Genomic DNA, 55,301 nt, shown 5'->3' on the forward strand with positions numbered 1-55,301 from the left:
GAGAGGATGATGGAGAAACCCGGGATAAGCAGAGGGAACGCTTGCTAAATTCCCAGCGCAGCCTCGATCTTCGGCGTTGCCTCGCGCCAATTCTCGACAACCGTCACGCCCTCGGGCGGGGGCGGAAGCAGGTCGCGCAGCGTGTTGTCGGCCATCAGGTGGAAGAGATGCGAATCGGGAACCGATTCCTGCGCCGAGACGAGGTTGCGCGGCAGGTCGTCGACGAAGGCGACCGGCCGGTCGATTTCGCCGCGCAGACGCTTGATCGCCGGTCCCTTGGCCATCTCCGTGGTCAGCAGCGGATAGGTGAGGCCGAGGCTCTCGAGATGCGCGCGGCGTGTGTCGCGATGGCGGTGGGGCATCGCCGTCAGCATGACGATCTCGGCCCGCCTGGCGATCCCGGCCATGGCCTCCGCGGCGCCCTCGGTGAGCGTCTGCCATTCGCTCTGGCCGAGGAAGAAGGCGTCGATGAGCGCGGAAACCTGCTCCCGCTCGACGGCCTTGCCGGTCGCCACGTCGAAGACGCTGCCGTGGATGCGGAAGGTTTCGAGCCGCAGCTCGAAGCCCTGCGATTGGAGGAAGCGCGGGAAAGGACCGATGAATTCCAGCACCACGTCGTCGACATCGAGCACGAGGAGCGGCCTGTCGTCGTGCGACAGTTCCTCGATCTGGCGCAGCGTTTCGGGATCGTCGCTCATGTCGACCTTTCATAGTCATCGTTGCCGTGGGGCAGGGCGCGCAGGGCCTTGCCGACGAGCGCCGGCTCGATGCCCGCCGCCTCGGCGAAGCTCATCAGCGTCGGCTCGTGCGCGAGGATGAACTGCAGGACGCCGGCCAGGAAGCCGGGCTCGCGCGCGGCGTTGCGGATATCGGCCGCCTCGATGCCGGAAATGGCGAGGAAGCGCGGGAGAAGCTGGGGATCGGAGGCGACGAAGGCCAGCGCCTGGATTGCGAGCCCTTCCGCCGTCTCCCTGTTCATTCCGCCCTGCATGTTCATTCGTCTTTCGTCTTTCGACGCGGGTCGCCGACGTATCGGCCGACGCCGGCAGGGGATGGACTAGCCGTCCCGGCGCCTTTCGGCAAGGCGTGAAGTAGAATTGAAGGGTGGGCGATTTGTGTTTCGTCAATCATATTGGGTTACGGTGGAGAAAAGGATTCGCGGCTGGTTCGCCAAGGCTTCGGCGGGCGAGGTCGCGGACCGTGCTTGGAAAGACAGGATGGCGATGCCCAAGAAGGTGATGATCGTCGAGGACAACGAGCTCAACATGAAGCTCTTTCGCGACCTCATCGAGGCCAGCGGCTACGAGACCGTTCGCACGCGCAATGGCCTGGAGGCGCTGGATCTGGCCCGCGCGCACAAGCCGGACCTCATCCTGATGGACATACAGTTGCCGGAGGTTTCGGGCCTGGAAGTGACGAAATGGCTGAAGGAGGATGACGAGCTTCATCCCATTCCCGTCATCGCCGTCACAGCCTTCGCCATGAAGGGGGACGAGGAGCGCATTCGCCAGGGCGGCTGCGAGGCCTATATCTCCAAGCCGATCTCGGTGTCGAAGTTCATCGAAACCATCAAATCCTATCTGGGTGACGCATGACGACGCCATGTCGCCCGTTGCGGGGCCGAACGACGCCATGACCGCCCGCATCCTCGTCGTCGACGACATTCCGGCGAATGTGAAGCTCCTCGAGGTCCGGCTGCTCGCCGAATATTTCGAGGTCGTCACGGCGACGAGCGGCGAGGATGCGCTGGAAGCCTGCGAGAACGGCAAGATCGACGTGGTCCTGCTCGACGTGATGATGCCGGGCATGGACGGGTTCGAGGTCTGCCGGCGCCTGAAGGCCGACCCGGCCACGTCGCATATTCCCGTGGTGATGGTGACGGCGCTCGACCAGGGCGCCGACCGCGTGCGCGGGCTGGAGGCCGGCGCCGACGATTTTCTGACCAAACCGGTCAACGACCTGCAGCTCATGACGCGGGTGAGGAGCCTGGTGCGCCTGAAGTCGCTCACCGACGAATTGCGGCTGCGCGCCTCCACCACGCGCAATATCGGCCTCGAGGAGCTTCTCAGCCGGCGCAACGCGGCCGACGATCAGCCGGCGAAGGTTTTGCTCGTCGACGAGCGGAAAAGTTCGGCCGAACGCATCGCGCGCCTGCTGCGCGGCGTTTGCGCGCTCGATGTCGCGGAGGACGCGAATGCCGCCTTTTTCCAGGCGGTCGAGGGCGGCTATGAGTGCGTCCTCATCTCGACCGGCTTCGCCGACTACGATCCGCTGCGCCTCTGCTCGCAGTTGCGTACCTTCGACCGCACCCGTTTCATTCCCATCGTGCTGCTCGCCGGCGAGGGAGAGGAGGGGCGGCTGGTGCGCGGGCTGGAGCTCGGCGTCAACGATTATCTGACGCGCCCGATCGACCGGCAGGAGCTGATCGCCCGATTGCGCACCCAGGTGCGGCGCAAGCGCTACAACGACCATCTGCGCGCGAGTGTCGCGCAGACGATAGAGATGGCGGTGACGGACGGGCTGACCGGGCTGCACAACCGGCGCTATCTCGACAGCCATCTGGCGACCTTGTTCGAGCGCGCCTCCAGCCGTCGACGCCCGCTTTCGCTGATGATCACCGACATCGACCGCTTCAAGTCGGTCAACGACACGTGGGGCCACGACGCCGGCGACGACGTGCTGCGCGAATTCGCCTCGCGGCTCAGGAAGAACGTGCGCGGCATCGATCTCGCCTGCCGCCTGGGCGGGGAGGAGTTCGTCGTCGTTATGCCGGAAACCGAGGCTTCGGTGGCGGAAAAGGTTGCCGAGCGCATACGCGCCCAGATCGCCGCGACGCCGTTTCCGATCGGCAAGGACGGCGAGGCGATAGAGGTGACGATCAGCGTCGGCGTGGCCGGGCTGAAGCTGGCCGGCGACACCGTGGCGGATTTGATGAAGCGGGCCGACGTCGCGCTCTACGAGGCGAAGAACGGCGGCCGCAACAGGGTCGTGGCCAACGCCGCCTGAACGGGCATGAGGCGCTCGTCATGGCCAACGAAAGGCCCGCCAGCATCCCGCCGCGGCCAAAATTTACCCTATTGCCAGCGATTCGGTTCGATGGTTAAGAAATAGTTGATTTTCGATCGCCGCCGGGTAATGTCCACAGCGGCGATAGGTCGATGACGAGGGTAATCCGGTTCGACCTGTCCAATCGACACCCCATGATGCTCAGGTCCGCCGCATCTCCTGGGTCCGTGGGGTCGGTCGGCCGGCCCTGGCGCATAGTGGCCTCCTCGTACCGCTGCCAGAAAGCCGGCCGACCCCCTTATCTCCCAAAATCCCGCCATAGTCCGTGGAAACGAAAAACGCCGCCCGAAGGCGGCGTTCTGAACGTCTCGGAACCAGATCCTACTTGATCTTGGTTTCCTTGAACTCGACGTGCTTCTTCGCAATCGGGTCATATTTGCGCTTCGTCATCTTCTCGGTCATCGTGCGGCTGTTTTTGCTCGTGACGTAGAAGAAACCGGTGTCGGCAGTCGACAGAAGCTTGATCTTGATGGTCGTAGCCTTGGCCATTTGTTTCGTCCGCTATTTGAAAAACCGGTTGCCGCAGGAGAACGGGAACCAGGCCCGAATGCGGAAAACTTGGCGCGACACATAAAGAACATGCGCCGAAAGTCAAGCCCGTCCCGAACTCGATAGCCGAAAGACCGCCAGAACGAGATAGGAGCCGAAGAACAGGCAGATCGACCAGGCGAACCCGTCCGGACCGAAGAGGTCCATGCCAATGCCGATGAACTGCGGACCGAGCAGCATGCCGACGCCGTAGCAGAAGACGAAGGCGGCATTGGCGGAGGCGAGGTCGCGGCCGGAAAGGCGGGAGCCGAGATGCGCGAGCCCGATCGTGTAGAGCCCGGCCACGACGCCGCCCCAGGCGAAGAGTATGGCCGCGCTCAACGGCCAGTGGCCGGCGGTGAAGGGGAGGGCGATCATGCCGGCGAGACCCACCGCGGCGCACACCGCCAGCAGATAGCGGCGGTCGGGCATCCTGTCGCTGAGAAGACCAAGCGGTATTTGCAGGAGCACGTTGCCGAGCCCGACCGCGGTCAGGAGCAGCGCGGCGTCGGCCTCGCTGTAGCCGATGCGCGCCCCGTAGACGGGGAAGAGGGCGAAGCCGCCCGTCTCCACCGCGCCGAAGACCAGCACCGCCGCCGTCGCCATCGGCACCAGGAAGATATAGCGGGCGAGGCCGGTATTGCTTTCTCCCTTGCTCCGAATGCTCGGGCTTTCCCTGTAGGCTGCCAGGACAGGCACCGCGGCCAGCATCACGAGCGCAAAGGCAATGCCGAAGGGCAGGAAGCCGCTGCTGCCCACCTGCGCGAAGAGCCAAGGCCCGAAGGCGAAGCCGAGCGACAGCACGGTTGCATAGAGGCCGAGCACGAGGCCGCGGCGATGCGGCGGGGCGGAGCTCGAAATCCAGAACTCGGACAGGATGAACAGCACCGTGAGCGCGAAATGCAGGATCGCGCGCAACGGAAACCACATCCAGAAGGCGGGTGCGGCGTAGAAGCCGACGAAGGCGATGCCGCCGGCGACGATCATTGCCAGCATGGTCCAGACCACGCCGAAACGCGCGGCGAGCGGAATCGCGAAGGGCGCCGCCACGATCGAGGCGATGCCGGCGACCGCCGTGTTGGCGCCGATCGTCGTGGCGGAATAGCCGCGCGTTTCGAGAATCACGCTCAAGAGCGGCACCCCGAGCCCGATCGCGATGCCGACGACGCTTATCGATGCGATTGCCGCCGCGATCGACAGCCAGCGCATTTCCGCGCAGGCGCGCTCTTCGTCGGACACAATGCTTTCCATGCTTGGGGAAGTCCTAGAGGATATCGCGCCGAAAGCGGTTGTGGCGGAGGCGATAGAAGGGAACGGGACCGCCCGGCCGCAGGCTGGGATCGTCTTTCAGACGAGCCTCGATGTCGCCCAGGACGGTCCGCGTGATGGATGGGATGTCGGCGAGTTTCGCCTCGTCGATCGGCAGCCAGACGAGTTCCTCCAACTCGTTGGTGGGCCCGCCCTCGGCGAGCGCAACCGCCACGTCCTCCCTCCAGGCGGCGAGAAAGCGCGTGTCGAAGCGGCGCACGCGTCCAGGCGGCGTGATCGCGCGCGCAACGAAGCGCAGCGCCTCCAGCGACGGCTGGACGCCGTGGTCGGAAAAGCCCTGCCAGTCCGCTTTCGTCGTCTGGAACTCCCCCTTCCTGCCGATGAGCAGGCCGGCTTCCTCATAGGTTTCGCGGACGGCGGAAAGCGCGATCGCGCGGGCGCGTGTCGTGCTCGCGCGCGAGCCGGTGCCGGCCAGCTTGCGCTCCTCTTCCGGATGCAGGCCCGAGACCACCTGGATGCGGCTGTCGGCGGGGTCGGTGCGTCCGCCCGGAAAGACGAACTTGCCCGGCATGAAGGCGTGCCTCATGTGGCGGCGGCCCATCAGCACCTTGAAACGCCCGCCGGCGCGGTCCAGCAGGATCAGGGTCGCGGCATCGCGTGGCCGCTTCGGCCCGCTCCCGATGGCGAAATCCTTGCTTTCCGCCTGGTCGATTTCAGCGCGTGTCATGCCTTCCATGCCGTGTCCTCCTTGCACGCCGAAATTGCTTGGCTGGCTCCGAACATGCTGGATCAAACCTCGGGATGGGTTTCCAGCGCGTCCTCTTCGCCGCTGAAGCCATGCATTCTAAGAGCCCATTGCAGGCCGACGACCGCGCCCTTCACGGGCTGCAGCAGCGCGAGCGTGCCGACCAGCGTCAGCGGTACCCAGATCGCCAGATGCTGCCATGTCGACAGCGACACCATCGTCTCGACGCCCATGAAGGCGCCCACGACGATGTGGCCGACTATGAAGATGACGAGATAGGCCGGCAGGTCGTCGGCGCGGTGGTGATGATATTCCTCGCCGCAGCTGTCGCAGGCATTGCTCACCTTGAGAAAGGAGGAGAAAAGCCTGCCTTCGCCGCAATGCGGGCAGCGGCCGAGAAAACCCCGCCACATCGACTGCATCAGCGGGCGCTCGGCGGGCGAGCCGGCGGCCGGGCCGAAAACCTGTTCTTCCATTATCGTCTCCTTGCGCGTCCGGACTTGCCGGGTCTGCGCGGTTGAGCCCGCCGTCCCTTCGACTTGTGAAAGGACTGCTTCGATCCGGGCAGCGGCTTCGGCTCGCTCAACATCTCGAACCGCATCGCGCCGGCCATCGGCGCGACCTCGATCAGCCGAACCTCGACCTGATCGGCGAGCTGGTACCCTTTGCCCGTCCGCTCGCCGAAAAGCGCGCGCGCGGCTTCGTCGAATATATAATAGTCGTCGCCGAGCGATGACACGGGTATGAAGCCGTCCGCGCCATATTGTGGCAGCTGCACGAACAGGCCTGCCTTGGTGACGCCGGAGACGCGTCCCTGGAAACTCTCGTCGACGCGGGTTGCGAGATGGGTCGCGATCAGCCTGTCCACGGTCTCGCGCTCGGCGGCCATGGCGCGGCGTTCGGCGGTCGAGATCAGCGCGGAAATTTCCTCAAGCCGCGCTTCCTCGTCACGCGTCAGCCCTTCGTTTCCAAGGCCCAGCGAGCCGATCAGGCTGCGATGGACGATCAGATCGGCATAGCGGCGGATGGGCGAGGTGAAGTGCGCGTAGCGTCTCAGATTCAGGCCGAAATGGCCGATATTGTCGGGCGAATAGACGGCTTGGCTCTGCGAGCGCAGCACCACCTCGTTGACGAGCGCCTCATGCTCGGCACCCTCCACCCGCGACAATATGCCGTTGAACTGGGCCGGCCGCATCTGTGCTCCGCGCGCGAGCGAGATGCCCAAAGTATGCAGGAACTCGCGCAGCGATTCCTGTTTGGCGAGCGAGGGCGCGTCATGGATGCGGTAGACCAGCGGCTGCCGCTTCGCCTCGAGTGTCTCGGCGGCTGCGACGTTCGCCTGGATCATGAACTCCTCGATCAGCTTGTGAGCGTCGAGCCGGTCGGGCACGATCACGCGATCGACGGTGCCGTCCTGCTTGAGGATGATCTTGCGTTCCGGCAGATCGAGTTCGAGCGGCTGTCGTTCGTCGCGACCGCGCTTGAGCACCTTGTAGGCGTTCCACAGCGGCCTGAGAATGGGGTCGAGCAGCGGCCCTGTCTTCTCGTCCGCATTGCCGTCGATCGCCGCCTGCGCCTGGGAATAGGCGAGCTTCGCCGCGGAACGCATCATGATGCGGTGGAACGAGTGGCGGACCTTGCGGCCGTCGGCGGCGAAAGTCATGCGCACGGCGAGCGCCGGACGGTCCTCGCCCTCGCGCAGCGAGCACAGATCGTTCGAGATGCGTTCCGGGAGCATGGGGACGACGCGGTCGGGGAAATAGACGGAGTTGCCGCGCCTTAGCGCCTCGCGGTCGAGCGCGGCGCCGAAACGCACATAGGCCGCAACGTCGGCGATCGCGACGGTGACGATGAAGCCGCCGGGGTTCTTCTCGTCCGTGTCGGGCTCGGCATGGACCGCGTCGTCGTGATCCTTGGCATCGGCCGGGTCGATGGTGACGAGCGGCAGGCCGCGCCAGTCCTCGCGGCCCTTCAGCGCCGCATGCTTCGCGGCTTCCGCTTCCTCGATCACGTCCGACGGGAAGATATGGGGTATCTCGTGCGCGTGGATGGCGATCATCGAGATCGCCTTCTCGCTGGTCATCGAACCGAGGACGGTGAGCACCTTGGCCTTCGGCAGACCGTAGCGGCCGGACTTGACGGGCTCGACCTCCACCAGGTCGCCGTTCTCGGCGCCGTTCTGGAATTCCGGATCGACGATCAGCTCGGGCTGCCGGCGCTCCACGGGTTCGATCCTGAAGCTGCCGTCATGCATGCGCCGGAAGATGCCGAGCACGGCCTCCTCGCGCTTGTCGAATATCCTGATGACGCGCGCGGTGTATGCCGGGTCGGCCTCGTCGTCCGTCGGGAAAACCTTCGCGAGCACCCGGTCGCCGATGCCCGGCACCGGCCCTTTCGCCGCGCGGGGCGTCCTTATCGAAACCGTCGGAATCGACCTGTTGTCGTCATGCTGCTCGGCGGGGCGGGCGAGCAGCAGGCCGTCCGCGTCGCGGGAAAAGACGTCGAGCACGACGACATGGGGCAGGGCGCCCGGCCGTGCCATGCGCTTGGCGCGTTTCTGCAGCAGGCCCTCGTCCTGCATTTCCCGCAGGGTTTCCTTCAGCCAGACACGGCCTTCGCCCTTGAGGCCGAAGGCGCGCGCGATCTCGCGCTTGCCGCCCTGGTCAGGATTTTCGGTTATGAATTTGAGGATTTCGTCGCGCGTCGGACGATGCTCGCGGCCCTCGCCGCCGGACGCGCCTGTGCCGCGCTTCGATACGCCGCCCGCCTTGCGCCCGAAGATACGTTTGGCCAATTCGCGCTATTCCTCTTTTTTCGCAGTCTTCTTTGCCGCGGGCTTCTTTGCGGCTGCTTTCCTCGCCGGCGCTTTCTTGCCGCCGCCCTTGCCGGCTTTCTCGGCGATCAGCGCCAGTGCTTCCTCGACCGTGACCGCGGCCGGGTCCTTGCCCTTGGGAAGGGTGGCGTTGACCTTGCCCCAGTTCACATAGGGGCCGTAGCGGCCGTCGCGCACCGTGATCTTGCCGCCGTCGTCGGGATGTTCGCCGAGTTCCTTGAGCGCGGCCGGTGCGGCGCGCCCCTTGCCGTTGGCGAATTTCGACTTCTTTTCCGCCAGCACGGTGACGGCGCGGTTCAACCCGATCGAGAAGACATCCTCGATCGATTCGAGATTGGCGTAGGTTCCGTCATGCAGCACGAACGGCCCGTAGCGGCCGAGGCCGGCCGAGATCATCTTGCCGCTTTCGGGATGCTTGCCGACGTCGCGCGGCAGTGCCAGCAGCGCCAGCGCCTTTTCGTGATCGATCGTGTCCGGGGTCCAGCCCTTCGGGAGGCTGGAGCGCTTGGCGTCCTTGCCTTCTCCACGCTGCACGTAGGGGCCGAAACGGCCGCTCTTCAGGTAGATCTCCTCATTGGTGTAGGGATCCTTGCCCAGCATTTTGTCGCCGTTGACGCCGGCCGCCGGCTCGCCATTGCCGTTGACCTCCTCGCCCAGCTGCCGCGTGAAGCCGCATTCGGGATAGTTGGAGCAGCCGACGAAGGCACCGAACTTGCCGAGCTTTAGCGAGAGCTTGCCGTTGCCGCATTTGGGGCAGATGCGCGGATCGGAGCCGTCCTCGCGCGGCGGGAAGACCAGCGGCGCGAGTTCCTCGTTCAGCGCGTCGAGCACGTCGGTGACGCGCAACTCCTTGATCCCGTCGACATGGCCGGAAAAATCCTTCCAGAAGTCGCGCAGCACGTCCTTCCAGGAAAGCTTGCCGTCGGAAATCTCGTCCAGCTTCTCCTCGAGCGCCGCGGTGAAATCATACTCGACATAGCGATCGAAGAAGCTTTCGAGGAACGCCGTGACCAGCCGGCCCTTGGCCTGCGGCACGAGCCGGCGCTTGTCTATGGTGACATAGTCGCGGTCCTCGAGCGTCTTCAGCGTCGCGGCATAGGTGGAGGGCCGCCCGATGCCGAGCTCTTCCATCTTCCTGATCAGCGAGGCTTCCGAGTAGCGCGGCGGTGGTTCCGTGGTGTGCTGCGTCACCGTCACCGACTTGCGCGACAGCTCCTCGCCGGAACGGATTTCCGGCAGACGACGGCTTTCCTCGTCTTCGGCGTCCTCTTCCTTCTGTTCGGTATAGGCGGCGAGGAAACCGTCGAAGCGGATCACCGAGCCGACGGCGCGCAGGCCGGCGGTGCGGCCGCCGTTCCTGGCCTCGATCTCAACCGTGGTGCGCTCGATCTCGGCCGGCTGCATCTGGCTCGCGATCGCGCGCTTCCAGACAATCTCGTAGAGGCGCGCCTGATCGGTGTCGAGATATTTGCGCACCTGCGCCGGCAAGCGTCGGAAATCCGTCGGACGGATCGCCTCGTGAGCCTCCTGCGCGTTCTTGGCCTTGGTGGAATAGTAACGCGGCTTTTCCGGCAGGTAGCGGTCGCCAAATTCATGGCCGATCGCCGAGCGCGCGGCCGAAATCGCCTCCGGTGCCATCTGCACGCCGTCGGTACGCATATAGGTGATCAGGCCGGTCGTCTCGCCGCCGATGTCGATGCCCTCGTAGAGCCGCTGGGCGACCTGCATGGTGCGGGATGCCGAGAAGCCGAGCTGGGAGGAAGCGGCCTGCTGCAGCGTCGAGGTGGTAAACGGCGGCGCTGGATTGCGTTTGGTCGGTTTGGCCTCGACCGAGAGCGCGCGGAAGGCGGCGCCTTCCAGCATCGCCTTGATGTCCCCGGCCTGCTCCTTGGTCTTGATGTCGAGCTTCTGGAGCTTCTTGCCTTCGAAGGCGGTGAGGCGCGCCTCGAATTCCTCCAGGCGCGGCGTCGCAAGAAGGGCCGACAGCAGCCAGTAGTCTTCGCGAACGAAGCGTTCGATCTCCGATTCGCGGTCGCAGACGAGGCGCAGCGCCACCGATTGGACGCGCCCGGCCGAGCGCGCGCCGGGCAGCTTGCGCCACAGCACCGGCGAGAGCGTGAAGCCGACGAGATAGTCAAGCGCGCGGCGCGCCAGATAGGCGTCGACGAGCGGCGCGTCGATATCGCGCGGATTGGCCATCGCATCGAGTACCGACTGCTTGGTGATCGCGTTGAAGACCACGCGCTTGACCGGCTTGTCCTTCAGCGCCTTCTTCTGCCGCAGCACCTCCAGCACGTGCCAGGAAATGGCCTCGCCCTCGCGGTCGGGGTCGGTTGCGAGGATCAGGCCGTCGGCGTCCTTGACCGCCTTTGCGATGTCGGAGAGACGCTTGGAGGAGGGGCTGTCGACCTCCCAGGACATGGCGAAGTCCTCGTCGGGCCTGACCGAACCGTCCTTGGCCGGCAGGTCGCGCACGTGACCGAAGGAAGCCAGAACCTTGTAGTTCGAGCCGAGATATTTGTTGATTGTCTTGGCCTTGGCTGGCGATTCGACGACGACGACGTCCATTGTCGGTGGGTATCCTTTTGAGCGCGCGGCGGATCCGACGCTCCTGCAAATCTTCGAAAATCAGCCCGTCACATGGCCGCGTAATGCAATCCGGTCAAGGGCCAAGAACGAAAACCTGCTTCAACCATGGGGAGTGCAACACTATCCCGCAAAAGGACGTTTGCAATTTAAAATAAATGACGTAACTTTCGCTTCTATCTTGAGTTGTGGAAAATCGAGGATGCGTCAAGCTGATTTCCGGGCAGCGGCAAATATGCCCTGACCTTGGGAGCCTGCGCCGCAAAAAAGGGGAGAAGTTGGATGGGGCAACACCTGAATCGCCGGCGTACGGACACGCTCGACTATATCCAGTCGATGCTGGGCCAGTTGCGAACGATGGCCGAGGCCGAGCGCTGCGACATGCTCGCCTATCTCATAGAGATGTCATACGTCGAGGCGAGCGACATCATCCGCGGCGATCGTCCTTCACGTGTCCGGGAAGACGAGAGAAACCATGCCGCCGGGGTGACGCTCGAGGCGGCCGGCAAGATCAAGTTCCAGTAGCACCAGGAAGACCTGTGCCGGGTGCAGGCCGGTATGATGAATGATTTCATCGACTGCTACCGGCGAGGGTCCGAGCGCCTCGATCACCCGCCCGCGGTCGTCGTCGGAGGGCGGCGGGGTGGCCGAGAGGTCGGACGGCTCGTCGAATGCCGGGGGCGCGGCGTATTCGACGCCCGCCAGCGGTGCGATGACGTTGAGAATGTCGGCGGCTTCCGTGACGATCGTCGCGCCTTCCTTCAAGAGGCCGTTGGTGCCGGCCGAACGCGGGTCGAGCGGCGAGCCTGGGACGGCAAAGACGATGCGTCCCATCTCGTTGGCCAGGCGCGCACTGATCAGCGATCCGGAGCGTGTCGCGGCCTCCACCACGACCAGGCCGAGCCCGAGCGCCGCCACCAGCCTGTTGCGCCGCGGAAAATCACGGGCGCGTGGCTCCCAGCCGAACGGTTTTTCCGAGACGATCGCACCGCGTTCGGCGATTTCGGCGCAAAGCGCGACGTTTTCGGGCGGATAGGGACGGTCGAGTCCACCGGCGAGGACGGCGATCGTGCCGGTGTCGATGCTACCGGTATGGGCGGCGGCATCGATGCCGCGCGCGAGGCCGGAAACGACCGCGTAGCCCTCGCGCCCGAGCTCGGAGGCGAGCGACCGCGCTAGCTTGATTCCCACCAGCGAAGCGTTGCGCGAGCCGACGATCGAGATTGCCGGAAGCTGGAAGACCGCTCCATTGCCCTTGATCGCGACGAGGGGCGGCGGCGTGTCCATCTGCCGCAGCATCGGCGGATAATCGGGTTCGCCGACGGCAACGAAACGCGCGCCGGACCGCCCAGCCGTTTCAAGTTCGGTCTCTGCTTCCGCCAGCGAGGGTATCCGTACGGAGCGCAGCGAGCCGCCGCGCGCGGCGAGTTCCGGCAGCGCGGCTATCGCTGCCTCGGCGGAGCCGAAGCGGTTTATGAGATCGCGAAACGCCGCGGGCCCGACATTCTCGGTGCGAATCAGGCGAAGCCAGTGGAGCCGCTGCCGCTCGGTGAGGCGAATGCCCGCCGGCGGCGCGGCGTTCATCCGCGCGACCCGATCTTCGATTCCGTTCCCGCGAGCAATCGGGAGATGTTGGCCCGGTGCTTGACGAAGACGATGATGCTCATCACCGCCAGCACGATGGATATGTCGACATAGCCGAGCAGATAGGCGGCGAGCGGCGTCGCGATGCAGGCGACGAGCGCGGCGAGCGAGGAATAGCGGCCGATGAAGGCGGTGGCGAGCCAGGCGGCGGCGAAGACGAGGGCGCCCTGCCAGAGCATCGCGGCGGCGACGCCGAGATAGGTCGCCACGCCCTTGCCGCCCTTGAAGCCCAGCCAGGCCGGGAAGAGATGGCCAATGAAGGCGGCGAAGCCGGCCACGATGCCAAGCTCGGTGCCGTAGACGCCCGCGATCAGCACGGCCGCCGCGCCCTTCAGCGCGTCGAGCAGCAGCGTCAGAGCGGCCAGCTTCCTGTTGCCAGTACGCAGAACGTTGGTGGCGCCGATATTGCCCGAGCCGATCTTGCGCACGTCGCCGAGTCCGGCGGCACGCGTGATGAGAAGCCCGAAGGGAATGGAGCCCAGCAGGTAGCCGAACGCGAGCGCGGCAAGAACAGGCATCATCTATGAACGCTCCCCCAGTGCGTGGCGCGGGTCAGGCAGCCGACGCTTCGAAGACTGTGCGTCCTGAAACGAGCGTTTGCAAGACCCTGCCTTGCAGGCGCGCGCCTTCGAAGCAGGTGTTCTTCGAGCGCGAGCGGATTTCCTCCTCCCGCACGAGCCACGGCTCCTCGAGGTCGACGAGGATGAGGTCGGCCGGGGCGCCGGACCTCAGCGTGCCTCCCGACAGGCCGAAGCGCTTCGCCGGCGCGGTCGACAGCGCCTCCACGATGCGCGGCAGCGGCACGTCGCCATTGTGGTGGAGCCTGAGGGCGGCGGCAAGCAGCGTCTCGAGTCCGATTGCGCCGGAGGCCGCGTCGGCGAAGGGTAGGCGCTTGGTGTCGACGTCCTGCGGATCGTGGGAGGAAACGAGAATGTCGATCGTGCCGTCCCTGAGCGCCTCTATCATGGCCAGCCGATCCTCCTCCGCGCGCAGCGGCGGCGACAGGCGGAAGAAGGTGCGGTATTCGCCGACGTCGTTCTCGTTGAGCGACAGGCTGTTGATCGACGCGCCGGCGGTGACGTTCGCGCCGTCGGCCTTGGCACGGGCGACGGCGCGCGCCGACATTTCCGTCGAGATCTTGGCTGCATGGTAGGCGCCGCGCGTGAGCCGGGCGAGCATCAGGTCGCGCTCGAGCGGAATGGCCTCCGCCTCGCGCGGAATGCCGGGCAGGCCGAGCCAGCTCGCGTAAAGCCCTTCGTTCATCACGCCGGACGAAGCGAGATCGGGGTCCTGCGTCTCGTGGTCGATGACCGCGCCGAAATCGCGCGCATAGGTCAGCGCCCGCCGCATGACGAGCGAATTGGCGATCGTGTGCCGGCCCTCAGTGAAGGCGACGGCGCCCGCCTGCCGGAGCAGGCCGAACTCGGTCATCTCGCGGCCGTCGAGATGCTTGGTGATGGCGGCGGCGGGATGGACGTTGACGCAGGCGGTGTCGCGCGCCGTGCGCAGCACGAACTCCACCAGCGCCACGTCGTCGATCACCGGGTCGGTGTCGGGCATCATGACGAGCGAGGTGACGCCGCCGGCGGCGGCTGCCAGGCTGGCGGAGGCGATCGTCTCGCGATGTTCAGCGCCGGGTTCGCCGATATGGACGCGCGCGTCGACGAGGCCGGGAAGGATAGCCTTGCCGGCGCAGTCGACCACCTTCGCGCCCTCGGGCCGGCCCTGATTGCGGGCCGAGGCGCCGGCCTCGGCGATCTTCTTTCCTTCGACGATCACCGTGCCGGTCTCGTCGATCCCGCGCGACGGGTCGATGACGCGGGCGTTCTCGAAGACGAGAGTTGTCATGCCGCGCCCTCACGATTGTGCCTTGGATCGAGCAGCGCTTCCATCACGGCCATGCGCACGGCCACGCCCATCTCCACCTGTTCCTGGATGACGCTCTGCGGCCCGTCGGCGATCTCCGAGGCGATCTCGACGCCCCGGTTCATCGGGCCTGGATGCATGACGAGCGCGTCGTCCTTCGCGGCCTTGAGCTTCTCGGCGTCGAGGCCGAAATAACGGAAATATTCGCGGACGGAGGGCACGAAGGCGCCGGCCATGCGCTCGCGCTGCAGGCGCAGCATCATCACGACGTCCGCGCCTTTCAGTCCCTCGGCCATGGAATTGAACACCTCGACGCTCATCTGCCCGATCCCGGAAGGCAGCAGCGTGGAGGGCGCGATCACGCGCACGCGCGCCCCGAGCAGGTTGAGCAGGATGATGTTGGAGCGCGCGACGCGCGAATGCAGCACGTCGCCGCAGAGCGCGACCGTCAATCCGGAGATACTGCCCTTGGCGCGGCGGATGGTGAGCGCGTCGAGCAGGGCCTGCGTCGGATGCTCATGGGCGCCGTCGCCGGCATTGACCACCGAGCAGCCGACCTTCTGCGCGAGCAGCGCGGCCGCTCCGGCCGAGGAATGGCGGATGATGAGGATGTCGGGCCGCATCGCATTCAGCGTCATCGCCGTGTCGATCAGCGTCTCGCCCTTCTTCACCGAGGACGAGCCGACCGACATGTTCATCACGTCCGCGCCGAGGCGCTTGCCGGCGAGCTCGAACGAGGACTGCGTCCGCGTCGAGGCCTCGTAGAAGAGGTTGATCTGGGTTCGCCCGCGCAGGGCGTTGGTCTTCTTCTCGGCCTGGCGTGAAATCGCCACCGCGCCGTCGGCACGGTCGAGAAGGAGATTGACGTCGTCGGGAGAAAGCCCCTTGATGCCAAGAAGATGGCGATGGGGAAAAAGCGGAAGTGCGGATCGCTCGGTCATATCAAAGCCGTGCTATAGGCAAGCCTTGCCGCCGCCGCAAGCGAACTCATCGCGATCGCTGCGATTCTCCCCCGGGAATTTCCTCGCAAAATGACCGGGAATGCATGTAACAAGCATGGGACCGACTTGAAGAACCAATCTTTTGGGAGCTCCGCCCGACGTGACACATGAAGTGACAAACCAGCCGCCGCCGATGACGGGCACGAATGCATGGCGCGGCGACCCGCTTCTGGTGCAACTGGCGGAGAAGTTTTCCGAACCCGTTCGCCGCGACCTCGACCAGCTCGGACGCTTCGTCCGCACGGCCGAGGCGCAGGACCTGGCGCGGCTCGCCAATACCGAGACCCCGAAGCTGCGCACCCATGACCGCCAGGGCCGCCGCCTCGATCTCGTCGAATACCATCCGGCCTACCACGCCCTGATGCGCCGTTCGGTCGCGATAGGGTTGCATTCCTCGATCTGGGAGAACGGCGACACGGAGACCGGTAGGCGCCACCAGGTCCGTGCCTCGCGTTTCTACCTGACGTCGGAGCTGGAATGCGGGCATCTGTGCCCGATAACGATGACGAGCGCCTCGCTTGCCGCTCTGATGTCGAGCCCCAAGCTGTTTCGCGAATGGGCGCCGCGGGTGACGACCCGGAAATACGACCAAAACCAGAAGCCTCCGGTGGAGAAGGCCGGCCTGACGCTCGGCATGGGCATGACCGAGAAGCAGGGCGGCACCGACGTGCGCGCCAACACCACCAAGGCCGAAAGGGCCGGCAACGGCTTTTATCGCATCACCGGGCACAAATGGTTCATGTCGGCGCCCATGTCCGATGCGTTCCTGGTGCTTGCACAGGCCCGCGAAGGGCTTTCCTGCTTCCTCGTGCCGCGCATCCTCAGCGACGGCACGCCGAACGGCTTCCATTTCCAGCGCCTGAAGGACAAGCTCGGCAATCGCTCCAACGCCTCCTCGGAGGTCGAGTTCGTTGACGCGATAGGCGAGTTGGTCGGCGAGCCGGGCGCCGGCGTCCGTACCATCATGGACATGGTGACGCTGACGCGCCTCGACTGCGCGGTGGCCAATGCCGGCATCATGCGCGCCGGCATGGCGGAGGCCGTGCATCATACCCGCCACCGCCTGGTGTTCGGAACGCCGTTGTTCGAACAGCCGCTGATGCAGCGCGTGCTGGCCGACATGGCGCTCGACGTCGCCGCCGCAACCGCGCTCTCCTTCCGCCTCGCACGTTCCTTCGACGAGGCGGCCAACGATCGCGGCGAGGCGGCGTTCGCCCGCGCGATGACGCCGGTGGTCAAATACTGGGTCTGCAAGATAGCCCCGGCGCTGCTCTACGAGGCGATGGAATGCCTGGGCGGCAACGGCTATGTCGAGGAGGCGCCGCTGGCGCGCTACTATCGCGAGGCGCCCGTCAACGCGATCTGGGAAGGATCGGGAAACGTGATGGCGCTCGACGTGCTGCGCGTCATCAAGCGCGCCCCCGATCTGTTCGAGGACGTGCTGGCCGGTATCGAGGGCGACCTGGGCGCGGCCGGGCAGGGGACGGTCGGCGTGCTCAAGGCGGCGATGCAGGTCGCGGCCACCGACGAGGGCTCCGCGCGCATCCTTACAGAGCAGCTCGCGATCTCGGCGGCGGCCGCCGAACTGCGCCGGCTGGGCGCGGGACGGATCGCAGACGCGTTCGTGGAAACCCGTCTGGCGGGACAATGGCGCACGACCTACGGCATGCTCGACGCACGCCACGACGCGCGGATGATCCTCGACACGCTCTATCCGGACCTCGGCTGAGGCCGCTTCGGTTCATGCCCGTGCCGGCTCTCGGCGCGGGCGCTTCCATTCCGGTCAAGCGCGGTGGCGACCTTGTTCACGCAAACCGGCCGTTAACCTTAACAAATGGTTTCCATTGCCGCTGAAAGACGACCGGTCCACTGTCCGAATCTGTTCGGAAAGGGCCGCATGTGCCGGATTCTCGCCATAAGCCTGTCGGTCCACTGGGCCGTCGTCTTCGCTGCCGCGGCGATCCGCTCCGGCGGCATGCCGGGGGACGGGATCCGGCCGGACGCGCCGGCGGTCGCCTTGTGCGTCGCCTTTGCGCTGGTGTCGGTGCTGTTCGCCTGGGCGGCTGCCTGCGAGAGCTTCGGCGAAGGCCGCCGCGACGTGCGGCGCCTGTCGCTAACGGCGGCCGTGATCATGCTGACGGCCGCGATCGCCGCCGGCCGACCGGACGGGGAGGCGGCGATGCAGCTTGCCGGGTTGGCCGGCACCTATCTGCTTCTCCGCTTCGAGGGCGAGGAGGCGTCCGAAGAGCGGGAAACTGACCGTTCCAGCGTGCTGGCGCAGAGGATTGCGCTCGATGCTGCCCATATCTCGATGATGGCCCGCCTGTCGGGGCGCGAAACGAACCTGTCGGAAAGCTGAAAAACGGATGCGCTACATTCTGATCTTCTGGGCGGTTCCGATGGGCCTCTTCTGGGGCTGGTACTATCTGTCCTATCACGACATCAATTTCGGCTTCCTGTTTCTCAGCCGCCTGGTGCACGACTTCGCCTTCGAGACCTACGGCAATCTGCTCGGCATCGAGCCGTCGACGATCCCGCCGCTGGTGGCGCGGGCCTGCGTGATCGATACGGCGCTGATCTTCGGCATCTTCGCTTTCCGCCGGCGCCGCGAGATCATGCGCTGGGTGAGCGAGACGCGGCAGGCTATGGCCGAGAGGAGCCGGCACGCAGCGCCCGAAGCCGGTCGAGCGCCCCCTGCAGAATGAAGGCGGCCGCGGCCGAATCGATCCGCTCGTCCCGCTTCTTCCGCGACACGTCCATGGCGATCAGCGCGCGTTCGGCGGCGACGGTCGAAAGCCGCTCGTCCCAGAACACGAATGGCAGTTCGGTGAGCGGGCCGATATTGCGCGCGAAGGCGCGCGTCGCCTGGGCGCGCGGGCCTTCCGACCCGTCCATGTTGACCGGAAGTCCGATGATCATGGCTGCGACATTCTCGCGCGCCACGGCGGCCAGCAGCGTCGTTGCGTCGATCGTGAATTTCTTGCGGGCGATCACCGGGCGCGGATGCGCGAAGGTCAGTCCCGCATCGGAAACCGCGAGTCCGATGGTTTTCGTGCCGAGATCGATCCCCGCGACGGTTTTCCCGGCGCCTATGAGTTGCGGCAGTTCCTCGATCGCGATCGTGGCCAAGAGGCTCCAACCTTCCTTTGACATGACACGCTGTCGTTCTATCTTCCGCGGCACGCAAAATCGAGGAGAGATGAGATGAAACTGACCTGGTACGGCCATTCCGCCTTTCGTGTCGAGGTGGGCGGCGCCAAAATCCTGATCGATCCCTTCCTGGCCGGCAACCCGTCCTGGAACGGCGGCTGGGAACAGGCCGCCGAGGGTGTCACCCACGTTCTCCTCACGCACGGCCACAACGACCATATCGGCGACGCCGAGGCGGTGCTGAAGAAGACCGGGGCGATGCTGGTGGCGAATTTCGAGATCTGCATGTTCCTCGTCGGCAAGGGCGTCAGCCAGGACAGGATCAATCCCGGCAATACCGGCGGCACGGTCGATTGCGGCGGCTTCACCACCACTTTCGTGCAGGCCTCGCACTCCTCCTCGGTGGGCGGAGAGGGCGGCCAGAACACCTATCTCGGCAATCCGCTCGGCCTCGTCATGCATTTTCCGGAAGACAGGACGCTTTATCACATGGGCGACACCGACATCTTCTCCGACATGGCGCTCATCCATGAGCTGCACGAGCCGGCGGTGGGACTGGTGCCGGTCGGCGACCGTTTCACCATGGGCGGCGCGGTCGCCGCGCTTGCCTGCCGGCGCTTCTTCAAGTTCGAGGCTGTCGTGCCCTGCCATTTCGGGACCTTCCCGATCATCGACCAGAGCGCGGAAAAATTCCTGAGTGGCATGGAAGGCTCGGGCACCAGGGTGCTGACGCCGAAGGTCGGAGAGCCGTTCGAGCCCTGAACCGGGCGCAATTTCGCCTTTCATGTTGCGCTGTGCCAGTCGCCCCGGTATAGCGCGACCAGTTGTTTTCCAAGCTTTCCGCCGGAGTTCCCATGTCCGTCGACATCGCAACCGTCAAGCGCGTCGCCCATCTCGCCCGTATCGCCGTCAGCGATGAGGATGCACACCGCATGACCGGCGAGCTCAACGCCATCCTCGGTTTCGTCGAGCAGTTGGGCGAGGTGAATGTCGAGGGCGTCGAGCCGATGACTTCCGTCATCCCGATGGAGATGAAGAAGCGCCAGGACGTGGTGAGCGACGGCGACAAGGCCGGCGACATCGTGGCCAACGCGCCGGCGACGGAGGAGAACTTCTTCCTGGTGCCGAAGGTCGTGGAGTAGGCGATGGCGATCGAGATCGCGGTCGAGACGCCGCTGCAGGACGACGTGCGCCGCCTCGTAGCCGAGCTCAACGAGACGCTTTTGGACCTGACGCCGCCCGAATTCTGCTTTCACCTGACGGTGGAGCAGATGGCCGAGCCGGCGACCACGCTTTTCGTCGCGCGCGAAAATGGCGGGGCCGTCGCCTGCGGCGCCTTGCACCGCCACGAGGGCGGGATCGCCGAGGTGAAGCGCATGTACACGCAGCCTTCCCATCGCGGACGCAAGATCGGCCAGATGATCGTGGAGCGGATCGAGCGTCTGGCGCGCGAGGAAGGAATCGCGAAGCTTGTGCTCGAGACGGGCGACCGCCATCCGGCGGCCTGGGCCGTCTACGAGCGCGCCGGCTTCACCCGCTGCGGCCCGGTTCTCGACTATCCGGACTCCCAGTGGTCCGTCTTCTACGAAAAAGATATCGCGGCGTCGCCCGCCGTCGCCTGAACGGACGTTTCATGACCGAGCTGACCAAACTCACAATCGCTGACGCCCGCGCCAAGCTGCGCGCCAAGGAAATCACCGCCGTCGAGCTGACGGACGCCTATCTCGGCGCGATCGACGCCGCCAACGAGACGATCAACGCCTATATCAGGGTGACGCACGACAAGGCGCGCGCGATGGCGAAGGATTCCGACGAGAGGCTGGCCAAGGCACAGGGCGGCGCGCTCGAGGGCATCCCGCTCGGCATCAAGGATCTGTTCGGCACGGAGGGCGTGCATACCCAGGCCTGCAGCCACGTGCTCGACGGCTTCGAGCCGCGTTACGAATCGACCGTCACCGCCAATCTGTGGGCCGACGGTGCCGTCATGCTCGGCAAGCTCAACATGGACGAGTTCGCCATGGGCTCCTCCAACGAGACGAGCTACTACGGGCCGGTGAAGAACCCGTGGCGCGCGAAGGGCTCGAACCTCGACCTCGTGCCGGGCGGTTCGTCGGGCGGCTCGGCCGCCGCGGTTTCCGCCTTCCTGTGCGCCGGCGCCACGGCCACCGACACCGGCGGCTCGATCCGCCAGCCGGCGGCCTTCACCGGCACTGTCGGCATAAAGCCCACCTATGGCCGCTGCTCGCGCTGGGGCATCGTCGCCTTCGCCTCCTCGCTCGACCAGGCGGGACCGATCACCCGCGACGTGCGCGATGCCGCGGTCATGCTGAAGTCGATGGCCTCGGTCGACCCGAAGGACACCACTTCGGTCGATCGTCCTGTGCCGGACTACGAGGCCGCGCTCGGCCAGTCGGTCAAGGGCATGCGGATCGGCATTCCGCGCGAGTACCGCGTCGACGGCATGCCGCCGGAAATCGAGGCGCTCTGGCAGAAGGGCATCGCCTGGCTGAAGGATGCGGGCGCGGAGATCGTCGACATCTCGCTGCCGCACACGAAATACGCGCTGCCGGCCTACTACATCGTCGCGCCGGCGGAGGCTTCGTCCAACCTCGCCCGCTATGACGGCGTGCGCTACGGACTGCGCGTGCCCGGCAAGGACATCGTCGAGATGTACGAGAAGACCCGCGCCGAAGGCTTCGGCCGCGAGGTCAAGCGCCGCATCATGATCGGCACCTATGTGCTGTCGGCCGGCTATTACGACGCCTATTACGTCCAGGCGCAGAAGGTGCGCACGCTGATCAAGAAGGATTTCGAGGACGTTTTCCATGAAGGCGTCGACGCGATCCTGACGCCCGCCACACCCTCCGCCGCGTTCGGCATCGCCGACCAGGACATGGCCGCCGATCCGGTGAAGATGTATCTCAACGACATTTTCACGGTGACGGTCAACATGGCGGGTCTGCCCGGCATCGCGGTGCCGGCGGGGCTCGACGAGAAGGGATTGCCGCTCGGGCTGCAGCTCATCGGCCGGCCCTTCGACGAGGAGACGCTGTTCCGCACCGCGCATGTCATCGAAAAGGCGGCCGGCCGGTTCGAAGCCGGGAAGTGGTGGTAGCAACGAGCGCGGCCGCCTCGATGGTGCGTCCTTCGAGGCTCCCCTGCGGGGAGCACCTCAGGATGAGGGAGATCGCGGCTTGCTCTCGATACTTGGTGGGTTCGAGCGGGCGCACGTCGGGTCGGCGTCGGCTGCGGGCGGACGGGATATTGCCTTCGAGTGTGCCGGAAGCAGCTCGATGCGCGACTTCCTCATCCTGAGGTGCTCCCCGCAGGGGAGCCTCGAAGGATCGAGTGCACCGCGCCGTCGCTTGATCTCGCATTTCCTCATTCTGGGGAGCGAGCGCAGCGGGCCCAAAGAATCGAGCGCGCTGCGCTGTCGCTTGATCTCGCCATTTCCTCATCCCGGGGAGCGAGCGCAGCGGACCCAAAGAATCGAGCGTACCGCGCTGCCGTTTGATCTCGCCATTACCTCATCCCGGGGAGCGAGCGCAGCGGGCCCAAAGAATCGAGCGCACCGCGCGGTCGCTTGATCTCGCCATTACCTCATCCTGAGGAGCGAGCGAAGCGAGCCTCGAAGGATCGGAGCGGGCAATGTTCTACTATCTTTCCAAGATCTTCTGGATCGTTGCTCAACCGATCAATCTGATCGGCATTCTGGGTTTCGCCGGGATCGTCCTTGCTTTCGCCGGCTGGCGGCGCCTGTCGCTGCTGTTTGCGTCGGCCTCGTTCCTGATCCTCGCGCTCGGCGCCTGGACCAGCCTCGGCGCGCTGATGCTCCACCCGCTCGAGGATCATTTCGCGCGGCCCGACCCCGCGCCTGAAAATGTCGTCGGCATCATCGTTCTCGGAGGCGGCTTCGAGGGCGGGGTCAATCTCGTGCGCGGCGGCTACGAGCTCAACGCCAGCGGCGACCGCTTCGTCGAGACGGCGATCCTGGCGCGGCGCTATCCGCAGGCGCGCGTGGTGGTGACCGGCGGCACGGGCGCGCTGATGCTGGAAGGCGAGGGCGACGCCGACACCGCGCCGCGCCTGCTGATGGCGCTGGGCGTCGAGCGGGACCGGCTGGTTCTTGAAAATCGCTCCCGCAACACCTTCGAGAACGCGGTCTTCACGCGCGAGCTGGTCGAGCCCGCGCCGGGCGAAACCTGGCTTCTGGTGACCTCGGCCTTCCATATGCCGCGCTCGATAGGTCTTTTCCGCAAGGCAGGATTCGACGTCGTGCCCTGGCCCGCCGACTATCGCACCGCCGGCAACGAGACGGTCGGGCCGGCGCAGGACAACGTCTCGGATTCGCTGCAGAACCTGTCGCTCGCCATCCGCGAGTGGATCGGGCTGGTCGCCTATCGTCTGACCGGCCGCATCGATACGATCTTGCCCGAGGTCTAAAGCCCCGGCGTGTCGAGCACCGAAAGCCGCGCCTTCGAGAAGAATTGCCGGCGCACGAGAACGGCGATGATGCAGGTCGTCGTGGCGATGAAGACCCACGGGCCGATGAACCAGCCGATATAGCCGAGCGAGAAGAAGATCGCCCGCAGACCCGCGTTGAAATGCCGGCCCGCCAGTATGTTCATCTTCGCCGCGCGCAGAAGCGCAGCCTCGGTTTCGGCCGCGTCGCCTCTCATGTCGCTCAGTACCGGCACGGCGCCGATCAGTATCGAGCAATAGTTGAACAGCCTGTACGACCACCCGAACTTGAAGAAGGCATAGGAGAGGAGCGCGATGAGGCCGAACACCTTGGCCTCGAAGATCGGACGCTGCAGCGGCTGGTCGGCGGAAAGATCGCCGAGCACGGCAAGCACTTGGTCGGACGAGCCGAGAAGCGCGAAGCAGCCGCCGACGGCGAGGATGCAGGTGGAGGCGAAGAAGGCCGTGCCCTGCTGCAATCCATTGATGATGCTGGTGTCGATCATCCGCAGCTCGCGCCGCGCCATCGCCCGCATCCAAGCCTCGCGCTGCAGGTCCATGGCGCGGGTCAGGGTGGTGCGCTTGATGATGCGCCCCTGCACCGCGAGCGCAAAGGCCATCCAGCCTCCGAGAAAGAAGGCGAGCGCGACGATGTCCATCGGACTGCGGAAAAGGGAATCAAGCTGCATCGGCCGGAGAATACCGCGAATGCGGCTGTCGCGTTATCATTTCCGCGCCGTATTCCCGCCGCAAGCGTTGCTCAAAAGTTAGCGTTCGAAACAAATACAACCAGTTGAAAATCCTAATCAAAGACCTCTCACCCCCACCTGCTTCCATGGCGCGCGCCTTCGTTGCGCCTTTTTTGCAGTTGCGAAAGGAAGCCGGCTGTCCTATGTGTCTGCACCGGTGGCCTGTCCTTGCAGGCCCATGGCTCCCTGTTGGAGCGGCAGAAAACCACGGATACGGGAATTCGATGGACGATAGCGTTCAGAAATCCTGCTGGGGCCTGACGGTCAAGGCAGTGATAGCAATTGGGTGCGTCATCCTGCTTGCATGGCTCTTCAATGTCCCCGCTGAAACCGGGGCGATCCTCGCCGCAGGCTGATAACCCCTCGACGCCGCGCATCGGCGCATTTTTCACCGGCGATCACGACAAACAGGCCCTCTCGTTCACGTGACGGGAGCCTTCTGGCGTGGTCGCCGGCTCGGCCTTCTCCGCATCGGCCTCCCGGACACGCATTTGATCGGGCGTCCGTCGTGTCGGATATCGTCGTTGCATCAAAAGCAGGGTAGAATACCCTTTGGGCATGGTGTATGGAGCCGCGGTCCCGAAAATCCGGGTCTCGGCGGCGTTTGCCGCCCCTGACGAGCTATTGGGTGCGAAAATGAAGAAATGGTCCCCGAATTCCTGGAGAGCGAAGCCGATCCAGCAGGTTCCGGCCTATCCGAACCTCGCCGCGCTGGCGGAGACCGAAAAGCAACTCGCAACCTATCCGCCGCTGGTATTTGCCGGCGAGGCGCGCAAGCTGAAGAAGCAACTCGCCGCCGTCGCTTCGGGCGAGAGCTTCCTGCTCCAGGGCGGCGACTGCGCCGAAAGCTTCGCCGAGCACGGCGCCGACAATATCCGCGATTTCTTCCGCGTCTTCCTGCAGATGGCGGTGGTGCTCACCTTCGCCGGCGCGCAGCCGGTGGTGAAGGTCGGCCGCATCGCCGGCCAGTTCGCCAAGCCGCGCTCGTCGGACAACGAGACGAAGGGCGAGGTGACTTTGCCGAGCTACCGCGGCGACATCATCAACGGCATCGAGTTCGACGAAAAGTCGCGCGTGCCCGATCCCGCGCGCCAGGAAATGGCCTACCGCCAGTCGGCCGCCACGCTGAACCTGCTGCGCGCCTTCGCGCAGGGCGGCTACGCCAATCTCGAGAACGTGCACAAATGGATGCTCGGCTTCGTCGCCGACAGCCCACAGGCCGAACGCTACGAGGCGCTCGCCAACCGCATCACCGAGACCATCGATTTCATGCGCGCGGTGGGCATCAATGCCGAGAGCCATCCGTCACTGCGCGAGACCGATTTCTACACCAGCCACGAGGCGCTGCTGCTTGGCTACGAGGAGGCGCTCACCCGCGTCGACTCCACCTCCGGCGACTGGTATGCCACTTCGGGCCATATGATCTGGATCGGCGACCGCACGCGCCAGCCGGACCACGCGCACATCGAATACTGCCGCGGCATCAAGAACCCGCTCGGCCTGAAATGCGGCCCGTCGCTGACGCCGGACGGCCTGCTGCAGCTCATCGATCTGCTCAACCCGGAGAACGAGCCGGGCCGGCTGACGCTGATCGCCCGCTTCGGAGCCGACAAGGTTGGCGAGCACCTGCCCAAGCTGGTGCGCGCGGTGGAGAAGGAAGGGCGCAAGGTCGTCTGGTCATGCGACCCGATGCACGGCAACACGGTCACCGCCGCGGGCTACAAGACGCGGCCCTTCGAGCGCATCCTGCGCGAGGTGCAGTCCTTCTTCGAGGTGCACCACGCGGAAGGCACGCATCCGGGCGGCATCCATATCGAGATGACCGGCAAGAACGTCACCGAATGCACCGGCGGCGCGCGGGCGATCCGCGACGACGAGCTCCAAGATCGCTACCACACCCATTGCGACCCGCGGCTCAACGCCGACCAGGCGATCGAGCTGGCTTTCCTGGTCTCGGACCTTCTGAAGAAGGGCAAGGCGGGCGTCAGCGCCAAGAAGGTCGTGAACGGCTGAGGGCCGGCACTCGCGGACGTTGAACGGGCGCCCTCGCGGCGCCCGTGTTCTTTCCGGGTCATCAAGCCTGCGGCGCGAAGACCGATATTGCTTGCGGGTGCACCTTGAAATGCGCCGGGGTCGAGGTGACGATCTCGCCGTCGGCGTTGACGGGCAACGGCTTCTCCGTCTCCACGTCGAACTCGACGCAGCGCGCCGTGCGCACCTCGCTCCAGGCGCCGTGCTTGCCGGAACGGAACGAGCGCAGCATCAGCGCCAGCTTCCAGAGGTTCTTCATCTCGAGGCTGTAGAGGTCGAGCTGCCCGTCATCGATCCTGGCGCTCTCCTCCACCACGTTGCCGCCGCCATAGTGGCGGCCGTTGCCGACCGCGATCTGGTAGGTCGAGACCTGGCTTGCCTCGCCCTTTTCGGTGATGCGGGCGGAGAACGGCTTGGCGCGGGTGAGCACCTTGCCGGCGGCGAGCGCGTAGCCGACCCGGCCGAACCGTTTTTTCAGCGCCGGATCGAGCCCTTGCGCGAGCTTGGTGCTGAGGCCGATGCTGGCGACGTTGAAGAAGGCGTGGCCGTTGACGGTGCCGACATCGATGCTTTGCTGGTGGCCGGCCACGATCACGCCCGCCGCCTCGACGAGATCCATCGGAATGTGCAGGGTACGCGCCAGGTCGTTGGCGGTGCCCATCGGCATGATGCCCATCGGCAGGCCGCTTTCTAGCACCGCCATGGCGGCGGAGGAGACCGAGCCGTCGCCGCCGCAAACGACGACGAGGTCGGCTTCGTTGCGCAGCCGCACGATGTCGCGGGCGATCTCCGGCAGCGCCTCGAAAGGCTCGACCGTCACGGAAAGGCCGCCCGCCTTCAGCCGGTCGAGCACCGGGCGGACCGATTCCTGGCCGCGGCGGGCCTTGGGGTTGATGAGGAAGAGGGCGCGGCGCGTCTTGACCTTGCTCACATTGGTTCCTTGGGCTTGTTCGGAGTTGCGCAGATAGGAGTTCGACAACCGGATTGCGACATTTGTGCCGTCGCCAAGCGGGCAATGTCGCATTCCGCTGATCGCAGCATGCAGGATTTTGCGATTTTTGGCGGCTGGAGAACGTGTGAGAATCGCCCTTATTCCGAGGAGGTCGGAAATGCAGAAAAATCCGGAGACGGGCTCGGGCGGCTGCCTTTGCGGCGCGGTGCGCTTCAGGACGACGGGCAAATTGCGCGGCATCGTCTACTGCCACTGCTCGCAATGCCGGCGGCAGACCGGCCATTACTATGCGGCCACGAATGTCAACGATGCCGACCTGGAAGTGGAAGGCGCGCAGAACCTGACATGGTTCGCCGCGTCCGATTTCGCCAAACGCGGCTTCTGCGGGACCTGCGGCTCGGCGCTCTTCTGGAAGCACAACGAGCTGGACCACACCTCGGTGCTGGCGGGGAGCTTCGACAATCCGTCCGGCCTGCGAGGCGAGCGCCACATCTTCGTGGCCGACAAGGGCGACTACTATTCCATCGAGGACGACCTGCCGAAAGCATGACGGTTCGAGCAGCGGCGTGAACGAGGCTCCTGGATGGTCCCGTCTTTCGCGGTCGGACGCGGCCGCCGCTTCGCCAGCGAATCCGACGTCTTCGTTGAACCCGACTGTTGCGGATATGGCGCCGTCAGCTAAAGAGTAGCTGGCTCGGCCGGGGCGATGTTCACGCGGCCGAGGATCAGAACGCCACGACGGGTCCGATCATGCAGAGACTGATAAAGGCGGCGTGCAATTCGTTGCGCGCCCTGAATTTCCTCCTTCGCAACGAGGAGGCCTTCAGGCTGGAGGCGATCCTGTTCGTGCTCGCCCTGCCGGTCGCCTACGTGATTTCGCCGACCTGGCGTGGCTACGGCCTGCTGATGGCCGCGCTGCTGCTCCTGATGATCGTCGAGGTCTTGAACACGGCGGTGGAGGCGGCCTGCAACGCGCTTTCGCGCGAGTTCAACGCCGACATCCAGATCGCCAAGGATTGCGGTTCGCTGGCTGTCGCGATCGCGACCGTCCTCGCGGTGGGTATCTGGGGCCTGGCGATATGGGAGCGGCTGGCGGGGGCGCCTATCTGATCTGCCGCGGCCGTTCCGCGCGTTGGCGGAAATGCCGGCCCGTCCACCAGGCCAGGCCGATGCCGAGTACGGCAAGGCCGAGAGCGACGAGGAGCCGGTGATGCTTTTCGAGCGCTGCGCCGACGAGTTGTTCCGCGCCCAGCCCGAACACGTAGCCGATGCCAAGGAAAAGAGCTGCCCAGATCAGCGAGGCAAGCGCGTTGAGCAGCAGGAATTTGGGAACCGGTATCCGCGACAGGCCGGCCGCCACCCCGCCCACGAGCCGGAAGCCGTAGGCATAGCGGTTGAAAAGCACGTAGAGCGCCGGATATCTGTCCACCAGCTCGAAAGCTCGGGCAAAGCCGGGCCTCTCGCGCAGCTTGGCGACATAGGGATGGTCGGAAAAGCGACGTCCGACGAGAAAGAACAGCGAATCGCCGAGGAACGCGCCGAAGAATGCGGCAAGGAGCGCATTTGCCGGCGCGAAGACATGCTGGTGGACGAAGAAGCCGCCGAGCATCGCCGCTGTCTCGCCCTCCGCGATACAGCCGGCGAACACGGCGATGAGGCCGTATCTCTCGATGAGAAAATGGATCGTCTCGCTCAAGCCTTCGCATCCCCTCTGGCAAGTCGCGCGTCCAGCGCCTCCAGCGAGGCCGATAATGTCGCGATCCTGTCGCGCAGTTCCAGCATTTCCCGGTGGCGGAGCTCGTCCAGCTTCTCGTGCAGCGCCATGATCTCGATCTCGGCTTTCAGATTGACGGCATAGTCGTGGCTCGCATCGAGGCGGTCGCGCTCGGCCTGGCGGTTCTGCGACATCATGATGATCGGCGCTTGCAGCGCTGCGATCATCGACAGGACGAGGTTGAGGAAGATGAACGGGTAGGGGTCGAAGCTGTCTCCCCCGAGCAGCCATGCGTTCCCCAACGTCCAGACGATGAGGAGGGCGATGGCGGCGACGATGAAGCTCCACGATCCGCCTATGCGGGCGATGGCGTCCGCCAGCCTGTCGCCGAAATTCTGGGCGCCGGCATAGTCCTCGTTGCGGTCCCGCGAAATGGTTTGGCGGCTGATCGCGCTTTGCAGGACCCTGCTCTCCAGCTCGCTCAGCGTTTCGGGCGTGCGCGTAAGCCAGCGATTTGCGAGATCCGCGACGGATTTTGTCATGATCGACTCCCTCTAGGAACCGTGCTCGGCTTCCCGAACCGAGTGTCGGTTCGTCGCGAGGGCTTGGCAAGCGTGCGTCGACGTGGAAAATCGCTGTGCCGCCTCCACAAGCGCGGCCGGAGGGTGAGTACCATGGCAGATTTCGACAGGATCCGTTCCCGCGCCGCCGAACGCAAGGGTGGAGACGAGGTCCTACGCTCATTGCTCGGGCCGGTGCCCGACAATAAGGCGGTCGCGGCGGTCGCCGACGATCGCGTTCTGTCGACCATGGCGGAACGCGTGTTCTCGGCAGGCTTCGTCTGGAGCGTGATCGAGCGGAAATGGCCGGACTTCGAGGAGGCGTTCCTCGGCTTCGAGCCGAAGCGGCTGCTCTTCCAGCCCGATGATTTCTGGTACGATCTCGCTTCCGACAAGCGCATCGTGCGCAATCCGCAGAAGATCAAATCGGTCCGCGAGAACGCCGCCTTCGTCGATCGCGTTTCAGCCGAGCATGGCGGCTTCGGCAAGTTTCTGGCGAACTGGCCGGCCGACGACCAGATCGGTCTGATGGACTTCCTCGCCAAGCGGGGAAGCCGGCTCGGTGGCAATACCGGCCAATATCTGTTGCGCTGGCTGGGCTGGGATACGTTCATCATCTCGCGCGACATGGCGGCCGCCCTGCGCGATGCCGGGCTCGACATCGCCGAAAGCCCGACCTCCAAGAAGGATCTGCAGAAGATCCAGGCGCAGGTCAATTCATGGGCGGCGGAAACGGGGCTTCCGCGCGCCCATATCTCGCGCATTCTCGCGATGTCGATCGGCTCCAACCATTCGGCGGAGGAGCTGCGCGAATATATGGGCGAGTAGAAGCCGGGCTTCATGGCCCAAACGATCGGCATTGCCGCTTCGCCTGCCGCACGCTACACGAGCAGACATGACAAAATCCGCTTCCTCTCCCGATATTCTCCGCATCGCCGTCGCCCAGCTCAATCCGGTGGTGGGCGACGTTTCCGGCAATCTCGCCAAGGCGCGCGAGGCGCGGGCGGATGCGGCGCGCCAGGGTGCCGATCTGGTGCTCTTCACCGAGCTCTTCATCGCCGGCTATCCGCCGGAGGACCTCGTTCTTAAGCCGGCCTTTCTCGCCGCGTGCGAACGCGCGGTGGAGGAATTCGCGGAGGATACGGCCGACGGTGGACCGGGCGTGATCATCGGCACGCCGCTGAAGCGCAAATCCGGCATCCACAATTCCGTCGTCGTCGCCGACGGCGGCAAGATCATCGCCGAGCGCTACAAGCTCGACCTGCCCAACTATGGCGAGTTCGACGAAAAGCGCGTCTTCCAGCCCGGTCCCGACATGCCTGGCCCGGTCAATTATCGCGGCGTGCGCCTTGGAATTCCGGTCTGCGAGGACATCTGGGGCGACCTCGCCGTGTGCGAGACGCTCGCCGAGAGCGGGGCGGAAATCCTGCTCGTGCCCAATGGCTCGCCCTATTATCGCGGCAAGGTCGACATTCGTCACCAGATCGTGATCCGCCAGGTGATCGAAAGCGGCCTGCCGATCCTCTACGCCAACCAGCTTGGCGGACAGGACGAGCTCGTCTTCGATGGCGCCTCTTTTGCGATCAACGCCGACAAGTCGCTCGCCTTCCAGATGAGCGAGTTCGAGGAAGCCTGCGCCGTCACCACCTGGAAGCGCATCGACGACGAGTGGCGTTGCACCGGCGGGCCGATGTCGAAAATCCCCGAGAAGGAGGAGGCCGACTACCGCGCCTGCATGCTGGGCCTGCGTGATTATGTCGACAAGAACGGCTTCAAGAACGTCGTTCTCGGCCTTTCCGGCGGCATCGATTCCGCGATCTGCGCGGCACTCGCGGTGGACGCGCTCGGCGAGGAACGCGTGCGCTGCGTGATGATGCCTTATCGCTATACCTCGAAGGACTCGCTCAAGGATGCGGAGGACTGTGCCCGCGCGCTCGGCTGCCGCTACGATATCGTGCCGATCTTCGAGCCGGTCGACGGCTTTTCGCACGCGCTGACCCAGCTCTTCGAGGGCACCAAGGAAGGCATCACCGAGGAGAACCTGCAGAGCCGCGCGCGCGGCACGATCCTCATGGCGATTTCCAACAAGTTCGGCTCGATGGTGGTGACCACCGGCAACAAGAGCGAGATGTCGGTTGGCTACGCCACGCTCTACGGCGACATGAACGGCGGCTTCAACCCGATCAAGGATCTCTACAAGATGCAGGTCTATGCGGTCTCGCGCTGGCGCAACACCCATGTGCCGCCCGGTGCGCTGGGGCCTTCCGGCGAGGTGATTCCGCGAAACATCATCGACAAGGCGCCCTCGGCCGAACTCAGGCCCGACCAGACCGACCAGGATTCGCTGCCTCCCTATCCGGCGCTCGACGACATCCTGGAATGCCTGGTCGAGCGCGAGATGGGCGTCGACGAGATCGTCGCGCGCGGCCATGATCGGGACACGGTGCATCGCATCGAGCACCTGCTCTACATTGCCGAGTACAAGCGCCGCCAGGCCGCTCCGGGCGTGAAGATCACGAAGAAGAATTTCGGCCGTGACCGCCGCTATCCGATCACGAACAGGTTCAGGGATCGGGGCTGACGTGTCGGGGCTCGAGATCAGCTTCGATCTTTCGCGTATCGATTTCGACCGGACGTCCGCCCTGATCCGGCAATCCTATTGGGGAGCCAAGCGGACGGATGATATCCACCGGCGCGCCTTCGCCCATTCGATCTGCGCAATCGCGCTGATCGACGGGGAGCAGGTCGGTTTTGCCCGCGCCTCCGGTGACCGGGCCATATTCGCGCGCATCTCCGATGTGATTGTCTGGCCTGAGCATCGTGGCGCCGGTATCGGCAGGGCGCTGGTGCAGGCGCTGCTCGATCATCCGGAGCTCGCCACGGTGTCGACCTGGATGCTCGCCACGTCCGACGCGCACGGCCTTTATGCGCGCTTCGGCTTCGAACCCGTGACAAACGGCAACGAGATGCGCCTCGATCGATCCGCGCCAGGCCAGTAGAAGCGCCTCCGGCGCGGGGATGATCACATCGGCAGGGTCCCGCCACCCTCCACGATCTCGCGCCTGTCATAAACGTGGTCGACGATGCCCCAGTCCTTGGCCTCATGCGCGGTCATGAAGAAGTCGCGGTCGAGCGTGCGTTCGACCTCCTCCTCGGTGCGGCCGCAATGGTGCGCGTAGAGGCTGATAACCCGGCGCTTCAGCTTGATGATGTCCTCGGCGTGGCGTTCGATGTCCGATGCCTTGCCCTGGAAGCCGCCCGAGGGCTGGTGCACCATCACGCTGGCATTGGGAAGCGCGATGCGGCGGCCGGGCTCGCCCGCCATCAAAAGGAAGGACGCCATCGATCCGGCGGTGCCCATGCACAGGGTCGAGACCGGGGACTTGATGAACTGCATCGTGTCGTAGATGGCGAATCCGCTGGTCACCACGCCGCCTGGCGAGTTGATGTAGAAGGAGATCTCCTTGTTGGGGTTCTCCGACTCCAGGAAGAGCAGTTGCGCGCAGATCAGCGAGGCCGAATTGTCGTCGACCATGCCGTTCAGGAAAACGATGCGCTCGCGCAGGAGTCGGGAAAAGATGTCGAAGGAACGCTCGCCGCGCGGCGATTGTTCGACGACCATGGGGACGAGCTGCATCGTGTCGCGCATGTCGCGATCTCCGTTCGGGTTGTGTTTCGTTTGTCGTCAGGCCGCGCGGGCGAGAGGCGGGCGGTTCGTGTTCGCCGCTGCGACCGGCGTCCTTGCCGTTGCCGGCAAGCCGTGGGTCAGTCGGAACCAGGTGTGCCCGTTGGGGCGCGGCCAGAGCTCGAAGGTCACCTCCGTCTCCGCCGGATAAGCCGTCTCGTCCCGCCAGGCATAGCGCAGCAGCCGATAAGGCTCGGCCTCGACGATCTCGTAACTCGGTCGGGGAGCATCCGCAGCCGCTTCGCGATCGATTCCCAGCCATTCGGCGGCGAGCTCGGGCACGGTCAAGGCGCGCCAGACCTTTTCCGGCGAGGCATCGAGTTCGCATTCGACGACGGTCTCGTCGCCGCTTCGTTCCTGCCCGTGGCTCGTCGTCATTGATCCATCTCCTTGAGCAGCGTCTTGAGATTCTCGACTCTGGCGGGCCAGAAGGCGCGGTAGCGCGTCAACCAGTCGATCAGCGGGCTCAACCCGTCCGGGTTGACACGATACCTCACATGGCGGCCGGAACGCTCTTCGCTGATCAGGCCGGCGCCTCGCAGCACGGCGACATGCTGCGAGACCGCCGGCTGCGAGATGGACAGTCCGTCCCGCAGTTCTGTCGCGTTCTTTTCGCCCGCGAGCAACCGTTCGAAGACGGCGCGTCGCGTAGGGTCCGCAAGGGCACGAAAAATATCCGTTTCATTCATGGAGACAGATAAGCATGTACTTATCGATTGCGCAAGCGGTTATGTCGGACCTCTTTGTCACGGGGAGGCAAGCCCAGCGGTTCGCGGTGCGTGGCTCTATGGCTCGGCGCCGTCGTCGAAGATGTTGCTCCTGCCTTTCCCAAATCGCGGCTTCTGCGCCTCGCCGAGAGATCTTTCATGCCCTTCCTTTCCTTCCTGCGCGAAAATGCGAGATGGCTCGCCGGCGGTTTCCTGCTGACCTATTTCTCTTCCTTCGGCCAAACCTTCTTCATCTCGCTTTCGGCGGGAAACATCCGCGAGGAGTACGGGCTTTCCCACGGCCAGTTCGGCACGGTCTACATGCTGGCGACATTGGGAAGCGCGTTGACCATGCCGCGCTTCGGCCAGATCGTCGATCGCTACAGCGCGCGAACGGTCGCTCTGATCATCATGCCCGGCCTCGCGGTCGCGACGGTGATGATGGCGCTGTCGACCCACATCGTGCTGCTGGTGCTTTCGATCTACCTGCTGCGGCTCTTCGGGCAGGGGATGATGGGCCATCTCGCCTTCACCACCATCGGCAAGTGGTTCGCCGCCCAGCGCGGACGTGCGATTTCCCTGGCGGCGATCGGCGTCAATGTGGGCGAGGGCGTTTTCCCGCTGATCTTCGTGGCGGTCGCCGGCGTGATCGGCTGGCGCAATTCCTGGCTTGCCGGCGCCGCCATCCTTCTGCTCGTCGCCCTGCCGCTGATATTGACGCTGTTCGCCGCCGAGCGCCGGCCGAGAAGCAGCGATCCCAAGATCGTGGCGACGCGGACGCGCGACTGGACGCGGGGCGAGGTCGTGCGCGACCCGCTTTTCTATCCGATCCTGATCTGCACCATGGCGTCTCCCTTCATCGGCACCACGATCTTTTTCCATCAGATCTATCTCGTCGAGCTGCGGGGATGGTCGCTCGAGGTCTTCGCCTCCTCCTTCGCCTTCATGGCGGCTACGACAGTCTGCTTCGCGCTCGTCTCGGGCTATCTGGTGGACAGGTTCAGCGCGGTCAGGCTTCTGCCTGTCTTCCTCCTGCCGCTCGGCATCGCCTGCCTCGTGCTGGGCGGCGTCGAACAGCAGTGGAGCGCCTTCGTCTTCATGGGGCTGCTGGGCCTCACCTACGGCTTTTCCTCGACCTTGCTCGGCGCGCTCTGGCCGGAGGTCTACGGCATCCGCCATCTGGGTGCGATCCGCGCGCTGGCGATGTCGATACTGGTCTTCGCCACCGCGGCCGGCCCGGGCCTCACCGGCTTTCTCATCGATCTCGGCGTGAGCTATCCGCTGCAGATCATCGCGATGGGCGGCGCCTGCTTCCTGGTCGCCTTCGCGATGGTCTTCGTTTCGGCGGCGTTGCAGGAACGCGCCGTTGGGGTTGCAGGATGAACACAGTTGCCGTTTTCTTGTGCATCGGCCCTTGGCGAAACGATTTTGCGTGTCTATAAGCGTCTTCCCTTTTAGTCCTTCAAGGAGAGTCCGAATGCCAGCATTCCGATCTTCCCAGCAAGGCAGCGCTCCAAGAGTGTAGTTCCGAGCAGGGCCGGCATCGGCCCGTTCTCGCGCCAACACCGTCAGGCGACTGCCCATACCGCCTTGCCCGCGTGACGCGGCAAGCTACGGCTGTATCCGGGCGCCGCCTGCCCCTGACGTATTTTTCGTTTCGGCGCCTTTCTTCATTTTCTGTTTTTTGGGACCGGACGCATCTGGCGTCCGGCTGTCGACATGGCTTCTTTTCTTATCGATCTGCGCGGCAACGCGTTTCGTGACGTATTCAGATTCACGGCCGAGCACTGGCGCAGGCAGCCGTTGCGCCTCGTGGTCATCATCGGCGCGGTGCTCGTCTCCACGACGGCGGACGTGCTGACGCCGCTCTATTCGGGACGGCTCGTCGATGCCGTCGCGCGAGGCGCGGCGAGCGACGAACTCGCCTGGAACGCGGCGCTGACCGCCTTCTTCATGCTGATCGCGCTGTCGGCGGGTGCGGTGGTGATGCGCCACATCGCGTTCAACAGCATCATCGACCTGACGATGAAGATGATGGCCGACATCGCGGCGGATGCGTTCAACCGGGTGCAGCGTTTCTCGACCGACTGGCATGCCAACAGCTTTGCCGGCTCGACCGTGCGCAAGGTGACGCGCGGCATGTGGGCGCTCGATCTGCTCAACGACACCGTGCTGGTTGCGCTGCTGCCCTCGGCGGTGATGCTCGTCGGCTCGACGCTGTTGCTCGGCTGGTACTGGCCGATGATGGGCGTCATCATCGCGATCGGCTCCATCCTCTACGTGGTTTTGACGGTGACGCTGTCGCTCGGCTACGTCGCGCCGGCGGCGAGCCTCGCCAACGCCTGGGACACGCGCCTGGGCGGCGCACTCGCCGATGCCGTCTCCTGTAACTCGGTCGTCAAGGCGTTCGGCGCGGAAAGCCGCGAGGATAGCCGGCTCGGCAAGGTGATCGCCAAGTGGCGCAGCCGCACGCGGCGCACCTGGGTGCGCGGCACCATCAACGGCACCGTGCAGGGCATCACCATGCTGGTGCTGCGCTCGGCGGTGATCGGCTTCGCGATCGTGCTGTGGGCGCGGGGCGAGGCGAGCGCGGGTGACATCGCCTTCGTGCTCACCTCGTTCTTCGTGCTGCAGGGCTATCTGCGCGACGTCGGCATGCATGTCCGCAACGTGCAGCGCTCGGTCAACGACATGGAGGAACTCGTCGCCATCCACGACGAGCCGCTCGGCATCGACGACCGGCCTGGCGCCGGTCCGATCGAGATCACCGACGGTGGCATCGATTTCGAGAACGTGACCTTCCACTATGGCGGTCACAAGGTTCCCCTCTACAGGGATTTCTCGGTCTCGATCCAGCCGGGCGAGCGCGTCGGCCTCGTCGGGCATTCCGGCTCGGGCAAGACGACCTTCGTCAAGCTGATTCAGCGGCTCTACGACGTCAGCGGTGGACGGATCGTCATCGACGGCCAGGACATCTCGGAATTCGAGCAGGCCTCGCTGCGCTCGCAGATCGCGATCGTGCAGCAGGAGCCGATCCTGTTCCACCGCTCGCTGGCGGAAAACATCGCCTATGGCAAGCCCGGCGCCACGCAGGCGGAGATCGAGCATGCCGCGAAGCTCGCGAGCGCGCATGACTTCATCTCGGCGCTGCCCAAGGGTTACTCGACCCTTGTCGGCGAGCGGGGCGTGAAGCTTTCGGGCGGCGAGCGCCAGCGCGTCGCGATCGCGCGTGCCTTCCTCGCCGACGCTCCGATCCTGATCCTGGACGAGGCCACGTCGAGCCTCGATTCGGAATCCGAGGTGCTGATCCAGCAGGCCATGGAGCGGCTGATGGTGGGGCGCACCACGCTCGTCATCGCGCACCGGCTGTCCACGGTGCGCTCGCTCGACCGGCTGCTCGTCTTCGACAAGGGCAAGATCGTCGAGGAGGGCGATCACGCCGCTCTGGTGCGGCGCGAGGGCGGCATCTATCGCCGGCTGTTCGAGCGGCAGGCGCTGGAGCTGACCAAGGGTTTCGTTTGACCCTGGAGGGGCCGCCACATGGCGGCTCCTCCACCTTCTGCCGCCTTGCCAAGCCACGCGCCTTCCGATAGGCCCGACCCATGAGCACGACCGTTCGTTTCGCCCCTTCGCCCACCGGCCATATCCACATCGGAAATGCGCGCACCGCGCTGTTCAACTGGCTTTTCGCGCAGAAGAGCGGCGGTCGCTTCATCCTGCGCTTCGACGACACCGACGTTGCCCGCTCGCGCCAGGAATATGCCGACCAGATCCAGAAGGATCTGCACTGGCTCGGCATCCGTCCGGACGTGACGGTGCACCAGTCGGCCCGCTTCGCGACCTATGACGCGGCGGTGGAGAAGCTGAAGGCGGCGGGGGTGCTCTATCCCTGCTACGAGACGGCCGACGAATTGGAGCGCCGGCGCAAGGTCAGGCTTTCGCGACGGCTGCCGCCGATCTACGGCCGCGAGGCGCTGAAGCTCACGACAGAAGAAAAGGCCGCGCTGGAGGCCGAAGGGCGCAAGCCGCACTGGCGCTTCCTTCTTCCGAATTTCGCCGCCGATCCGTTCCGGCCGGAACGCACCGAGGTGCATTGGGACGATCTCGTGCGCGGGCCGCAGACGGTCGATCTCGCCTCGATGTCGGATCCGGTGCTGGTGCGGGAGGACGGCACCTATCTCTACACCCTGCCATCGGTGACCGACGATATCGAACTCGGCGTGACGCACATCATCCGCGGCGACGACCATGTGACGAACACCGGCGCGCAGATCGCGCTGTTCCGTGCGCTCGGGGCCGAACCGCCGGTCTTCGGCCATCACAACCTGCTCACCGCCGCCTCCGGCGAGGGGCTCTCCAAGCGCAGCGGCTCGCTTTCGATAAAGGGACTGCGCGAGGACGGCATCGAGCCGATGGCGGTGGCCTCGCTCGCGGTGCTGATCGGCACGTCCGAAAGTGTCTCGGCGGTGCGCTCGATGACGGAATTGGCGCAGCGCTTCGATCCCGCCGCGACCTCGAAATCGGCCGCGAAATTCGATCCCGCCGAACTGCGGGTCCTGAACCGGGCGCTGCTCCACGCAATGCCCTATGCGGAGGCGTGCGATCGCCTCGCCGAAATGGGCATTGCCGGTGACAGGGCGGCACCGTTCTGGCTCGCGGTGCGCGGCAATCTCGAAAGGCTCGACGATGCGGCGGGCTGGTGGCGGATCGTCACGCAGGGACCGGAGATGAAACCGGATTTTTCGGACGAGGACCGCGCCTTCCTGCGCGCGGCCTTCGACGATCTCCCGCCGGAGCCCTGGGACAACATGACCTGGAAGGTCTGGACGGACCGCGTCAAGGAACTGACCGGCCGCAAGGGCAGGGCGCTCTTCATGCCGCTGCGGCTGGCGCTTACGGGGAGGGAATCCGGGCCGGAGCTCGCAGATCTATTGCCTCTTCTGGGCCGGGAAGAAACGCTGGCCCGACGACCCTGACGCGACGCTCCGCGTCGACCTCCTCCCGAGGCGGCAAGGAAAGCGTCTCTCCCGCCTGTATGCCGACGGCCGGACCGTCTCCGGGCGCCGGCTGCGACGGCGAACCGGGCGCCGGCGCCACATAGAATGAGGATTGGCGTCCGTTTGCGGCTTCACCGTCCGGGGCGGAGGCGGATCGTTCTCCGCCGCCGATGACTTCATATCCTTGCGCCATCCGCCCGCAGCCGCATGCCTGCGCGCGGGTGGCGCCCGCATCGCGATAGAGGAAGGCATTCGGCATCTCGCGATAGGGGATACCGGTGTTCGTCGAAACCATGTCCTCCGACTCTTCACCGGGCACCCGGTGGGCGTAGAGCTCCACTTTCGTTCCCGGACACATCGCCGCGCAGGCCCTGGCATCGCGCTCGAACGCCGGCGTCGAAACGGAGTAGGAGATCGGGAAATAATAGCCGTCGCACGCACGCACGCACATCGTGCGGTAATTGCCGGCCAGCTTTGCGGCCGGCGCGTTGCTGCCGTCGACGATGCGCACTCCGGCGTTTTCACGTCTTTCCGCCGAGGTTTTGCGGGCGGGAGGCGCCTGGCGGCAGTCGTTCGCGCCGAGCGCGGCGATGACGCGTGCGCGCTCGCGGCGATTGTCGCGCCCACCGGAGAGGCGGGCATGCGTGCGCCGAAGTTCGGCGAGGTTTTTCTCCATGCGCGCAAGGGTGACGTCGAGGCCGCTGCAATGGGGAAGCGAGCCACCGATCGCCGTGCCGCCGCATCCCGCCCTTCGCTGGTCGGCGCGAAGCTTGTCGATCTGCTGGCGCTGGGCGGCGATCGCCTGTTCGTAGCGTCCGGCCTGGGCACCGCCGCCCGCGCCGCGCGACGAGGACAGGGCGGCAAGTTGTCCTTCAAGTTGCCGGCAGAGCCGTGAACCGGCTGAAGCGTCGGAGGTTGCGGCGATCGTTGACAAGAAAATCGCCAGCGCAGCCATCCACCGCGCCGGAGACGATGCCGTTTTACCCCTGCCACCCAAGCTCATGAGCGAAGGCTAGCAGCGGGCGGTTAATCCTTGGTTCGCGCCGTCAGCCGGCCAGCAGCACGGCCTGCGACTTCTGGCTCGCCTCCACCACCGCCAGCGCGGTCATGTTGACGACGCCGCGCGAGGTGACCGACGCCGTCAGGATGTGCGCGGGCCGCGCCGTGCCGAGCAGGATCGGGCCGACATGCAGCGCGTCCAGCATGGTCTTCACGGTGGTCAGCGTGATGTTGGCCGAATCGAGATTCGGGAAGACGAGCAGATTGGCCTCGCCCTTCAGCGTCGAATGCGGATAGGCGCGATTGCGCAGCACGTCGGACAGCGCCGAGTCGCCATGCATCTCGCCTTCTGTCTGAAGATCAGGCGCTATCTCCTTCAAAAGCATGGCAGCTTCCCGCATCTTCAGCGCCGAAGCCGAATCGCGCGAACCGAAATTGGAATGCGACAGCAGCGCGGCTTTCGGCTCCAGGCCGAAACGGCGGATCTCCTCGGCGGCGAGCACCGTCATCTCGGCGATCTCCTTCGCCGAGGGGTCGAGCGTCACATAGGTGTCGGTGAAGAAGGTGACGCCGCGCTGCGCGATCAGCATCGACAGGGCGGAAAGGTCGGCGACGCCCTCGCGCCGGCCGATGAGCATGTCGACATAGCGCAGGTGCTTCTCGAACCGCCCTTCCAGGCCGCAGATCATCGCGTCGGCCTCGTCCCGCATCATCGAGAGCGCGGCGATGACGGTCGTGTTGGTGCGCACCAGCGTTCGCGCCGCCTCCTGGTTGACACCGCGCCGACCCGCGATCTGGATCAGGAGGTCGACATAATGGCGGTAGCGCGGGTCGTCCTCGGGGTTTACGATCTCGAAGTCGACGCCCGGCCTGATCTTCAGCCCGTAGCGTTTGAGGCGTACCTCCACGACATGCGGGCGGCCGATGAGGATTGGCTTGGCGATCCCTTCCTCCAGCACCACCTGTGCCGCGCGCAGCACACGCTCGTCCTCGCCGTCGGCATAGATGACGCGCTTCCTGTCGGAAGTCTTCGCGGCGGAGAAGACCGGCTTCATGATGAGGCCGGAGCGGAAGACGAAACGGCTCAGCGTCTCGACATAGGCGTCCATGTCGTCGATCGGCCGCGTGGCGACGCCGCTTTCCATGGCCGCGCGCGCCACCGCCGGCGCTATGCGCAGGATGAGACGCGGATCGAAGGGCGAGGGAATGAGGAAGTCGGGGCCGAAGATCGGCGTTTCGCCGGAATAGGCGCGGGCGGCGACGTCCGACGGCTCCTCGCGAGCGAGCGCGGCGATCGCATGCACGGCAGCCGTCTTCATCTCCTCGTTTATGGCGGTTGCGCCGACGTCGAGCGCGCCGCGGAATATGTAGGGAAAGCAGAGGACGTTGTTGACCTGATTGGGAAAATCCGAGCGCCCGGTGCAGATCATCGCGTCGGGCCGGGCCGCGCGGGCCACTTCCGGCATGATTTCCGGCACCGGATTGGCGAGCGCCAGGATCAGCGGCGTCGGCGCCATTTCCTTCAACAGCTCGGGCTTGAGCACGCCGGCCGCCGAAAGCCCCAGGAACACGTCGGCGCCGCCGATCACGTCGGCGAGCGTCCTCGCCGCGGTGTCCTTGACATACGGGTCCTTCCAGCGGTCCATCTCGTCGACACGGCCCTCGTAGGCGACGCCGAAGCGGTCGGTGACCCAGATGTTGTCGCGATCGGCGCCCAGCGCCACGAGCAGGTTGAGGCAGGCAAGCGCGGCGGCGCCGGCGCCGGAGGTGACGATCTTGGCCTTGGAGAGTTCCTTGCCGGCGAGTTCCAGCCCGTTGAGCACCGCGGCGGCGACGATGATCGCCGTGCCGTGCTGGTCGTCGTGGAAGACCGGAATGGCCATGCGCGCCTTCAACCGCTCTTCAACCTCGAAACATTCCGGCGCCTTGATGTCCTCGAGATTGATGCCGCCGAAGGTCGGCTCGAGCGCCGCCACCGTGTTGACCATTCCGTCGATGGCTGGGGCGTCGATTTCGATGTCGAAGACGTCGATGCCGGCGAATTTCTTGAACAGGACCGCCTTGCCCTCCATCACCGGCTTTGAAGCGAGCGCGCCGATATTGCCGAGGCCGAGGACGGCGGTGCCGTTGGAGACGACGGCCACGAGGTTCGCACGTGCGGTATAGTCTGCGGCCTTGGCCGGATCCTCGTTGATGGCGATGCAGGGCGCCGCCACGCCGGGCGAATAGGCGAGCGCCAGGTCGCGCTGGTTGCCGAGCGGCTTGGTCGCCTGGATTTCCAGCTTACCCGGCGTCGGGTAGCGATGGTAGAAAAGCGCGCTTTCCTGCAGGTCGGAACGTTTGGTCTCGTCGTTTTCGGTGTTCATGAATACCCAGCGTCGTTCGGTCGTTCGGCGTCAGATGCCGTTCTAGCACGACTGCCGGTTTTGGCGAGGATGAAAGGCCGTGGGATAACGCCGCAATCTTGCGCCGGCTTTGTCGGCTGACTTTCCGGAAAGCACCCATCCCGCGCGGCATGGGCGCCGCGCGGGTCGTGGAAGTCTCGGGCTCGAACGGACCGCTATCTCTCGACGACGCGCTGCCGCTGTTCGCCGAGGCCCGCGATGCCGAGGTGCATCTCGTCGCCGGCCTTGAGGAACTTCTGCGGCTTCATGCCCATGCCGACGCCGGGCGGCGTGCCGGTGGTGATGACGTCGCCGGGGTCGAGCACCATGAACTGCGACAGGTAGGAGACGATCTTCGCGACGCTGAAGATCATCGTGGCCGTGTTGCCGGTCTGCGCACGCTCGCCATTGACGTCGAGGAACATGTCGAGCGCCTGCGGATCGGCGATCTCGTCCGACGTCACGATCCAGGGCCCCAGGGGTCCGAAGGTCGGGGCGCTCTTGCCCTTCATCCATTGGCCGCCGCGCTCGGCCTGGTATTCGCGTTCGGAGACGTCGTTGCAGAGCGCGTAGCCGAAGACATGGGAAAGCGCGTCCGCCTCGCTGACATAGTCGCAGGTCTTGCCGATCACGATCGCCAGTTCGACCTCCCAGTCGAGCTTGCGCGATCCGCGCGGCAGGAGCACGTCGTCGTCCGGTCCCGACAGGCAGTTAGGCGCTTTGGAGAAGATGATCGGCTCGTCGGGGATCGGCATGCCCGATTCGGCCGCGTGGTCGGCATAGTTGAGGCCGATCGCGATGAAATGGCCGGTGCGTGCGAGCGGCGCGCCGAGCCGAACGCCCTGCGGAGCGGCCGGCAATGAGCCGAGGTCCAGCTTCGACAGCTTTTCCGCCAGGCCTGCCGAGAATGTTTCAGGCGAATAATCCGCGATGACGGAGGAAACGTCCCTGATCGTTCCGTTCCCGTCGAGAAGTCCCGGCTTTTCCTTGCCCTTTTCACCAAATCTAACGAGTTTCAATTGCTTAGATCCCTCTCTTCAAAGCTCGGTCGAATGTCAATCGGAAGGCGCTCTGAAAGAGCCGCCGCCAGGGATCTAGGCATGTCCGGCGGTGCGGACGGTTCTCCCGCCGCGAACTGCCATCCTCCCGGATCCTCCAGCTGCAAACCTATCCCGATGGGCCGACGAAGCACAACCATCATAAGCCTGTGACATGAGGAGATCATGTTCGCGCCTGAAAAATCCGCTCCCGCCAGCCGGCAGGGACTGGGGTTCCTCATGAGGGCGATCGTCGTGCTTGCCGCAGAATTAGCCGTAGCCGGTCAAAGTGCCGCCGCCGAATGCCCGGATGCTCCTTGCATGAGAGGCGCGGCGCACAACCACATTCACGGGCACGCCCCGGTTTTTCCGCCGGATATCGATCGACATCGTCCGGCGTCCGCCCGTCGTCCCGATGACGCCGCACGGTCGAGGCGGCCTCCGCAAGCGGTCGTGAAGGCGGGGCGAATTGGCGCCATGGCGTCGCCGGTCGCTGGCGAGCAGACTTTCCCGCCGAAGCAGGACCGATCTGCCCCGCAACGATATGCACTTCGTCTCGGCTGTCTCGGCGCGTAACCAGGCCGCGCGACCGTTCTCAGCCCCAAAGTGCCGATCGCGGCGGGCGGACGAGGGAGTCGGAATAGACGAGGCCCGGCTCTCGGTCGCGCGCCAGCAGGAGCGCGCCGTCGAGGTCGACGAAGTCGGCCTCCTGCGCGAGCAGCACGGCGGGCGCCATTGCCAGCGACGAGCCCACCATGCAGCCGATCATTATGCCGAGGCCGAGTTCCTTCGCCCTGTCGCGGAGTTGCAGGGCGGCCGTCAGCCCGCCGGCCTTGTCGAGCTTGATGTTCACGGCGTCGTAGAGGCCGACGAGGCCGGGAAGATCCTCGGCTATGTGCACGCTCTCGTCGGCGCAGATCGGCACGGGGTGGGGAATCGACGCCAGCACCGCGTCCTTTCCCTGCGGCAGCGGTTGTTCGATCAGCGCAATCCCGCATTCGGCCGCGACCGAGAGATGCTCGCGCAGGTTTTCCTCCGTCCATCCCTCATTGGCGTCGAGGATGATGCGACTGTCGGGCGCCGCCCCGGCGACGGCGCGAATGCGAGCGGTGTCGTCGGCGCTGCCGACCTTCACCTTCAGGAGCCGGTGTCCGCTCTGTTCGCGAGCCTGGCCGGCCATCTCCTCCGGCTCGCCGAGCGAGATGGTGACGGCGGTCACCAGCGGGCGCGGCGGCGCGGAGCAAAGCTCTTCGTGGGCCGGGACGCCGCGCAGCTTGAAGTCCAGGTCCCAGAGCGCGCAGTCGATCGCGTTGCGGGCTGCTCCGGGCGCCAGGGCGTCGAGCAGTTCGGTACGTGTGATCCCCGCCGAAATCGGCCCGCGCATCGCCTCGATCGATTCGCGCACGCTCTCCATCGTTTCGCCGTAGCGCGCATAGGGAACGCATTCGCCGCGGCCCCGGTGCGAACCCTCGGAGATCGTGCATGTGAGCACCTGCGCTTCGGTTTTCGTCCCGCGCGAGATGGTGAAGGCGCGGGCGAGGGGAAACCGTTCCGCTTCGACAAAAAGGTCACGCTTCATGTAAGAACTCCGCAATCGGCTCCGTTGACCTTCGCTGACAAAGTGACAGCCGGTCGCCGAGCCATTATGACTTGAACGATGTTGACGAAACACCGCAAGGAAGCAAGCCGCGGCGACGGCGAGCCGAACGACCGCCGTCCGACGGTGGAACTGCGCGACGAGGGCGGCCGCGCGGTGTGGGCGCTTTCGGGCGTGTGGAACACCCGTTCGGTGCACGAGGTCGACGGGCGGATGCGCGAGCTGGAGGCCGAGAACGATCACAAGCAGGTGGTTATCGACATTTCCGGCATTCGCGGGATGGACACGGCCGGCGCCTGGCTGATCGAGCGGCTCGTCGACGCCAAGCAGAAATCCGGCGTTTCGATCGACGTCACCGGCGAGTCGGAGGCCGCGAGCATCCTGCTGCCCGCGGTGCGCGAGGCGATCCAGAAGGGAAATCCTCCGCCTCCGCCGGCGCGTCCATGGTTCTTCATCCGCTGGCTGGAGCTTCTCGGCCGCGTCATGGTCAATGCGTGGAATGATTTCATCTACGGGATGTACATCCTCGGCTCCACCATTCGCGGCGCGCAGATGAAGCTCGGGCGCGGGCACGCTGTCAATCCGGCGGCGATCTTCAACCAGATAGATCGCATGGGCGTCGGCGCGATTCCGGTCGTGATTCTGATGTCGTCCATTGTCGGCGCGATCATCGCGCAGCAGGGCGCCTTCCAGCTCCGCTATTTCGGTGCCGAGATATTCATCGTCGACCTGGTCGGCGTGCTCGTCCTGCGCGAGCTCGGCGTGCTGTTGACCGCGATCATGGTCGCCGGCCGGTCGGGCAGCGCGATCACCGCCGAGATCGGCTCGATGAAGATGCGCGAGGAAGTCGACGCGCTCACCGTCATCGGGCTCAATCCGGTCGGCGTGCTGGTCTTTCCCCGGCTGGTCGCCCTCGTGGTCGCCGTGCCCTGCCTGACCGTGGCGGCGAACGCCGCAGCGCTTGCCGGTGCGATGGCTGTCGCCTGGTTCTATTCGGGTATCGCGCCCGAGGCGTTCATCGACCGCATGCGCGACGGCATCGATCTTTCCACCATTTTCGCGGGCCTGATAAAGGCGCCGTTCATGGCGCTGATCATCGGCATCATCGCTTCGGTGGAAGGCATGAAGGTCGGTGGCAGCGCCGAATCGCTCGGCCGCCATGTCACGGCCTCCGTGGTGAAGGCGATCTTCATCGTCATCGTGCTCGACGGCCTGTTCGCGATGTTCTACGCGGCGATCGACTTCTGATGACGGCGGCGGAGCGGATGGCGACCAACGGCGATGCGCGGCGCGGCAACGGGGCCGACACACCCGGCGATCGGGCGGAGAGCCGCGAGATCGTGCTTTCCGTGCGCGACGTTACCGTCGCGTTCGGGGACAACGTCGTTCTCGACAAGCTTTCGCTTGACGTCTATCGCGGCGAGATTCTCGGTTTCGTCGGCGCTTCCGGCACCGGAAAGTCCGTGTTGCTGCGCACCGTGCTCGGGCTGACGCCGAAGCGTTCGGGGAAAGTCTCGCTGTTCGGGGTCGATCTCGACGAGGCGACCGACGAGCAAAGAATGCTGATCGACATGCGAATCGGGGTACTTTTCCAGCATGGCGCGCTGTTTTCAGCGCTTAGCGTGATGGAGAACATCCAAGTTCCGATGCGGGAATATCTCGACCTGCCCAGGAAGTTGATGGACGAGCTGGCCATGCTTAAGCTCGAATTGGTCGGACTGCCGCCGGATGCCGCGCAGAAATTTCCTTCCGAGCTTTCCGGCGGCATGATCAAGCGCGCGGCGCTTGCCCGCGCGCTGGCGCTCGACCCCGACATCGTCTTTCTCGACGAGCCGACATCCGGCCTCGATCCGATCGGGGCCGCCGATTTCGACGAGCTCGTCGCCAAGCTCCGCGACACGATGGGTCTCACCGTCTACATGGTGACGCACGACCTCGACAGCCTGTTCTCCGTCTGCGACCGCATCGCGGTGCTCGGCAAGAAGCGGGTTCTGGTGCAGGGCGACATAAACTACATGATGCAGGTCGATGAGCCCTGGGTGAAATCCTATTTCCGTGGCAAGCGGGCGCGGCAGATCGATCTTTCGGCGAGAGGCTAGCGGCGAATGGAAACAAGAGCCAACTACGTCGTTGTCGGCATATTCACGCTTCTGGCCGTGCTTGCCGCCTTCGGCTTCGTTTACTGGACGGCCGGCGTTGGCGAACGGGGCGAAGTCACGACCTTGCGGGTGCGCATTCCGGGCTCGGCATCGGGCCTCGGGCGCGGCAGCGTCGTGCTGTTCAACGGCGTCAGGGTGGGCGACGTCCGCCGTGTCTTCATCGACGTCTCCAACCCGACCGTCGCCATCGCCGACACGGAGGTCGACCGCCTGACGCCGATCACGCAATCGACGCAGGCCGATGTCGGCCTCGCGGGCCTCACCGGGCAGGCGAATATCGAGCTGCGCGGCGGTGATCTTTCCGAGCCCAACCTGCTCGACCAGGCCGAGGCGGAGGACAGAATCGCCGAGATCACCGCAAATCCGTCGGCCGTGACCAACCTCCTGCAAACGGCGCAGACCATTTTCCGGCGCGCCGACGCCGTGCTCACCGAGCTCGAGGGCTTCGCCCATGACGCGCGCGGGCCGCTCACCGAAACCGTGCGCAACGTCGAGCAGTTCTCGCAGGCGTTGGGCCGCAATGCCGAGGGCATCGACAAGTTCCTGGAAAGCGTGACGTCGATGTCGCAGACGCTTTCCGGCGTGTCGGGTCAGCTCGAATCGACGCTCGCCTCGGCCGAGGAACTGCTCAACTCGGTCGATCGCGACCAGGTCAGGCAGATCGTCTCCAATGTCGAGCAGTTCACCAAACGGATCGACGACGCCAGCGCGGGGCTCGAGCAGATCATGAGCGGGGTCGACACGGCCGTCACCTCCATCTCGCAGTTCTCGACTTCCGCCAACGAGACGCTCTCCAAGCTCGACCGTGTGATCGACGGTGTGGATCCGGCCGCGGTGCGTACCGCGCTGACGAATTTCGAGCAGGCGAGCGTGAGCGTGAACGCGGCCGCCAACGACGTGACGAAGGTGACCTCGAAATTCGGCGAGCGCGCGGAGGACATCGACAAGATCATCACCGACGCGCAACAGCTCACTTCGCGGCTGAACCAGGCGTCCACGCGGGTCGACGGCATTCTTGCCGGGGTGGACAATCTTCTCGGCTCCGGCGAGGCGGAAGGGGTGATGGCCGACGCGAGCGAGACGCTGAAGGCGTTCCGCCAGGTCGCCGACACGCTGAATTCGCGCCTTGCGACGATCACCGACGGGCTGGCGCGGTTTTCGGGGCAAGGGCTTCGCGACGTGGATTCGCTCGTTCAGGACCCCCGCCGGTCGATCACGCGCATAGAGCAGGCCATCACGGATCTGGAGCGAAACCCGCAGCGCATTCTTTCCGGCGGCGCGGGAGAGGTGAGGCAGTTCGACGGACGCGCGCGGCGTTGACATCCTGCCGTGCAACCGCAAGAAGTTAAGGAGCGTTGACACACGCTTCGCATACGGTGCTGTAGGGGATGCAGACTGTGAAATTTGATCGCGTTTTGAAGGCCTGCACGCTTGCGGCATTTTTATCGGGTTGCGCGGCGCTGCCGGGTGGAGGTCCAGCCCCGCTCGACACCTACGACCTGACGGCCGCCTTTCCACAGGCCGAAGGCCCGCGCCGTTCGAATACGCAGATCCTGATCGCGGAGCCCTCGGCGCTGAAGTCGCTCGACAGCGAGAACATCGTCATCAAGACCTCGCCGGCCGCGATCGAATATCTGAAGGGCGCGCAGTGGGCCGACCGGCTCCCGCGCGTCGTGCAGGCGCGGCTGGTGGAAGCGTTTCAGGCTTCGGGGCGCGTGGGCGGCGTAGGACAGCCGGGCGAGGGGTTGGCGATCGACTATCAGGTGGTCACGACGATCCGCTCCTTCGAGGTGCGCGTTGACGGTACGCCCCGCGCCGAGGTCGAGCTCTTCGTCAGGCTCCTCAACGACCGCAACGGCGTCGTGCGCGCGTCGCGCAGCATCACCCAGTCGGTGCCCGTCGGCGGCGCCGGTAACGATGCCTATGTGAGGGCGCTGGATGCGGCCTTCGCCGGCGCTGCGGCCGAAATCGTCGCCTGGAGCCTTTCCTCGATCTGATCCGCGGCCGGCCACTGGCCGCTCAACCGGAAAACCTGCCACGCCCACGCGCCGGACGTGCTTGCACCGTCCTGCGAAGCGTTTCCGGAACTGCCTCGATGAACGCCTGAAACGAAAAAAGGGCGGGAATGATCCCGCCCTTCCTGGGTTATCGGCGTATGCCTGACTGCTAGCGGAGCCGTCCGCTGGCATGCGCGAGCATGGTGTAGACCTTGCCGGTGTCGGACGTGAGGTAGGTCTGCGTCATCATGTTGTCGCGATCGGTACGGGCGACGTCCTCGAGCAGTTTCTCGAAATCCTGGCAGTAACGATCCACGGCAGCGCGGAACTCGCCGTCGGACTGATACTTGCGACGGATCTCGTCGAAGGTCTGCTGACCCTTCAGCGTATAGAGCCGACGGGTGAAGATGTTGCGCTCACCACGGCGGTAGCGGCTCCACAGCTCGATCGACGCTTCGTGGTCGATCGCGCGTGCGATGTCGACCGAAAGCGAGTTGAGCGATTCGACCACGTGGAGCGGCGACCGGTCGTTCTCCGACTTGCGGCCCGCCGGCGCGGACTGTGCCTCGTCGCGCGAGGCGCCGCGAAGCAGGTCGCGCACCCATCCGCCACCGGCCGGGGCAGGGGCAGCAGGAGCGGGCGAGGCCGAAGCCGGACGATCGGCCGTCAGGGTTCCGCGCAGCGGCGTGTCCGCCGCCGGGCGCCGTTCGGACAGCGTCGGCGCGGGTGGTGGCGACAGCGGGAGGCGCTGCTCGGCGACCGGTGTGGGAGCGGGCTTTGCCGGCTTGCGGTCGGACGCGTCGAACGCGCGACCGGATTTCGCAACGATATCCGCCAGTTCCTTGAGAGCGTTGATCTGCTCGCTCACCGCGCGGCGCATAGCCGTGGTCGACTGCTTCGTCTCTTCCGGCAGGTCCATCACGCCCTTCTTCAACTCGGCGCGTGTCTGCTCCAGTTCGGAACGGATCGAGCCGGCCGTCTTGCGCATCTCGGCGGTCGCGTCGGCGAAGCGCTGCGTCGCCGCCTCGACCACCTCGGAGATCGAGGTGCGGATCTGCTCGGTGGAGGTGCGGGTACGGCCTTCGGCCTTTTCCAGCGCACGACCCACGAGGCCCTCGAACGAGCGCATGACGCGTTCGATGTCCTCCGACTTCTTGACGAGGCCGACGGCCAGCTCCTCGAGGGCCGCCTGGCGGCCGTCGAGCGTCGCCGAAAGGTTGCTCTGCGCCGAGCCGAGCAAGTCGGACGCGGACGAAAGAACCTTGCTGTGGTCCTCGAAGCGGTTGGCGATGGAGGCGATGTCCTTCAGCGTCGCCGAGGAAAGCTCCGTCAGCTTGCCCGCGTTCGAGTCGATCAGGCGCGCCGAGCTGGCGAAGGACTGCGCGGCCTTCTCCGTGGTCTTGGCGAAGCTCTGCGTGGTGTCGGCCAGCTTCTCGTCGAGGCCGGAGAGGTTCTGCGTCGCCATGTCGACGAGCTCGCCGAGCCTGGAGTTCGACGCCGACAACCGGTCGATGAGGTCGCTGACGCCGGCCGAAAGGCTGGTCTGCGCCTTGTCCACCGCGCTGAGCGTCTCGGCGGTGCGGCTGGCGAGCGCATTGACGAAGGCGGCGTTCTGCGAACGCAGCTTTTCCGTCGCGCGCTGGGTCGCTTCGTCCAGGCTCTTCTGCAACTCGCCGCCGCTCTCCGAAAAGCGCTCGACCAGCGGTCGGGCGGTCTCGTCGAGGATTTTGGCGATTTCGGAAGAGCGCGCCGCCAGCAGTTCGTTGAGCTGCCGGGTCTTCTCGTCGATGGTCGCCGACGCGCTGCTGGTGGACTGGCCGATGCGCTCGTTGACCGAGGCGAAGGTGTCGGCAACCGCGTTCGCGCGGTCGACGAGATGCGCCTCGACCTGCGCGACCTTGTCGTGCAGGCGGTCGCCGATGGCGTCGGTACCCTGCACGAGCCGCTGTTCGGCCTGGGCGAGGTGACCCTCGATCTGCGCGGTGACGTTCGCCGCGCCGTCCGCCAGGCGACGGTCGACATTGGCGAGCGATTCCGCGATTGCCCGGGCCCGCGCGTCGAGTTCGGAGGAGGTCTGGTGCGTACGCGCCATGATCCGCTGGTCGGCGTCCTCGAAGGTGCGCGCGAGTTCGGCGGCACGCTCCGCGAGGCGCTGGTCGGTCCCGTCGAGCGAGGCCGCCACGTCGCCGATCCGGGCGGCAAGCGCGTTCGCGGTCTCTTCGACGCGTTCGCCCAGCTTGCGATCCGCCTCGTCGAACGCCGACGAGATCTCGCCGGCTCGGTAGGCCAGGGCCTGCGAAATTTCGTCGGCCTTGGTTGCGAGCACCTGGCCGGTCTCGGCCGTGCGGGCTGAGAGGATGCGGTCGGCCTGCTCGAACGCCGAGGTCACGCCTTCGGCGCGCGCGGCGAGCGACTGTGCGATGTCATCTGCACGGGCCGCCAGGGAGGCTCCCGTCTCTTCCGCACGCGATGCCAGCAGCCGGTCGGCCTGGTCGAGCGCGTTGGCGAAGTCGCCGGCGCGCTCGGCGAGCGTCCTGTCGGCGCGATCGAACACGGCCGAGATCTCGCCGGTGCGCTGGCCGAGCATTTCCGCGGTCAGTTCCGCGCGCTCGGCGACCTTGCGGTCCGCGTCGACGATGGCCTTGCCGGCTTCCTCGCCGAGCGACGAGGTGACTTCGAGCACCTTGTCGCGCAGCGAGCCCGCGATGACCACGGCGCTGCTTTCCAGCGCGTGGCGCACATTGTCGACGCCGGTGCGCAGGGCGCCTTCCATGGTCCGCGTGCGCTCCTCGATGATGCCGCTCTGGCGGGCGAAGGCGTCGTCGACCTTGGAGATGTCGTCCGAGATCGCGTTGCTGACACGCTCCACGCCGGAGGCGAGGGCGTTCTCGATGGCGCTGGTGCGTTCCTCGATAAGCCCGCCATGACGCGCGAACGCCTCGTCGATACGGTGGATGTCGGAGGAAATCGCGCTGCCGATGCGCTCCACGCCGGAGTTCAGCGCGATCTGGATCTCGCGGGTGCGCTCCTCGATGACGCCGCTCTGCCGGGCAAACGCGTCGTCGACCTTGGAGATGTCGGCGGAGATCGCGTTGCTGACGCGCTCCACGCCGGAGGCGAGGGCGTTCTCGATGGCGCTGGTGCGTTCCTCGATCAGCCCGTTGTGGCGGGTGAAAGCCTCGTCGATCTTCGAAATGTCGTCCGAGATCGCGCCGGCGACGCGCTCCACGCCGCTATTGAGCGCGAGCTCGATCGCGCGGGTGCCCTCGGTGATGGTTCCGCCGTGGCGGGTGAAGGCCTCGTCGATCTTGGAGATGTCGTCCGAGATCGCGCCGGCGACCCGTTCGACGCCGCTGTTGAGCGCGAGCTCGATCGCACGGGTGCCTTCGGTGATGGTTCCGCCGTGGCGGGTGAAGGCTTCCTCGACCTTGACGATGTCGTAGGAGATCGCCGAGGTGAGTTCGGCCTGTCGATCGTTCAGCGACTGCATGTGGCGCATGAACGTGTCGTCGAGGCCGGCGCGGGTTTCGTTGAGCCTTGCCAGATCCTCCTCGAGAACGGTGGACAGCCGCGTGCGGCCTTCCGTCAACTTCTCGACGTGGCTTTGGACCGCCTGATCGACGGCCTCGCGCGTGTCGGCGAGCTTGCGCAGGTCATCCTCGAGCGCGCTTGCCATCAGGTTGCGGCCTTCGGCCATGCGCTCGACATGGCTGGTGATGGCGGTGTCCATGTTCTGGCGGGTTTCCGCGAGCCTCTGGAGATCGCTCTCGAGCGCATCGGCGATGAGGTCGCGTCCGCCGGCGAGTCGCGCGGCGAAGTCCGAGCCGCGCGTTTCCAGCATGTTGGAGGTCGACAGGACCAGCTCGGCCATTTCGGAGCCGATGCGCGCCTTGCCCTCGTCGATGAGCGAGGAGATGCTGCGCTTTCCTTCGGTGAAGGTCTCCGCGATCTCGCGCGAGCGCTCGACCAGCGTCTCGTTGATCTGGCGAGCGCGCGCCTCGAGCGCGGCGTTGAGCTTCTGCGTGCCGGTGTCGAGCGCCTGCGCCCGCGTCTCGAACTCGCCGATGAGGGCCTGGCCGCGCTCGCGCAGCGTCGCCTCGATCCCGGCCAGCCGGGTGTCGAACTCGTGGGTCAGAGAGCTGGTTGCGCCGCCGAGCAGCGAAACCATGCCGGTGGTGCGCTCGTCGAGCAGCTGCGACAGCGAGCGCGTCGCCTCGTCGGTGCTCTCCGTCAGCTTGGCTATGCGCGTGTCGAGCAGGCTGGCGAACGCCTCGCCGGAGGTCGTGATCCGGTCGGAGATGGCGTCGAGGCGCTGGTCGATGGCGTCGTACATCGACATTCCGCTGTCATTGATCCGGTCGACCAGGCTGGCGCCGGAATCGCCGATGGCGGAAGTCAGCTTGGAAGATGCGCCGAGAATGTTCTGGCGAATGATGTCGCTCGCGGAATCGAGCTCGTCCTTGAGCGTCTCGTGCGCGCCGGCGATCGATGAGCGCACGCGCTCGGCGTGGCTGACGACGGCTTCGCGCTCCGAGCCGAGGCCGTCGACGAGGGCGCGGATGCGGCTCTCGTTCTGCGAATAGGCGCGTTCGAGTTCGTTGACCTCGGTGTGGACGAGCGTTTCCAGTTCCACGGCGCGCGCGAGCGTGCGCTCGATGCCTTCGCCCATGGCCTGGACTTCGCGGCGCACGGCATGGCCGACCATCATCACGCGGTCGGTCGCGATGTTCTCGGGCTCCGCCAGCCGGAAGGCCAGTTCCGTCATCGACTGCGCGGCGAGGCGCATTTCCTGCGCGCGGCGGATCATCACCGCGAAGGCCCAGAACAGGATGAGCGGAACGACGATCGCGACCATGAGGCCGAGCGCTTGCGGCGTGGCGAGGATTTCGCCGATGCCGCGCCCGGCGGCGCGGTCGGCGCCGAACAGCATGTTGGCGACGGCGAGGCCGCCGGCGATCCAAGCGGCCGAAAGCAGCGCCACCATCCAGTAGACGGTGCCCGGGGTGCGGCGGGTCATCGCCATCTGCAGCGAGCGGAAATCCTTCTGGCGGTCGTCATTGGCCGGCGCGAAGGCAGAGGGCTGGGCCGAGCCGGCAGCCGTCTCGACGGGCTTCAACTCGGCGACACGCTTCGTCTCGCCGGTGCTCTTCGTCTCGGCGAGCTTTTCGGGTTCGGAGAGCTTTTCAGGGGCGGCGGCTTCCGGACCGGCTGCGGGCTGCTCGTCCTCGGCCTTCTTCTCCGCCTTGCCGTCCGCTGCCTGTGTCGCGGCGGCCGCGGCAACCGCGCCGGCACCGGCGATCAGGCTGACATCCTCGGCCTCGGTGCGGCTGTTGCGGGCCAGTTCTTCCGCCGCCTGCGAAATCTGGGCCTCGAAATCCGCCATCGAGCTGGCGATGTCCAGCCCGTCCGGGTCGCTTTCGTCGTCTACGAAGAGATCGATGTCCAGCGCGTCCTCAAGTTCCTTGGCAACGTCGCTGTCCAGGCTCTTGTTGGTTGTAGCTTTACTCGCCATGCCGCTCATACCCTGTACATTTACTAATTATTGGCGGGCTTGCCGTCGCCGACCCCTCGTGCCCGCGTTTCGAGGCCCATTTCGGGCCATTCGTATCGTACTGGGACACGGCGCCAAAGGGAACCGGGATTTCCGCACATGTGTAAAACTTTAAACATAGGGTTAACGCGCGAATACGAAAGACGAATTTTCCGCATGCGGCGCCGAATTCCGGCGGTACGGGCCCGTTTCGTTAACCGCTTGTGCACGCCGCCCGCCTATCCTGAAGGCCGGAGAGGCGGGAATTTGCGGAATGTCTGAAAAGCGCGATGAAGGTATGGCGTTTGATCGACCGGGCGGCGAAAGCTGCGGGTCGTCCGGAACGCGGGCGATCGATCTGGCGCATCTGGCCCGGCAGACGCTCAACGATCGCGCCATCGAGCAGGAGGTGCTCGACATGTTCGTGCACCAGTTGGTGACGATCAAGGCGCGCATCGTGGAGGCGACGAGCGAGGAACGGCAGGCGCTCGCCCACGGGCTGAAAGGGGCGGCGCGCGGCATTGGCGCCTTCGCCGTCGCCGACTGCGCCGGACTGATCGAGGCCCGTCCCGACGACCAGACCCTTCCGCCCCGACTGAACGTCCTGATCGACGAGGTTCGCGACTTCATCGCCGCCATCAGCCGCTGAACATCGCGAGCTCGGCCCTTCGAGTGGGACAGCATGGTTGACTTGCCTTGGCGAGTGGTTATCTCTGCCTCGCGAAATCCCCATATTAAGTTCCGGACAGCGGCCGGAGATTCCCCCCGAAGGCAAATGGAATGACCAAGATCACCTATATCGCGTTTGACGGCACGCGTTTCGACATCGACGCGGAAAACGGCTCGACCGTGATGGAAAACGCCATCCGCAATTCCGTTCCCGGAATCGAGGCGGAATGCGGCGGCGCCTGCGCCTGCGCCACCTGCCACGTCTATGTCGACGAAGCCTGGACCGATGTGGTCGGCGAGCCCGAGGCGATGGAGGAGGACATGCTCGACTTCGCCTATGAGGTGAAGCCGAATTCGCGGCTTTCCTGCCAGATCAAGGTCCGCG

General features: G+C 65.5%; 53 protein-coding genes (2 of these 53 cut by a window edge). 28 read left to right on the forward strand and 25 right to left on the reverse strand.

Translation table 11 applies throughout. From position 1 onward, the window contains the following. A protein-coding gene (locus XW59_RS15260) for a GNAT family N-acetyltransferase (protein WP_047146223.1) crosses the window boundary here: on the forward strand, window positions 1-10 show its final stretch. Its footprint begins 587 nt before the window's first position; 10 of the gene's 597 nt are visible here — the last part of the coding sequence; its start codon lies beyond the left edge, outside the window; it ends in the stop codon at window positions 8-10. Window positions 11-44: 34 nt separating this feature from the next. On the opposite strand, the gene XW59_RS15265 is transcribed toward XW59_RS15260, so the two are convergent. Next, window positions 45-698 carry a hypothetical protein gene (locus XW59_RS15265; protein ID WP_047146222.1) on the reverse strand — a complete coding sequence of 218 codons (654 nt, stop codon included), beginning with the start codon at window positions 696-698 and terminating at the stop codon, window positions 45-47. Next, window positions 695-991 carry a DUF3572 domain-containing protein gene (locus tag XW59_RS15270; RefSeq protein WP_047146221.1) on the reverse strand — a complete coding sequence of 99 codons (297 nt, stop codon included), beginning with the start codon at window positions 989-991 and terminating at the stop codon, window positions 695-697. The genes XW59_RS15265 and XW59_RS15270 overlap by 4 nt, the downstream gene beginning before the upstream one ends. Window positions 992-1,223: 232 nt before the next feature. Between XW59_RS15270 and XW59_RS15275 the strand changes: the two genes are divergently transcribed. Both XW59_RS15275 and XW59_RS15280 read left to right on the forward strand, forming a co-directional pair. Further along, window positions 1,224-1,595 (forward strand): response regulator, encoded by a 372-nt coding sequence (locus XW59_RS15275; protein ID WP_047146380.1) that lies wholly within the window; start codon window positions 1,224-1,226, stop codon window positions 1,593-1,595. 37 nt (window positions 1,596-1,632) lie between these two features. Next, window positions 1,633-3,006 (forward strand): PleD family two-component system response regulator, encoded by a 1,374-nt coding sequence (locus XW59_RS15280; protein WP_047146379.1) that lies wholly within the window; start codon window positions 1,633-1,635, stop codon window positions 3,004-3,006. A gap of 381 nt (window positions 3,007-3,387) precedes the next feature. On the opposite strand, the gene rpmG is transcribed toward XW59_RS15280, so the two are convergent. From rpmG to topA, 6 genes are all read right to left on the reverse strand, one after another. Then, window positions 3,388-3,555, reverse strand: coding sequence for a 50S ribosomal protein L33 (rpmG, locus tag XW59_RS15285; protein ID WP_047146220.1), 168 nt, complete (start codon window positions 3,553-3,555; stop codon window positions 3,388-3,390). 102 nt (window positions 3,556-3,657) lie between these two features. Further along, complete coding sequence (locus XW59_RS15290) at window positions 3,658-4,803, reverse strand: MFS transporter (protein WP_170990164.1); 1,146 nt, start codon at window positions 4,801-4,803, stop codon at window positions 3,658-3,660. 55 nt (window positions 4,804-4,858) lie between these two features. Further along, a complete protein-coding gene (locus XW59_RS15295) occupies window positions 4,859-5,599 on the reverse strand; it encodes an NUDIX hydrolase (protein WP_047146219.1) in 741 nt (246 codons plus the stop codon). 53 nt (window positions 5,600-5,652) lie between these two features. Then, window positions 5,653-6,084 (reverse strand): DUF983 domain-containing protein, encoded by a 432-nt coding sequence (locus XW59_RS15300; protein ID WP_047146218.1) that lies wholly within the window; start codon window positions 6,082-6,084, stop codon window positions 5,653-5,655. Next, a complete protein-coding gene (rnr, locus tag XW59_RS15305) occupies window positions 6,084-8,402 on the reverse strand; it encodes a ribonuclease R (RefSeq protein ID WP_047146217.1) in 2,319 nt (772 codons plus the stop codon). The genes XW59_RS15300 and rnr overlap by 1 nt, the downstream gene beginning before the upstream one ends. 6 nt (window positions 8,403-8,408) lie before the next feature. Next, window positions 8,409-11,009, reverse strand: a complete 2,601-nt coding sequence (gene topA, locus XW59_RS15310) for a type I DNA topoisomerase (RefSeq protein ID WP_047146216.1) — start codon at window positions 11,007-11,009, stop codon at window positions 8,409-8,411. Between the two features lie 300 nt (window positions 11,010-11,309). Between topA and XW59_RS15315 the strand changes: the two genes are divergently transcribed. Then, window positions 11,310-11,552 (forward strand): hypothetical protein, encoded by a 243-nt coding sequence (locus XW59_RS15315; RefSeq protein WP_082137617.1) that lies wholly within the window; start codon window positions 11,310-11,312, stop codon window positions 11,550-11,552. Here XW59_RS15315 and dprA read toward each other — a convergent pair. From dprA to XW59_RS15335, 4 genes are read right to left on the reverse strand one after another with little or no spacing between them, the layout of a single operon-like run. Next, on the reverse strand, window positions 11,475-12,611 hold the full coding sequence (gene dprA, locus XW59_RS15320) for a DNA-processing protein DprA (protein WP_047146215.1): 1,137 nt from the start codon (window positions 12,609-12,611) through the stop codon (window positions 11,475-11,477). The genes XW59_RS15315 and dprA overlap by 78 nt on opposite strands. Beyond that, entirely contained in the window at window positions 12,608-13,192 is a 585-nt protein-coding gene (plsY, locus tag XW59_RS15325) for a glycerol-3-phosphate 1-O-acyltransferase PlsY (protein WP_047146214.1), read from the reverse strand. Before plsY ends, dprA begins: the two co-directional genes overlap by 4 nt. A 31-nt stretch (window positions 13,193-13,223) precedes the next feature. Then, the gene (locus XW59_RS15330; protein ID WP_047146213.1) at window positions 13,224-14,519 is read right to left on the reverse strand and encodes a dihydroorotase; all 1,296 of its coding nucleotides are present in this window, start codon (window positions 14,517-14,519) and stop codon (window positions 13,224-13,226) included. Continuing rightward, window positions 14,516-15,478, reverse strand: coding sequence for an aspartate carbamoyltransferase catalytic subunit (locus XW59_RS15335; RefSeq protein WP_047146212.1), 963 nt, complete (start codon window positions 15,476-15,478; stop codon window positions 14,516-14,518). Before XW59_RS15335 ends, XW59_RS15330 begins: the two co-directional genes overlap by 4 nt. A 160-nt stretch (window positions 15,479-15,638) precedes the next feature. Here XW59_RS15335 and XW59_RS15340 point away from each other — a divergent pair, with 160 nt between their 5' ends. The 3 genes from XW59_RS15340 to XW59_RS15350 all read left to right on the forward strand — a co-directional run bounded on the left by XW59_RS15340 (window position 15,639) and on the right by XW59_RS15350 (window position 18,243). Beyond that, window positions 15,639-17,267: an acyl-CoA dehydrogenase family protein gene (locus tag XW59_RS15340; RefSeq protein ID WP_047146211.1), complete on the forward strand. Its 1,629-nt coding sequence runs from the start codon at window positions 15,639-15,641 to the stop codon at window positions 17,265-17,267. 168 nt (window positions 17,268-17,435) lie between these two features. Further along, the gene (locus tag XW59_RS15345; RefSeq protein WP_047146210.1) at window positions 17,436-17,897 is read left to right on the forward strand and encodes a hypothetical protein; all 462 of its coding nucleotides are present in this window, start codon (window positions 17,436-17,438) and stop codon (window positions 17,895-17,897) included. A gap of 7 nt (window positions 17,898-17,904) precedes the next feature. After that, entirely contained in the window at window positions 17,905-18,243 is a 339-nt protein-coding gene (locus XW59_RS15350) for a DUF6105 family protein (RefSeq protein WP_047146209.1), read from the forward strand. On the opposite strand, the gene ruvX is transcribed toward XW59_RS15350, so the two are convergent. Next, on the reverse strand, window positions 18,182-18,667 hold the full coding sequence (gene ruvX, locus XW59_RS15355) for a Holliday junction resolvase RuvX (RefSeq protein WP_047146377.1): 486 nt from the start codon (window positions 18,665-18,667) through the stop codon (window positions 18,182-18,184). The two genes, XW59_RS15350 and ruvX, sit on opposite strands and share 62 nt — an antisense overlap. A 75-nt stretch (window positions 18,668-18,742) precedes the next feature. Between ruvX and XW59_RS15360 the strand changes: the two genes are divergently transcribed. The 5 genes from XW59_RS15360 (at window position 18,743) to XW59_RS15380 (ending at window position 23,131) form a co-directional block, all read left to right on the forward strand. Then, window positions 18,743-19,450, forward strand: coding sequence for a metal-dependent hydrolase (locus XW59_RS15360; protein WP_047146208.1), 708 nt, complete (start codon window positions 18,743-18,745; stop codon window positions 19,448-19,450). Between the two features lie 92 nt (window positions 19,451-19,542). Then, window positions 19,543-19,830, forward strand: coding sequence for an Asp-tRNA(Asn)/Glu-tRNA(Gln) amidotransferase subunit GatC (gene gatC, locus XW59_RS15365; RefSeq protein ID WP_047146207.1), 288 nt, complete (start codon window positions 19,543-19,545; stop codon window positions 19,828-19,830). Between the two features lie 3 nt (window positions 19,831-19,833). Beyond that, entirely contained in the window at window positions 19,834-20,310 is a 477-nt protein-coding gene (locus tag XW59_RS15370; protein ID WP_047146206.1) for a GNAT family N-acetyltransferase, read from the forward strand. Between the two features lie 11 nt (window positions 20,311-20,321). Beyond that, the gene (gatA, locus tag XW59_RS15375; protein WP_047146205.1) at window positions 20,322-21,803 is read left to right on the forward strand and encodes an Asp-tRNA(Asn)/Glu-tRNA(Gln) amidotransferase subunit GatA; all 1,482 of its coding nucleotides are present in this window, start codon (window positions 20,322-20,324) and stop codon (window positions 21,801-21,803) included. 533 nt (window positions 21,804-22,336) lie between these two features. Continuing rightward, window positions 22,337-23,131, forward strand: a complete 795-nt coding sequence (locus XW59_RS15380; protein WP_047146204.1) for a YdcF family protein — start codon at window positions 22,337-22,339, stop codon at window positions 23,129-23,131. Here XW59_RS15380 and XW59_RS15385 read toward each other — a convergent pair. Next, window positions 23,128-23,838, reverse strand: a complete 711-nt coding sequence (locus XW59_RS15385; protein WP_047146203.1) for a DUF599 family protein — start codon at window positions 23,836-23,838, stop codon at window positions 23,128-23,130. The two genes, XW59_RS15380 and XW59_RS15385, sit on opposite strands and share 4 nt — an antisense overlap. 284 nt (window positions 23,839-24,122) lie before the next feature. Here XW59_RS15385 and XW59_RS29805 point away from each other — a divergent pair, with 284 nt between their 5' ends. Continuing rightward, a complete protein-coding gene (locus XW59_RS29805; RefSeq protein WP_281406231.1) occupies window positions 24,123-24,254 on the forward strand; it encodes a hypothetical protein in 132 nt (43 codons plus the stop codon). Between the two features lie 280 nt (window positions 24,255-24,534). Beyond that, window positions 24,535-25,911 carry a 3-deoxy-7-phosphoheptulonate synthase class II gene (locus tag XW59_RS15390; RefSeq protein WP_047146202.1) on the forward strand — a complete coding sequence of 459 codons (1,377 nt, stop codon included), beginning with the start codon at window positions 24,535-24,537 and terminating at the stop codon, window positions 25,909-25,911. Between the two features lie 61 nt (window positions 25,912-25,972). Here the strand turns inward: XW59_RS15390 and XW59_RS15395 are convergent, their stop codons facing one another. Then, entirely contained in the window at window positions 25,973-26,860 is an 888-nt protein-coding gene (locus XW59_RS15395) for a lipid kinase (protein WP_047146376.1), read from the reverse strand. A 178-nt stretch (window positions 26,861-27,038) separates the two neighbouring features. On the opposite strand from XW59_RS15395, the gene XW59_RS15400 reads away from it, so the two are divergent. Together XW59_RS15400 and XW59_RS15405 are read left to right on the forward strand one after the other, a co-directional pair. After that, the gene (locus XW59_RS15400; RefSeq protein WP_047146201.1) at window positions 27,039-27,431 is read left to right on the forward strand and encodes a GFA family protein; all 393 of its coding nucleotides are present in this window, start codon (window positions 27,039-27,041) and stop codon (window positions 27,429-27,431) included. Window positions 27,432-27,631: 200 nt separating this feature from the next. Continuing rightward, on the forward strand, window positions 27,632-27,991 hold the full coding sequence (locus XW59_RS15405; RefSeq protein ID WP_047146375.1) for a diacylglycerol kinase: 360 nt from the start codon (window positions 27,632-27,634) through the stop codon (window positions 27,989-27,991). Here XW59_RS15405 and XW59_RS15410 read toward each other — a convergent pair. Next, window positions 27,984-28,577, reverse strand: coding sequence for a DedA family protein (locus tag XW59_RS15410; RefSeq protein ID WP_047146200.1), 594 nt, complete (start codon window positions 28,575-28,577; stop codon window positions 27,984-27,986). The genes XW59_RS15405 and XW59_RS15410 overlap by 8 nt on opposite strands. Then, window positions 28,574-29,137, reverse strand: coding sequence for a DUF1003 domain-containing protein (locus XW59_RS15415; protein WP_047146199.1), 564 nt, complete (start codon window positions 29,135-29,137; stop codon window positions 28,574-28,576). Before XW59_RS15415 ends, XW59_RS15410 begins: the two co-directional genes overlap by 4 nt. A gap of 132 nt (window positions 29,138-29,269) precedes the next feature. On the opposite strand from XW59_RS15415, the gene XW59_RS15420 reads away from it, so the two are divergent. The 3 genes from XW59_RS15420 to XW59_RS15430 all read left to right on the forward strand — a co-directional run bounded on the left by XW59_RS15420 (window position 29,270) and on the right by XW59_RS15430 (window position 32,154). Further along, complete coding sequence (locus XW59_RS15420; protein ID WP_047146374.1) at window positions 29,270-29,983, forward strand: DNA-3-methyladenine glycosylase I; 714 nt, start codon at window positions 29,270-29,272, stop codon at window positions 29,981-29,983. Window positions 29,984-30,050: 67 nt separating this feature from the next. Next, entirely contained in the window at window positions 30,051-31,736 is a 1,686-nt protein-coding gene (locus XW59_RS15425) for an NAD+ synthase (RefSeq protein ID WP_047146198.1), read from the forward strand. Between the two features lies 1 nt (window position 31,737). Next, window positions 31,738-32,154, forward strand: coding sequence for a GNAT family N-acetyltransferase (locus tag XW59_RS15430; RefSeq protein WP_047146197.1), 417 nt, complete (start codon window positions 31,738-31,740; stop codon window positions 32,152-32,154). Window positions 32,155-32,177: 23 nt separating this feature from the next. Here the strand turns inward: XW59_RS15430 and XW59_RS15435 are convergent, their stop codons facing one another. The 3 genes from XW59_RS15435 to XW59_RS15445 are packed head-to-tail and all read right to left on the reverse strand — an operon-like array spanning window position 32,178 to window position 33,529. Beyond that, complete coding sequence (locus XW59_RS15435; protein WP_047146196.1) at window positions 32,178-32,804, reverse strand: ATP-dependent Clp protease proteolytic subunit; 627 nt, start codon at window positions 32,802-32,804, stop codon at window positions 32,178-32,180. Between the two features lie 36 nt (window positions 32,805-32,840). Then, window positions 32,841-33,218 (reverse strand): SRPBCC domain-containing protein, encoded by a 378-nt coding sequence (locus XW59_RS15440; RefSeq protein ID WP_047146195.1) that lies wholly within the window; start codon window positions 33,216-33,218, stop codon window positions 32,841-32,843. Then, window positions 33,215-33,529, reverse strand: coding sequence for a metalloregulator ArsR/SmtB family transcription factor (locus XW59_RS15445; RefSeq protein WP_047146194.1), 315 nt, complete (start codon window positions 33,527-33,529; stop codon window positions 33,215-33,217). The genes XW59_RS15440 and XW59_RS15445 overlap by 4 nt, the downstream gene beginning before the upstream one ends. A 177-nt stretch (window positions 33,530-33,706) precedes the next feature. Here XW59_RS15445 and XW59_RS15450 point away from each other — a divergent pair, with 177 nt between their 5' ends. The 3 genes from XW59_RS15450 (at window position 33,707) to gltX (ending at window position 38,523) form a co-directional block, all read left to right on the forward strand. Continuing rightward, the gene (locus XW59_RS15450) at window positions 33,707-34,930 is read left to right on the forward strand and encodes an MFS transporter (RefSeq protein ID WP_047146373.1); all 1,224 of its coding nucleotides are present in this window, start codon (window positions 33,707-33,709) and stop codon (window positions 34,928-34,930) included. Window positions 34,931-35,266: 336 nt separating this feature from the next. Further along, window positions 35,267-37,069 (forward strand): ABC transporter ATP-binding protein, encoded by a 1,803-nt coding sequence (locus XW59_RS15455; RefSeq protein WP_047146193.1) that lies wholly within the window; start codon window positions 35,267-35,269, stop codon window positions 37,067-37,069. 80 nt (window positions 37,070-37,149) lie between these two features. Next, window positions 37,150-38,523: a glutamate--tRNA ligase gene (gene gltX / locus XW59_RS15460; RefSeq protein ID WP_047146192.1), complete on the forward strand. Its 1,374-nt coding sequence runs from the start codon at window positions 37,150-37,152 to the stop codon at window positions 38,521-38,523. Here gltX and XW59_RS15465 read toward each other — a convergent pair. The 4 genes from XW59_RS15465 to dgcA all read right to left on the reverse strand — a co-directional run bounded on the left by XW59_RS15465 (window position 38,441) and on the right by dgcA (window position 44,543). Continuing rightward, window positions 38,441-39,478, reverse strand: a complete 1,038-nt coding sequence (locus XW59_RS15465; protein WP_170990161.1) for a DUF2865 domain-containing protein — start codon at window positions 39,476-39,478, stop codon at window positions 38,441-38,443. The two genes, gltX and XW59_RS15465, sit on opposite strands and share 83 nt — an antisense overlap. 112 nt (window positions 39,479-39,590) lie before the next feature. Beyond that, window positions 39,591-41,909, reverse strand: coding sequence for an NADP-dependent malic enzyme (locus XW59_RS15470; RefSeq protein WP_047146190.1), 2,319 nt, complete (start codon window positions 41,907-41,909; stop codon window positions 39,591-39,593). 194 nt (window positions 41,910-42,103) lie between these two features. Beyond that, window positions 42,104-42,946, reverse strand: coding sequence for a fumarylacetoacetate hydrolase family protein (locus XW59_RS15475; protein ID WP_047146189.1), 843 nt, complete (start codon window positions 42,944-42,946; stop codon window positions 42,104-42,106). A 613-nt stretch (window positions 42,947-43,559) separates the two neighbouring features. After that, window positions 43,560-44,543 carry an N-acetyl-D-Glu racemase DgcA gene (gene dgcA, locus XW59_RS15480; protein ID WP_047146188.1) on the reverse strand — a complete coding sequence of 328 codons (984 nt, stop codon included), beginning with the start codon at window positions 44,541-44,543 and terminating at the stop codon, window positions 43,560-43,562. Between the two features lie 78 nt (window positions 44,544-44,621). Between dgcA and XW59_RS15485 the strand changes: the two genes are divergently transcribed. From XW59_RS15485 to XW59_RS15500, 4 genes are all read left to right on the forward strand, one after another. After that, window positions 44,622-45,809, forward strand: coding sequence for an ABC transporter permease (locus XW59_RS15485; RefSeq protein ID WP_047146187.1), 1,188 nt, complete (start codon window positions 44,622-44,624; stop codon window positions 45,807-45,809). A 17-nt stretch (window positions 45,810-45,826) separates the two neighbouring features. Further along, on the forward strand, window positions 45,827-46,660 hold the full coding sequence (locus XW59_RS15490; RefSeq protein ID WP_047146372.1) for an ABC transporter ATP-binding protein: 834 nt from the start codon (window positions 45,827-45,829) through the stop codon (window positions 46,658-46,660). Window positions 46,661-46,666: 6 nt separating this feature from the next. Then, a complete protein-coding gene (locus tag XW59_RS15495; protein WP_137327035.1) occupies window positions 46,667-48,040 on the forward strand; it encodes an MlaD family protein in 1,374 nt (457 codons plus the stop codon). Window positions 48,041-48,117: 77 nt separating this feature from the next. Then, window positions 48,118-48,717, forward strand: a complete 600-nt coding sequence (locus XW59_RS15500; protein WP_246666104.1) for an ABC-type transport auxiliary lipoprotein family protein — start codon at window positions 48,118-48,120, stop codon at window positions 48,715-48,717. A gap of 169 nt (window positions 48,718-48,886) precedes the next feature. Here XW59_RS15500 and XW59_RS15505 read toward each other — a convergent pair whose 3' ends face one another. Next, the gene (locus XW59_RS15505) at window positions 48,887-54,229 is read right to left on the reverse strand and encodes a hypothetical protein (protein WP_047146371.1); all 5,343 of its coding nucleotides are present in this window, start codon (window positions 54,227-54,229) and stop codon (window positions 48,887-48,889) included. Window positions 54,230-54,521: 292 nt separating this feature from the next. Here XW59_RS15505 and XW59_RS15510 point away from each other — a divergent pair, with 292 nt between their 5' ends. Then, complete coding sequence (locus XW59_RS15510; RefSeq protein ID WP_047146184.1) at window positions 54,522-54,896, forward strand: Hpt domain-containing protein; 375 nt, start codon at window positions 54,522-54,524, stop codon at window positions 54,894-54,896. A gap of 131 nt (window positions 54,897-55,027) precedes the next feature. Continuing rightward, window positions 55,028-55,301: the 5' portion of a 2Fe-2S iron-sulfur cluster-binding protein gene (locus tag XW59_RS15515; RefSeq protein WP_047146183.1), read on the forward strand. Its footprint extends 47 nt past the window's final position; 274 of the gene's 321 nt are visible here — the first part of the coding sequence; the start codon lies at window positions 55,028-55,030; the stop codon falls past the right edge of the window.

Origin of the sequence: Aquamicrobium sp. LC103, from assembly GCF_001014615.2 — a bacterium.
Classification (GTDB): domain Bacteria; phylum Pseudomonadota; class Alphaproteobacteria; order Rhizobiales; family Rhizobiaceae; genus LBCQ02.

What these genes read in the sequence shown, in the direction of transcription:
- XW59_RS15440 (WP_047146195.1), bottom strand. Translation starts at nt 33,218, where the DNA reads ATGACGACGAGCCACGGGCAGGAACGAAGCGGCGACGAGACCGTCGTC.
- XW59_RS15380 (WP_047146204.1), top strand. Translation starts at nt 22,337, where the DNA reads ATGTTCTACTATCTTTCCAAGATCTTCTGGATCGTTGCTCAACCGATC.
- XW59_RS15425 (WP_047146198.1), top strand. Translation starts at nt 30,051, where the DNA reads ATGACAAAATCCGCTTCCTCTCCCGATATTCTCCGCATCGCCGTCGCC.
- XW59_RS15420 (WP_047146374.1), top strand. Translation starts at nt 29,270, where the DNA reads ATGGCAGATTTCGACAGGATCCGTTCCCGCGCCGCCGAACGCAAGGGT.
- gatC (WP_047146207.1), top strand. Translation starts at nt 19,543, where the DNA reads ATGTCCGTCGACATCGCAACCGTCAAGCGCGTCGCCCATCTCGCCCGT.
- XW59_RS15490 (WP_047146372.1), top strand. Translation starts at nt 45,827, where the DNA reads ATGGCGACCAACGGCGATGCGCGGCGCGGCAACGGGGCCGACACACCC.
- gatA (WP_047146205.1), top strand. Translation starts at nt 20,322, where the DNA reads ATGACCGAGCTGACCAAACTCACAATCGCTGACGCCCGCGCCAAGCTG.
- XW59_RS15445 (WP_047146194.1), bottom strand. Translation starts at nt 33,529, where the DNA reads ATGAATGAAACGGATATTTTTCGTGCCCTTGCGGACCCTACGCGACGC.
- XW59_RS15275 (WP_047146380.1), top strand. Translation starts at nt 1,224, where the DNA reads ATGCCCAAGAAGGTGATGATCGTCGAGGACAACGAGCTCAACATGAAG.
- XW59_RS15265 (WP_047146222.1), bottom strand. Translation starts at nt 698, where the DNA reads ATGAGCGACGATCCCGAAACGCTGCGCCAGATCGAGGAACTGTCGCAC.
- topA (WP_047146216.1), bottom strand. Translation starts at nt 11,009, where the DNA reads ATGGACGTCGTCGTCGTCGAATCGCCAGCCAAGGCCAAGACAATCAAC.
- XW59_RS15385 (WP_047146203.1), bottom strand. Translation starts at nt 23,838, where the DNA reads ATGCAGCTTGATTCCCTTTTCCGCAGTCCGATGGACATCGTCGCGCTC.
- XW59_RS15455 (WP_047146193.1), top strand. Translation starts at nt 35,267, where the DNA reads ATGGCTTCTTTTCTTATCGATCTGCGCGGCAACGCGTTTCGTGACGTA.
- XW59_RS15345 (WP_047146210.1), top strand. Translation starts at nt 17,436, where the DNA reads ATGTGCCGGATTCTCGCCATAAGCCTGTCGGTCCACTGGGCCGTCGTC.
- XW59_RS15360 (WP_047146208.1), top strand. Translation starts at nt 18,743, where the DNA reads ATGAAACTGACCTGGTACGGCCATTCCGCCTTTCGTGTCGAGGTGGGC.
- dprA (WP_047146215.1), bottom strand. Translation starts at nt 12,611, where the DNA reads ATGAACGCCGCGCCGCCGGCGGGCATTCGCCTCACCGAGCGGCAGCGG.
- XW59_RS15435 (WP_047146196.1), bottom strand. Translation starts at nt 32,804, where the DNA reads ATGCGCGACACGATGCAGCTCGTCCCCATGGTCGTCGAACAATCGCCG.
- XW59_RS15370 (WP_047146206.1), top strand. Translation starts at nt 19,834, where the DNA reads ATGGCGATCGAGATCGCGGTCGAGACGCCGCTGCAGGACGACGTGCGC.
- XW59_RS15295 (WP_047146219.1), bottom strand. Translation starts at nt 5,599, where the DNA reads ATGGAAGGCATGACACGCGCTGAAATCGACCAGGCGGAAAGCAAGGAT.
- XW59_RS15450 (WP_047146373.1), top strand. Translation starts at nt 33,707, where the DNA reads ATGCCCTTCCTTTCCTTCCTGCGCGAAAATGCGAGATGGCTCGCCGGC.
- XW59_RS15485 (WP_047146187.1), top strand. Translation starts at nt 44,622, where the DNA reads ATGTTGACGAAACACCGCAAGGAAGCAAGCCGCGGCGACGGCGAGCCG.
- gltX (WP_047146192.1), top strand. Translation starts at nt 37,150, where the DNA reads ATGAGCACGACCGTTCGTTTCGCCCCTTCGCCCACCGGCCATATCCAC.
- XW59_RS15405 (WP_047146375.1), top strand. Translation starts at nt 27,632, where the DNA reads ATGCAGAGACTGATAAAGGCGGCGTGCAATTCGTTGCGCGCCCTGAAT.
- XW59_RS15510 (WP_047146184.1), top strand. Translation starts at nt 54,522, where the DNA reads ATGTCTGAAAAGCGCGATGAAGGTATGGCGTTTGATCGACCGGGCGGC.
- XW59_RS15350 (WP_047146209.1), top strand. Translation starts at nt 17,905, where the DNA reads ATGCGCTACATTCTGATCTTCTGGGCGGTTCCGATGGGCCTCTTCTGG.
- XW59_RS15270 (WP_047146221.1), bottom strand. Translation starts at nt 991, where the DNA reads ATGCAGGGCGGAATGAACAGGGAGACGGCGGAAGGGCTCGCAATCCAG.
- dgcA (WP_047146188.1), bottom strand. Translation starts at nt 44,543, where the DNA reads ATGAAGCGTGACCTTTTTGTCGAAGCGGAACGGTTTCCCCTCGCCCGC.
- rpmG (WP_047146220.1), bottom strand. Translation starts at nt 3,555, where the DNA reads ATGGCCAAGGCTACGACCATCAAGATCAAGCTTCTGTCGACTGCCGAC.
- XW59_RS15470 (WP_047146190.1), bottom strand. Translation starts at nt 41,909, where the DNA reads ATGAACACCGAAAACGACGAGACCAAACGTTCCGACCTGCAGGAAAGC.
- XW59_RS29805 (WP_281406231.1), top strand. Translation starts at nt 24,123, where the DNA reads ATGGACGATAGCGTTCAGAAATCCTGCTGGGGCCTGACGGTCAAGGCA.
- XW59_RS15280 (WP_047146379.1), top strand. Translation starts at nt 1,633, where the DNA reads ATGACCGCCCGCATCCTCGTCGTCGACGACATTCCGGCGAATGTGAAG.
- XW59_RS15300 (WP_047146218.1), bottom strand. Translation starts at nt 6,084, where the DNA reads ATGGAAGAACAGGTTTTCGGCCCGGCCGCCGGCTCGCCCGCCGAGCGC.
- plsY (WP_047146214.1), bottom strand. Translation starts at nt 13,192, where the DNA reads ATGATGCCTGTTCTTGCCGCGCTCGCGTTCGGCTACCTGCTGGGCTCC.
- XW59_RS15315 (WP_082137617.1), top strand. Translation starts at nt 11,310, where the DNA reads ATGGGGCAACACCTGAATCGCCGGCGTACGGACACGCTCGACTATATC.
- XW59_RS15390 (WP_047146202.1), top strand. Translation starts at nt 24,535, where the DNA reads ATGAAGAAATGGTCCCCGAATTCCTGGAGAGCGAAGCCGATCCAGCAG.
- XW59_RS15335 (WP_047146212.1), bottom strand. Translation starts at nt 15,478, where the DNA reads ATGACCGAGCGATCCGCACTTCCGCTTTTTCCCCATCGCCATCTTCTT.
- XW59_RS15495 (WP_137327035.1), top strand. Translation starts at nt 46,667, where the DNA reads ATGGAAACAAGAGCCAACTACGTCGTTGTCGGCATATTCACGCTTCTG.
- XW59_RS15400 (WP_047146201.1), top strand. Translation starts at nt 27,039, where the DNA reads ATGCAGAAAAATCCGGAGACGGGCTCGGGCGGCTGCCTTTGCGGCGCG.
- XW59_RS15505 (WP_047146371.1), bottom strand. Translation starts at nt 54,229, where the DNA reads ATGGCGAGTAAAGCTACAACCAACAAGAGCCTGGACAGCGACGTTGCC.
- XW59_RS15290 (WP_170990164.1), bottom strand. Translation starts at nt 4,803, where the DNA reads ATGCGCTGGCTGTCGATCGCGGCGGCAATCGCATCGATAAGCGTCGTC.
- XW59_RS15415 (WP_047146199.1), bottom strand. Translation starts at nt 29,137, where the DNA reads ATGACAAAATCCGTCGCGGATCTCGCAAATCGCTGGCTTACGCGCACG.
- XW59_RS15330 (WP_047146213.1), bottom strand. Translation starts at nt 14,519, where the DNA reads ATGACAACTCTCGTCTTCGAGAACGCCCGCGTCATCGACCCGTCGCGC.